We start from the raw sequence: 55,926 nt of genomic DNA on the forward strand, positions 1-55,926 counted from the left end.
CACGTTCTTGGCGAGCTTGGCGAGGCGCTGGGTGGCGATGATGCCGGCTAGTCCCCGCTTGCGGCCGCGGCACATGAGGTTGGTCATGGCGCCGAGGGAGACTTTTCGCGCCTCGTCCGACACCTCACCGGCGGCTGCAGGGGCGAAAAGCTGCGCCTCGTCCACCACCACGAGCATCGGATACCAGTAATCGCGCTCCGCATCGAAGAGCCCGCCGAGGAAAGCCGCCGCGCAGCGCATCTGCGCCTCGGTATCGAGACCTTCCAGGCTGAGCACCACCGAGACCCGGTGCTGGCGCACGCGGGCGGCGATGCGCTGCAGGTCGCCCTCGGACCGGGAGGCATCCACCACCACATGGCCGAACTTGTCGGCCAGCGTGACGAAATCGCCCTCGGGGTCGATGATGGCCTGCTGGACGAGGTTGGCGCTCTGCTCGAGAAGGCGGCGCAGGAGATGCGACTTGCCGGAGCCGGAATTGCCCTGGACGAGCAGACGCGTCGCCAGGAGCTCTTCCAGATCGAGCAAGGCCGATTGTCCTCCGAGAGCGGAGGATGCCACTCCCATGTCGATGCCAGCCTTCATCAGCCTCCCTCGTGCAGTTACGAAACGTCGGTGTGGTCCTAACACGGCAAGGCTTAAGGAAGTGCCGGGCGATCTAACGCTCTCCACAGGCGAGATCGACTGTCCCCAGCCACGACGCCGCAGGATCAAGGAAACCTCTGAGCCCAAGGATCATTGATCCCGGCCATATTCCCGCTCAGGATGGACGATGCCGATCCCCGCCTACCGAATCACCGATGACGCCCTGGTTGTCCGGGCCCAGAGCACAGCGCCCGGCACGGAGACGCCAGGACCGCAGACCACGCCGCCCGGCGCAGCCGAGACGGAGGGAGCGTTCGGCGTCTTCGGGATGATCATCTCAGGGTTGATCATCATCTTCGCCATCGTGCTGCTTTACATGCGCACGCGGAACCGACGCTGATCAATCGGCGACCGCCGCTTCCGCGGCCTTCACTGCGCTGCCGCGCAGGGGCAGTTCCTTCAGGGCGAGCAGGAAGGCGAGTGCCAGGCCGAAGCCCACCATGGCGGCCAGGAACACATAGCTGAACACGTCCGCCAGGTTGATGCCGCTGCGGAGGGCAGCTTCCCCCATGGCCTCGAAGCTTGCCGCGCCGGTGAGCCCCGAGCCGCTGAGCACGATGGCGCCGAAGATCGCCACGATGAAGGCGCCGCCGAGCGAGCGGAAGAAATTGGCCGTGCCCGTGGCGGTTCCCATCTGGTGCGGGGCCACCGCGTTCTGGGTCGTCACCATGGTGACGGGGAGCAGCGTGCCCAGGCCGATGCTGATGATGCCGAGCATGACCTCGATGGCCGTGATGGAGAGGATCTCGCCGTAGAGAAAGAGCACACCCATGGCGCTGATCGCCACCATAAGGCCGGCTGTGGGAAGCCGCTTGTAATGCTTCACCCTGGCCATGGTCTGGCCGGAGAGCGTCGCGCCGACCACGGTGCCGGCCATGAGGGGGATGAGGGCCAGCCCCGACAGGCTCGCCGAGAGGCCGCGCACGGTCTCGAAATAGACCGGCAGGTAGATGGTGAGCCCGATATAGGTGCCCATGCCGAAGCAGGCCGCGAGCACACCCATCCGCACCACCGGGTTATGCAGCACCCCGGAGGGAATCAGCGGTTCCGGGGCCAGCCGCATGCGCAGGGCGAACAAGCCCCACAGAATCAGAGAGCCGGCCACCAGCCCAAGGATCGGCAAGGAGCCCCAAGGGTAGCGGATGCCGCCCCAGCTGAGGGCGAGCAGCAGCACGACGGTGGCGGAGACCAGCAGCGCCGCGCCCAACAGGTCGAGCCGGTGCGGGCGCTCGTGGCGGGGCAGCTTCTTGAGGGTGCGATGGGCGAGCAGGAAGGCCACGAAGCCGAGCGGCAGGTTGATCCAGAAGATCACCGACCAGTGCATCTTCTCGGCGAAGAAGCCGCCGAGCACCGGGCCAAGCAGGCTCGACGACATGAAGACGCTGGCGAAATAGGCCTGATAGCGCCCGCGCTCCCTGGGCGACACGATGTCGGCGATGATGGTCTGGCCCATGGCGATCAGTCCACCGCCGCCGATGCCCTGCAGCCCCCGCGCCAGGATGAGGAAGAACATGCTGGGCGCCAGCGCGCAGGCGATGGAGCCCAGGATGAAGATCACGATGCCGACCAGCATGATGGTGCGCCGGCCATACGAATCGCTGAGCTTGCCGTAGAGCGGCGTCACGGCCGTGGAGGTCAGGAGATAGACCGTCACGATCCAGGACAGGTGCTCCAGATCGCCGAGCTCGCGGCCGATGGTGGGCAGCGCCGTGGCGATGATGGTCTGGTCCAAGGCCGCCAGGAACATGGCGAGCAGAACGCCGAAGATGATGGTGCGGATCTCAGTTTGGCTCAGAGCCTTGCTCTGGCCGCTCTGAAGCTGTGCAGGGGTTGATTGGTCCATCGTATCCATCGTGTTCCGGCAGGCTCATCTAGGGGATGAGCCGAGGCTCTGTCGAACCTTCGTCTGCAGGGCAGGTATGCGTTCGGGCTCAAGACTGGGCTAAGTGCCGGCTCCGTCCACAGGTTCCAGCTTTTCGTCCGGCCGTTTCGGAGCCCCGCCTCTGGCAACAGTCGAACATGTTCCTCTATTGTTCGCGCCATGCCGTCCCGCACCCACATCACCCTCGCCCAGGCCCGGCGGATCGCGCTGGCTGCCCAAGGCCTTCATGAGGGCCGCCCTGCTGCGGCAACGAAGCGCCATGTGAGCCGCGCGCTGCAGCGCTCGCACCTGCTCCAGATCGATTCGGTGAACGTGCTGGTGCGCGCCCATTACATGCCGCTGTTCTCGCGGCTCGGCTCCTATGATCGCGGGCTGCTCGAAAAGGTGGCCTATCACCCGAAGAAGCGGGAAGCCTTCGAGTATTGGGGACACGAGGCCTCGCTGATCCGGCTCGACCTGCAGCCGCTCTTCCGCTGGCGCATGGAGCGCGCGGCGCGGGGCGAAGGCACCTATGGCGGTCTTGCGAAGTTCGGGCGCGAGAAGCGCGCCTTCATCGAGGAGGTGCGCCGCGAGATCGAGACGCGCGGGCCGATCGGTGCCGGCGAGTTGTCCATCGGCGGCAAGGGTCAGGGCTCCTGGTGGGGCTGGAGCGACGGCAAGCGGGCGCTCGAATGGCTGTTCTGGGCGGGCCAGGTCACCACCGCGACGCGCCGCGGCTTCGAGCGCCTCTACGACCTGCCGGAACGGGTGCTGCCCTCGGACATCCTGAACGTGCCGACACCATCCGCCGAGGAGGCGCAGCGCGAGCTCATGCGGTTGTCCATCCGGGCGCTGGGCATCGCGTCGGAGCGATGCCTGCGCGACTATTTCCGCCTGGAGCCGCAGGACGCTAAGGCGCGCATTCCCGAATTAGTGGAGGCGGGCGACCTCATCCCGGTTGCCGTGGATGGCTGGGGCCCGGTCTATCTCGACCCGCAGGCCAAGATCCCACGCCGGGTCGAGGCACGGGCGCTCGTGTCGCCTTTCGACCCTATCGTCTGGGAGCGCACGCGCACGGAGCGCCTGTTCGACTTCCGCTACCGGATCGAGATCTACACCCCGGTCGAGAAGCGGGAATTCGGCTATTACTGCCTGCCCTTCGTGCTAGGCGAGCGGATCGTCGCCCGCGTCGACCTGAAGGCCGACCGGGCGGCGGGCAATCTCATCGTCCACTCCATCCACCCGGAGGCCTCGGTCCCGCCGGAAGAGATCGCCCCTGCCCTGGGGGACGAACTGCGCCTCATGGCCGAGTGGCTCAATCTCGGCTCGATCACCGCGCCGAAGGCGTGGCGGAAGCGGCTTGAGGTGTAAGGCGAGATGCCTCTGGTGTCATTCCCGGCCGGAGCGCAGCGGAGGGGAAGGGAATCCATAGCGCCGAGCGTGTGGGTGGATCCCCTTCCCGCACTTCGTGCGCCGGGGATGACACGTGTTCCCCTCGCTCTCGCCCTCGCCAGACGTCCCGACCCTCCTATGTCATGAGGCCATGAACACGCTTCTCACCCCCGTCACCCGCCTGTGGTTCCGCCTGCGGCTCAACGAAATCGGCCCGCTGCTCTCCGTTTCCGCCTGCGGGTTCTTCGCCTGGGCCTTCATCACGCTTGCCGACGAGGTGCAGGAGGGCGAGACCCATGCGCTCGACAAACAGCTCCTGTTGGCCCTTCGCGATCCACAGAACCCGGCCAATCCCCTCGGACCCTCCTGGCTGGAGGAATCGGCCAGGGACTTCACAGGGCTGGGCGGCTACGCGATCTTGACGCTTCTCACGCTGGCGACGGTCGCCTATCTGCTCATGGTGGGCAAGCGAGGAGCCGCCCTTCTTGTGCTGGTCGCCATTGTGGGTGGCACCCTCCTGTCCACCGGCCTGAAACTCGGCTTCGAACGGCCGCGACCGGATCTCGTGCCCCATGCCACCAGGGTTTACACCGCGAGCTTCCCAAGCGGCCATGCCATGATGTCGGCGATCACCTATCTGACGCTCGGCGCCCTGCTCGCCCGGGTGGAGAAGAGCCGGCGCGTAAGCGCCTTCTTCATGGGGCTTGCCATCATCATGACCCTGCTGGTCGGCGTGAGCCGCGTCTATCTCGGCGTCCACTGGCCGAGCGACGTGGTCGCCGGCTGGTCGGTCGGCGCGGCCTGGGCGGCCCTGTGCTGGTTCGTGGCGCTGCAGCTGCAGCGACGTGGCCAAGTTGAAAAGCCCGGCGAAACCTCGCGCTCGTCCGACGACAAGCCAGAATGACAGACGAGACCGGCAAACCCGTCCGCAAGCCGCCGCGCAAGGTGACGGAGGCCTACCTGCAGCGGGCCGCCATGTCCTACCTCGAGCGCTATGCCTCCTCGGCCGAGAACCTGCGCCGGGTGCTGCGGCGCAAGGTGGACAAGCGCTGCCGCCTGCGCGGCGAAGACCCGGCCGAGTTTCATGACATGATCGACGAGGTGGTGGCGAAAAGCCTGAAAATCGGCCTCATCGACGACACCCGCTACGCGGAGGCCCGCGTCGCATCCTTACGCCGCCGGGGCGGCTCGGCCCGCGCCATCCAGGCGAAGCTCTCCGCCAAAGGCGTCGACCGGGGCACCATCGCGGCGGCTCTCGAAGGAGAAGAGGGCGACGAGGAGCAGGCCGCCCGCGCCTTCGCCCGCCGCCGCAAGCTCGGACCCTTCCGCCCCGGCGAGCGGGCGCCCTATAGGGACAAGGATCTGGCGGCCATGGCCCGCGCGGGCTTTCGCTTCGACGTGGCGCGCAGGATCATCGAAGGCGAACGAGACGACGAACAGGACAGTGTCTAGCCCCACCTATTTTACCCGGGTCTTATTGACGTCTTAATTTAGCCCGGGTAAAACCCTGCAGCGCTTGGTGCTGGCAGAGGAATGATCATGGCTGAGGACGACAAGACTTTCACGGCTTTCGCGGGAACGCGCCGGATTGCGACGGGGGATCTCGCCAGTGTCGCGGCAAGGGCCAAGGCCGTCCTCGATCAGGACGAAGGAGCTTCCATCCTGGTCCTCGACGACGAGACCTGCCGTGTGTTCGAGGTCGATTTCCGCGGAACGGCCGAGGATGTAGCCAAGCGGCTGGAGCCGATTTCCGGCAAGCCGGAGGCGCGGGGGCCGGGCCGGCCCAAGCTCGGTGTCGTGGCGCGCGAAGTCACGCTGCTCCCGCGGCATTGGGAATGGCTCAACACCCAGCCCGGAGGCGCGTCCGTGGCCCTGCGCAAGCTGGTCGAGGAAGCACGGCGCAGCAATGAGGCCAAGGACCGTGTGCGACTCTCGCAGGAGGCGCTCTATCGGTTCATGTCGACGCTCGCCGGAGACGAGGCAGGCTTCGAGGAGGCCTCACGCGCACTCTTTGCCGGGGATCGAAAGCTGTTCGAGGCTCTGATCCGGCTATGGCCCAGGGATCTGCGCGATCATGCCCAGCGGCTGGCCGGCTCCGCCTTCGCGAGCGACGCAGAAAAACCCTGAAACAAACGCGGGTCGTTCCTACCGCACGAACATGATCGTCGGTTTGTCCTTGTAGGTGGTGCGGCAGAGCTCCCGGTAGCCGCATTTCTCCGCTACACGGATCGACGACTGGTTCTCCGGCGCGATGATGCACGCGGTGCGCCGGGAGTTGAAATGCGCGTCGCCCCACGCGATGGCGGCCTGCACGGCTTCCGTCGCATAGCCCTTGCCCTGGCCATGAGGCGCGATCACCCATCCGATCTCAGGCATGCCGTCGAGGGATGGCTCCATCTCACGCCTGAAATCGGCAAACCCCACTTCGCCCAGAAATCGGCCGGTTTCTTTCTCCGTTACCGCCCAATAGCCGAAGCCGAGCAGCGCCCAATGGCCGGCATAGCGCAACAGCCGCGACCAGACCTCCTCACGGGTGGAAGGCTTGCCGCCGATGAACCGTGTGACCTCTGGGTCGGTCCAGAGTGCCAGGCTATCGACAAAGTCGTCAGCCCCGTGCCCGCGTAAGGTAAGGCGCTCGGTTTCGATAATGGGAACGGCGAAGGGTTGGATGGAAAGCATCGGTCTCGTCTTGCAGGTCGAATCACGCCTCTCGGCTGCCGCCATCAGGCACCACGAATTCCGTTCCGCATAGCCGGCAGCGTGCGCCTGCACCTGTGATCTCCGCACAGGGATCATGATCGCGCAGGGCTCTCAGGCATTTCGGGCAGCTATAGCCTTCCCCATCTTCGAAGTCGTAATCCGGACCCACATAGGCGCAGATCAGGTGATGGACGATGGCATGGGTCTCGACATCCTCAGCCTGACAAGCCGGACATGAGACAAGAGTGGCGGCGGGCTGCATCGGCGTTCTCAGCTGAGCTCGAACATGTGGATCAGCGCTTCCGCGATGCGGCTCGCGACGTTCGTGTAGTACATGTAGACGTTGACGGTCGAATTGAGGGCAGGCGGGCTGACATCGGGATCCAGCCGGATGCGCGCAACCTGGCCCCTTTGCGGCTCGCGCAGGATCGAGCTGCGGCGGCTCTCGAATGTGTCGGAGATCGGCAGAATCTCGCTGATGGTCCCAAGAACTCTCGTGCGCCCTATCCCGACGACAACCCTGTAGCCGGGCTGCGGATCGACGAGGCGAAAATCCGGGATGTACCAGTCGATATAGACCTCGCTGTCGTGGAAGACTTCCGCGATGGACGAGCCTGCCAGCACGGTTTCACCCGCGCGGGCCGGGTGTGTCGCGACGATGCCGGTCACGGGCGAGAGAACACGGCCGCCGTCGAATTCCCGCTCAGCGCGTTCCAGCTGACTTTGGATCTGCTCGCGGGTCTGCGCGAGACGCAACAACTGGGTGGAGGCCTCCTCGGCCGCAGCCTCGAGTTCCACCACGTTCTGCACGGCCTCGGCCCGCTCCCGATAGACCGTCGTGCGGTAGGCGAGACTAGCGCTTTCGGTGTTCGCGATTTTCTCAAGGCGGCTCAGGCTCTCGTCAGCCACGCGCAGGCGCGAGCGGGCGGATCCGAGGGAGTCGCGGGAAAGGCGCGCCTTAACGCGCAGCTCCGCCTCGCGGCTCGTCACCTCCGCGAGAGCGCGCGTGAGGTTCGACAGGGTTTCGGCAAACTGGGGTGAACGGACGAGGGCGATCGGCGCGCCGGCCTCGACTCTGGCGCCCGGGGTCACATCCATCCTCTGCACCTGGACGATGTAAGGCAGCGAGACGATCTCGCGCGGGGCCGAGACGATTCCCGGGCCGCCAAGGAAAACGAGAGGCATGCTGAAGCGAAGCAGGAAGAAGCTCAGCACGCCGATCACGCCCACGGCATAGATCAGGCGCACGAGACGCCCCGTCGCCGAGCGCCGGCTCTCGACGGGATCGGGAACGTTGGGATCGAGGCGGCGGAGCTGGATGTTCATCACGAGACACCCTGGATGCGCTGAGCGGTCAGGGCTCGGCGGACGCGGGGCGGAACGTAGTCGTCGGCGCGCGAGACGGAGAACAGGATTTCGGATGAGAACGCCACGAAGCGAACGACCTTCATGATGATGCCTTGATAGAGCGGAAAGACCAGGGCGGCCGAGAGGCCGAAGAGTGTGAGGGACCGGCCGAACAGGAGGCTCGCCAGCGCAATGTTGAACAGCGCGATGCCGATGAGGAACAGGTAGACGGCTGTGAGGAACAGCAGGGTCTGCGATCCGAACAGAAGCGTGCAATAGACGAGATAGAACGGAAACGAGAGCGTCGGCACGAGATCGAAGACAATGAAATCCAGGCGCTGGAGCGTGTCGGCCAGCCGCTCCGGCTTGAAGATCTCCATCTCACGATATTCGATGAGCCGGATGCGTAGGGAATCCCTGTCCCAGCGCTGCCGCTGGCGAACGAGGCTGACCGGATTGTCGGGCACCGCCGTCTCGCCCCAGGCCTCAGGCACGAAGCGCACGCGGTAGCCGTAGCGTCGCAGGCGCAGGGTCATCTCGAGGTCTTCGCCCGGACCGGGATCAAGCCCGCCGCGCTTGAGGAAGATGTCGCGCCGATACATGGAGCAGGCGCCGGAACAGCAGGAGATCGCGTTGATCAGGTTGAGGAAGGATTTGCCGGCGCTGATCGACATCAGGTACTCGATGGCCTGAAGGGCCGTGCTGAGCGAGGCATTCTCGTTGCTGACGCCGAGATTGCAGCAGGCGGCTGCAACCCATGGATCGCGGAAGGCGGCCGCGAGACGGGCCAGTGTCGTGGGTGCGAAAACGGTGTCGGGATCCATCGCGAGGATCAGGTCGCCCCGCGCATAGCGCGCGCCGACATTCACGGCGGGGCTGCGCCCGCAACGGGTGCCGTGAGAGATCACCACATCGACAAGCCCGGCTGCCTTTGCTTCTCCCGCAAGGGCGCGTGTTCCGTCCGTCGAGCCATCGTCCACCACGATGATCTCCAGGGGCTTCAGCGTCTGCCCGTGCAGAGACGCGAGCGAATCGAGGAGACCCGGGCCGCCGTTGAAGGCAGGAAGGATGACGCTGATCGTGACGCCTCCGGTCGCTTCAATGGCAACAGGAGGCCGAAGCCAGCGCAGGAGAACGAGTGAGATGAGAGAGATCGAGTAGCGGGGAATATCGAGGACGAAGACGGCAAGCGCGAGGAGGACCCAGTCCGCCTGGCTCAACAACAGGAGCATGTCATTCAATACGCGGCTTGCTCCTCGCTCATGGATCTATCGGCGGAAGTTCTCATCCTTGAATTCGCAGCGGCTCATGTTTGTTCCAACATAACGTTGCAACCGAGGCGTGAGGCAATGTCGGATTCATGAACCAAAGCGCGAGTTGCCCTTGGAGCACGTGGTCTCCTGTCCTAGATCCCCAAGCCCATTCACAGGAGGAGATCAGGATGAACCGCAAGGCAAGAGCCGTCTGGCAGGGCACGGGCAAGGAGGGCACCGGCCATCTCACGTCCGATTCCGGCGTTCTGTCCTCGACGCCCTATTCGTTCAAGACGCGTTTCGAGAACGAGAAGGGCACGAACCCGGAAGAGCTGATCGCCGCCGCTCACGCGGGCTGCTTCACCATGGCGCTCGCCTTCCAGCTTCAAGGCGCGGGCTTCACGCCGAACGAGCTCGCCACGGAAGCGGTGGTGTCCCTCGAACAGGAGGGCAGCGGATTTGCGATCAAGAAATCGGCCCTGACGCTCAACGCGAATGTGCCGGGCATCGACCGGGCAAAGTTCGAGGAACTCGCCCGCGCTGCGGAGAAGAACTGCCCGGTGTCGAAGGTGCTCAACGCTGAAATCACCATGGATTTCACGCTGGCGTAAATCCCGCTGCCAAACGCGTCATCCCGGGGCTGCGGAGCAGAACCCGGGATCGCGAGACGAGAGTGGCGCCTTATCCTGAAAACGATCCCGGATCGGCTTATGCCGTCCGGGATGACGTATCACTCTTCAACTTGCTACGACCCGGCCTTCTTGTAGGCATCAACGATGGCCTGGCCATCAGAACCAGCCTTCTTCAGCCAATCGGCCGTCAGCTGCTCGCCCACCTTCAGGAGGCCCGTCTTCAATTCGGGGCCGGGAGGCTGCACCTTCATGCCGTTCTTGGCTAGCTGCTCGAGATACCACTTGGTCTTTTCCTGAGCGGTCTGCCAGCCGCGAGTCTCGGCCGTCTTGGCAGCTTTCAGGATGGCCTCCTGGGTCGGCTTGTCGAGGGCGTCGAACGCGGCCTTGTTGACGAAGGTCATGTTCTTCGGGATCCAGGCCTGGGTGTCGTAGAAGTGGGACAGCGACTCCCACACCTTGGCGTCATAGCCGGTTGCACCGGAGGTCATGAAGGTGGTGACGACGCCGGTGGCGAGCGCCTGCGGCAGCTCGGCGGCCTGAACGGTCACAGGCTGCGCGCCGACGATCTCGGCAATGCGCGAGGTGCCCACATTATAGGCCCGCCACTTCACGCCCTTCAGGTCTTCGACCTTGTTGATATGCTGCTTGGCAAAGATGCCCTGCGGCGGCCACGGCACGGCGAAGAGCAGCATCAGGCCCTGGCTTGCGAGCTTCTTCTCGATGGCCGGGCGCTGCACGTCCCACAGCTTCTTCGACTGGTCGAACGAAGTGGCGAGGAAGGGCACCACGTCGAGGCCGTAGAGCGGATCCTCGTTTTCGTGGAGCGACATCAGCACCTCGCCGGCCTGAGCCTGCCCGGTCTGCACCGCGCGCTTGATCTCCGGCGCCTTGAACAGCGAGGCGTTGGCATGAACCGTGATCTGCAGTTTTCCGCCGGTCGCGTCCGCCACATCCTTCGAGAAGGCATTCAGGTTTTCGGTGTGGAAGTTGTCGGTCGGATAGGCCGCCGGCAGGTTCCATTTGGTCTGTGCCATGGCAGGAGCCGCCAGCAGCAGCGCACCGGCAAGGCTGAGACCCCATCGTGTCATATGCTTCATGTAATCCTTCTCCCTCTGGTTATGATGGATCCTATTCCGGGAAAGCGAGCCGTGGCAGCCACAGGGCGATGTCCGGAAAAGCCGTGATGATGGCGACCGCCGCCACGAGCAGGAAAAAGAACGGCAGCGCCGCCCTTGCGATGGTGAAGCTGTCGCGCCCGCTCATGTTCTGCAGCACGAAGAGGTTGAACCCGACCGGCGGCGTGATCTGCGCCATCTCCACCAGGATGATGAGGAAGACGCCGAACCAGATCAGGTCGAAACCCGCCTGCTTGATCATGGGCAGCACCACCACGGTGGTGAGCACGATCATAGAAATGCCGTCGATGAGGCAGCCGAGCAGGATGTACATGACGGTGAGCGCCGCGATCAGCACGTAAGGCGAGAGCTGCATCGATTCGACCCAGGCGGCCAGCGCTGCGGGAATGCCCGTATAGGCCATGGCGGCCGTGGTGAAGGCCGCGCCCGCCAGGATCAGCATGATCGTGACCGTCAGGCGCGTGGCGCTCAACAAGCTGTCCCGGAACGTCGTCCAGTTGAGCGTGCCCGACCACCAGGCGAGGATCAGAGCGCCCGTCACGCCCCAGGCGGCGCATTCGGTGGCCGTCGCCAGGCCGAAGATGAGGGCGGAGAAGATGAAGGCGATCAGCAGCAGAACGGGCAGGAGCTTCGCCGAGCGCCGCAGCTTGTAACCGAGGCTCGTGCGGGGCTCGGGCGGTGGCGACTTCTTCGGGTTCGCGAGCGACCAGACGGCGATATAGCCGGAATAGAGCGCCATCACGAGAAGGCCCGGCAGGAAGCCCGCGAGGAAGACCTGGATCACCGAGACATTCGCCGCGATGGCATAGACCACCATGGGAATGGACGGCGGAATGAGAAGCCCGAGGGTGCCGGAGCCGGCGAGGCTCCCGAGACTCATCATGTCGTCGTAGCCGCGCTTCTTCAGTTCCGGCAGCGCGATCTTGCCGATGGTCGCGCAGGTGGCGGCCGACGAGCCCGACACCGCCGCGAACACGCCGCAGCCGACCACATTCACGTGCAGCAGGCGCCCGGGCAGCCAGTTGAGCCAGGGCGCAAGTCCGAGGAACATCTGCTCGGACAGGCGTGTGCGGAAGAGGATCTCGCCCATCCAGATGAAGAGCGGCAGCGCTGCAAGCGACCAGGAGGCGGAGCTCGACCAGACCGTGGTGGCGAGCACCGGTCCGATGGGCACCGATGTGACCATCAGGATCGCCGCAAAGCCTACGATCAGCAAGGAGATGCCGATCCAGACTCCAAGCGCCAGAAGACCGATGAGCAAGCCTAAGAGGATGGCGGCGGTGGTGACGAGGCCGAGATCTGGAAACATCGCTTAAAGTCCGCTCTCGGCTGCACGGTTGACAATTTCCTCAGGCGTTTCCGCCGGCGGCTTCTCGTAGCGCGGCGCGCGCCCTTTCAGCACGTGAACGAGTTCGTCGATGAACGCGATGGCGAGGATCGTCAGGCCAATCGAGTACCCGAGCTGGGGGAACCAGAGCGGAACCGCGACGGCTCCTTGAGACATGTCGTTGAAGCGCCAGCTGTCATAGGTCATGTGCACGGCATACCAGGCGAAGAAGCCGACCACTGCGGTGGCGACAAGAAGACAGGCGATCTCAATGACACGCCGCGCACCGACGGGCAGCCGGTCGAGCACCAGCCCGATGCGGATCAGCTCGCCGGACCTGAAGGTGTGGGCCAGCCCCAGGAACGCCATCGCGGCCATCGACCAGGCTGCATAATCGTCACCGGCCGCGATGTTGATGCCGAACTCGCGCCCGAGCGAGAGGGTCATCATCAGGAGAAAGATCACGATCAGGAAAACGCCTGCCAGATATCCGGCGAAGAGATAAAGACCGTCGAGCAGGGTTCGGATCATACAGGCCACTTGGGTTGAGCCACGACAAGGGAAGGGTGGCCAAGTCTAAGTATCCCTGCGGCAGGAGCAAGCGGTTCTTACCCGAGGTATGGAGAATAAACCGGCATCGTTCAGCGCACGTGCCCGCATGTTAAGCACGCTCACCATTGAGGTGAAGAACGGGGCTGAACGCGAAGGAGCCCTCCGGCCCCTTCGCTCATGCCTTATGATTTCTGGTGGGCGATGACCTTGTCCTTGATCGCGTCATAGGCGTTCTGCGGGATGATCCCTTTGTCCACCAGTTCGTTCTTGGCCCTGTAGGGGCGTCCCTTGATGATGGCGTCCGCGCGAGCCGATCCGATCTGCGGCAGCCGGTCGAGTACGTCCTTGGAGGCGGTATTGATGTCGATCAGCGCTTCCTGCGACGATGCCGGGGCAGGCATGGGTTTCGCCGCAGGCGCTGCGCTGGTCGCAGGCGGTCGCGTCGTGGCGCTTGGTGCCGTTGTCTGAGCGTGAGCCGGAGAGGCAAGCAGCAGGGCAAGCGAGGCAAGGACTCCGAGATAGGACGGGCGCATCGAACGTCTCCTTTGATTCACGGGTCCCATTCCGGCCGAAATGGCTGCCGGAGAACCCGACTTCGCGCATGAACAACCTTTTGCCCTCCATTCAGTTCAGCTTGCCCGATCCTCAGCCTTCCAAACTGTCCCTGCCTTCTCAAGCAATCGACCCAAGGACCGACCAATTCTACGAGCCCTTTGAGGCTCTCCCCTGATGATCGGTGAATGGCTCAGCATGGGGAAGGGGCTGCTTCTCAAGAAGGGTGAGCCACACAGGCTTTCGGGCTCGGTTGAAGCCAAGGTTCATGATCTGACTGAAACCTGTTCCTACGGCAGACATGCGACCTCCCGCCCCCTCCCGGGACCCTCGCCAGCACCCTATCTTCATGCTAGAACAAAACACGAACAATCCTGCGGAAGACCGATGGACGAGAAGCTTTCGAAGAAGCTGCGCATCCTGGCGGACGCGGCCAAGTATGATGCCTCCTGCTCCTCCTCCGGGGCCCCCAAGCGCAAGTCGGATCCCGACGGCCTCGGCTCCACGGTGGGAACCGGCATCTGCCACGCCTACACGCCGGACGGGCGCTGCGTGTCCCTGCTCAAGATCCTGCTGACGAACTACTGCCTGTTCGACTGCGCCTATTGCGTGAACCGGCGCTCGTCCAACGTGAAGCGAGCCAAGTTCTCGGTCGACGAGGTGGTGACGCTCACGGTGGAGTTCTACAAGCGCAACTACATCGAGGGCCTGTTCCTCTCGTCGGGCATCATCCGCTCGCCCGACTACACCATGGAGCAGATGATCCTGGTGGCGAAGAAGCTGCGCCGCGACCATGGCTTTCGCGGCTATATCCACCTGAAGACGATCCCCGAGGCGAGCCCCTGGCTCATCGAGGAGGCGGGCCTGTGGGCCGACCGCCTGTCGATCAACTTGGAACTGCCGACGGAGAAGAGCCTGGAGCAGCTTGCGCCCGAGAAGGACGGTGCCTCCATCGAGACCGCCATGGCGCAGATGTCGGAGCGCATCGAGGAGGCGCGCGAGGAGCGGCGCCATTTCTCGCCGGCCGGCCAGACCACGCAGATGATCGTCGGGGCCGACGAGACCACGGACGCGGATGTGTTGCGCAAATCCGCCACGCTCTACGGCCATTACGCTATGAAGCGGGTGTATTACTCGGCCTTCAGCCCCATCCCGGATTCGAGCGCGATCCTGCCGCTCAAATCGCCGCCGCTCATGCGCGAGAACAGGCTGTACCAGGCCGATTGGCTGCTGCGCTATTACGGCTTCGATGTGGACGAGATCGCATCAAGCGCCGAGAAGGGCATGCTCGACCTCGATGTCGACCCCAAGCTCGCCTGGGCGCTCAAGAACCGCCACCGCTTCCCGGTCGACGTGAACCTGGCCGACCGGGAGATGCTGCTGCGCGTGCCGGGCCTCGGGGCGCGTGCCGTCGACAAGATCGTGGTGGCGCGCAAGCACACGACCCTGCGCCTGGAGGATGTGGCCCGCCTCACCTCGGGGTTGAAACGCGCCAAGCCCTTCCTGATCACGGCCGATCATCACCCGAAGGCCAGGCTCGACAAGCTCGACTTGCGCGAACGGCTGATCGAGAAGCCGGAACAGCTGAGCTTGTTCGTATGAGCGTGGCTGTCATCCCGGGGCTGCGCAGCAGAACCCGGGATCGCTTGACGAGAATAGCGCCATATCCTGCACACGATCCCGGATCGGCTTTCGCCGTCCGGGATGACCATTGAAGCTCCCATGACCCTCCACCGCATCATCCTCAAGACCGGCGCGGATCTCCACGGCTTCCGCAAGGCCGTACGCTGGCTGATCGCCGAGGAACTGGCGCCGCAGCATGTGGTGTTCGCCATCGACGATGCGCCGGGCCTCTTCGGCGACGAGACGGTTATGGATGCACCGCCGGTCTCGATCCCGAAGGGTGTGTCGCGCCTCATCGAGCAGGTGGTTTGCCACGGCGATCCCGAGCGTTATGCCCTGCTTTACGGCCTTGTCTGGCGTGTTCTGAACGGCGAGCGCGATCTTCTCGAAGTCGCGAGCGACCCGCTGGTTCACCGCATCGACCTGATGGCCCGCTCCGTGCGGCGTGACCTGCACAAGATGCACGCCTTCGTGCGCTTCCGCCGGATGCAAGGAGAGCTTGAGCGCTTCGCCGCCTGGTTCGAGCCGGAGCATTTCATTCTCGAAGCGGCGGCGCCCTTCTTCGTCGACCGCTTCCGTTCCATGGACTGGACGATCCTCACGCCCATCGGTTCCACGCGCTGGGACCGGCATGAGCTGACCTTCGGGCCTCCCGGGCGGCGCGAGGATGCCCCGGATGAGGACAGCTTCGAGGAGGGCTGGCGCGGCTATTACGAGAGCGTGTTCAACCCGGCCAGGGTGAACCCCACGGCCATGCGGGCCGAGATGCCGAAGAAGTACTGGCGCAACATGCCCGAGACCGCCGCGATCCCGGGCCTGATCCAAACCGCCGCTCAGCGCGTTGAACGGATGATCGAACAGGAGGCGACGATGCCCACCAAACGCACGCCCGAACGCGCTATTCAAGCCATGTGGGATCAGGAACCCAAGACCCTCGAAGAGCTCAATGCCATCATCGCCAAGGCAGGACCGCTGGTGCCCGGCGCCACGCAGGCCGTCTTCGGCGAAGGCCCGCATCATGCCGAGATCGTGTTCGTCGGCGAACAGCCGGGCGACCAGGAGGACCTGCAGGGACGGCCCTTCGTGGGTCCCGCGGGCAAGCTCCTGACCAAGGCCATGAGGGAAGCCGGGATCGAACGTGAGCAGGCCTATCTCACCAATGCGGTGAAGCACTTCAAATTCGACCAGCGCGGCCACCGGCGCATCCACGCCAAGCCGACCGCCGGCGAGGTGAAGCATTACCGGCCCTGGCTGATGAAGGAGCTGGAGCTGGTGCGGCCCAAGCTCATCGTCGCTCTGGGGGCCACGGCCGTTCTGGCGCTCTCCGGCAAGGCGACGCCGATCACCCGCTCGCGCGGCCGCGCCAAGTTCGGTGCTTACGAGGGCTACATCACCGTGCATCCGAGTTACCTGCTGCGCCTGCCCGACGAGGCGACGAAGCAGGAAGCCTACGAGGCATTTCTGAATGACCTGCGCCGCATTCATGACTTGGCACAGGCCGATCTGAACACCGGCGAGCTGCCGCTCGCGGCGGAGTAGGTGTGCCGCCGCACGAAGCGAGCCTGCTGCCTCTTAGGAGTCATTGCGAGTTCAAGGTGATGAGCAGAGGCTAGCCCAAGCTGGTGCCACCTCGGCCCGGCGAAGGAGGCGCCGGGCAGCCGGCGAACAGGCCATGCCAGAATTCGTGATCGAACGAGACATGCCGGGTGTCGGCAATTCATCTGATTCAGACATGCAGCAGGCCTCACAGACCTCATGCAATGTGCTGCGTGAACTCGGGCCCGAAATTCAATGGGTTCACAGCTACGTCACGGACAACAAAATCTACTGCATCTATCGGGCACCGGACGAGTCCATGATTCGCCAACATGCCCAGAAGGCCGGGTTCCCGGCAAACAGCATTGCCAAGGTCCAAAGGGTCATAGACCCGACGACGGCCGAGATGGACGGTACATCCATGTATCCATGACGATCGCCCCGAGGAGGCTGCGAGAACTCAAGAAGAAGGCATCGGATAAATCCCAAAAGTGCAAGTCCACTTTTGGGTCCGAGGCCTAGGCTCTCGCCTCAAGCTTCCGGCGGTGATCGAGGTGGCGCATCGCCGGCGTGACCGTGATGCCGTGGAGCACAATCGATACCAGAATGATGAATCCAGCCGTGCTCCAGAGAAGGCTGGTATTGTCGAACTTCGCGTGATGCATGGCATAGGCGAGATAATAGATCGAGCCGAGCCCGCGGATGCCGAAGAAGCTGATGGCCGCCTTCTCGCCCGGCGGCGGATCGGTGCCGATCAGCCCGATCCATCCGGCGAGCGGCCGCACCACGAACAGCGTCAGCAGGCCGAAGACGGCAGCCTGCCATGTGAGGGCATCGAACAGGTCGCCGCCCGTCATGGCGCCGCCGAGCAGGACAAGCAGCACCATCATCATAAGCCGCTCGAGTTCCTCCGCGAAGTCGTGCAGCTTGTTGTGATATTCATGCTTGGGCTTCGTGGCGCGAAGCGCCAGCGCCGCCACGAATACCGCCAGGAAGCCGTAGCCTCTGACCATCTCGGTCAGGCCATAGGCGATGCAGGTGATGCCGAGCGCCACGAAGCCCGCGCCCGTGCGGGAAAGCTTCGCCCGGTTCGGCAGATGGAAGGTCAGCCAGCCGAGCGCACGGCCGATCATGTAGCCCATGCCGATGCCGGCCGCGATCTTCCAGAGAACCGCATAGGCGAACCACTCGGCCACCCTCGTGAGGCTGTCCTCCTCGGCAAAGGAGACGGCCAGGAGAACGAACGGAAAGGCGAGGCCGTCGTTGAGCCCGGCTTCCGAGGTCAGCGTGAAGCGCACCTCGTCCTCCTCGCTGTCACCCGGCGGCCCCACCTGCACGTCGCTGGCGAGCACCGGATCCGTGGGAGCAAGCGCTGCTCCGAGCAGCAAGGCTGCCGCGAGGCTCAAACCCAGCATGCTCTGCCCCAGCCAAGCGAGCGCGAAGATCGTGAGCGGCATGGCGATGCCGAGAAGCCGCCAGGTGAGCCGCCACCGCTTCCAGCCGAAAGGCCGGTCGATCTTGAGACCTGCACCCATGAGCGAGACGATGACCACGAACTCAGAGAGACGCTCGACGATGGCGAGTTCCTCGTTGGGGTGAGGCATCACGCCCGGGACCTGGGGGAAGGCAAAGATGAGCGCACCCAAGGCCACGCAGAAGATCGGCAGAGACAGGGGCAATTCCTTCAGGACCATGGGAAGCCAGGCGGTCAAAAGGACGACAACCCCGAAGCCTGCCAGCACGACGATGTAAGCGCTCATAAGGCAGCGAACGCGGCCTGAACTCGGCAGTTCCGGCCGGCAAGGGGTTAATCCCCGTTAACCGCCCCTTAAACCGCCACAATTAGGGTGCCTCAGAGCATGAAAGGCCAGGATCCACTGGCTGTATGATTGCGGGGTCATTAAAGACGTGGCGAACGGACGTGACAGGCGCGAGCCGGTGTTCGATGCGCCCGCTGGGCAGGCGGGGGAGCTGGACTTTCACCTCTCGCCCGAGGATCGGGCAGGGGGAACGATGGCGCGCAGGCGAGCTTCCGGACAGGGGGGCGGCAGGCCTTCACGGCCCAAGAAGGTGAAGCGCCGCGGCGGCCGTTCCCTTTTCAGCAAACTGGTCTATGCCGGGCTCGTGCTCTGCCTGTGGGGCGTGATCGGCGTCGGCGGCATCGTGGCCTATTACGCCTCGCAGTTGCCGCCCATCGATCAGCTCTCCGTGCCCAAGCGCCCGCCGAACATCGCCATCCTGGCGAGCGACGGCTCGTTCCTCGCCAATCGCGGCGAGACGGGCGGCCGCACGGTCACCCTGAAGGAACTGCCGCCCTATCTGCCGAGAGCCTTCGTGGCCATCGAGGACCGGCGCTTCTACGACCATTTCGGCATCGACCCGATCGGCATCGGCCGCGCGATCTACCGCAACCTCAGCAACAGCGGCGGTCTGCAGGGCGGCTCGACCCTGACGCAGCAGCTCGCCAAGAACCTCTTCCTGACCCAAGAGCGCACCGCCTCGCGTAAGATCCAGGAGGCGATCCTGGCGCTCTGGCTCGAGCGCAACTACTCGAAGGACCAGCTCCTCGAGCTTTACCTGAACCGGGTCTATTTCGGCGCCGGCGCCTATGGCGTCGAGGCCGCCGCCCAGCGCTATTACGGCAAGTCGGCGCGCAGCGTGTCTCTGTCGGAAGCCGCCGTGCTGGCGGGCCTCGTCCAATCGCCGTCGCGGCTTGCTCCCAACCGCTATCCGGAGCGGGCGCAGGCCCGCGCGGAGCTCGTGATCGCGGCCATGAACGACCTCGGCTTCATCACGCCCGGCATGACCAAGACGGCCCTCGGCGATCCCGCAGAGTCTGTCCGCCCGAACACCGCCGGGTCCGCCAATTACGCGGCCGATTACGTGATGGACGTGCTTGATGATTTCGTCGGCACCGTCGAGGCTGACATCGTGGTCTCGACCACCGTCGAGCCTGGCATGCAGTCGGCGGCCGAGCGCGTGCTGGTGGAAGAGCTCAACGCCAAGGGCCAGAAGTTCAACGTGAGCCAGGGCGCGGTCGTGGCCATGCAGCCGGACGGAGCCGTGAAGGCCCTGGTCGGCGGCCGCAACTACGAGACGAGCCAGTTCAACCGGGCCATCGCGGCCCGGCGCCAGCCGGGCTCGTCCTTCAAGCCCTTCGTCTATCTCGCCGCCATGGAGCGGGGCTACACGCCCGACATGGTCGTGGACGATGCGCCTGTTGCCTACAAGGGCTGGGCGCCCAAGAACTACGACCGCAAATACCGCGGGCCGATCACGATCCGCGATGCGCTGGCACTCTCGCTCAACACCATCGCGGTGAAGCTCAACATGGAGGTGGGGCCTAAAGCCGTGGCGCAGGCCGCGCAGCGTCTCGGCATCTCGTCTCCGCTACAGGCCAACGGCTCGCTGGCGCTCGGCACCTCCGAGGTGACGCCGCTCGAACTGGTCTCCGCATACGCGGCCTTCGCCAATGGCGGCATCGGCGTGACCCCCTACGTGATCACCCAGGTGAAGACCACCGACGGCAAGCTCATCTACAAGCGCCCGGGCTCGGGCGGCCTCGGGCGCGTCATCGACCCCGGTGTCGTGGCCCAGATGAACGAGATGATGCACAACGTCTTCGTCATCGGCACCGCCCAGAAGGCGCAGATCCCGGGCTGGACGCTCGCCGGCAAGACCGGCACCACCGACGATTACAAGGATGCCTGGTTCGTGGGCTACTCGGGCAATCTCGTGGCTGGCGTGTGGCTCGGCAACGACGACGGCGCGCTCACCAAGCGCGTCACCGGCGGCAACCTGCCGACAGAAGTCTGGCACAACTTCATGACGGCCGCCCTCAAGGACAAGCAGCCCGTGCCGCTGCCCGGCCTGGAGCGCATGCGCGCCCCGTCCGACATTCCCGTCGCCGGTGCCGGAGGCGGCCCGCGCTATGCCAACGCGGACGGCGAAGGCAGCTGGGTCGCGCCCGCGCCGCAACGGCGCGCCAGCCGCGAGAAGAACTTCTTCGAGAAGCTGTTCGGGCTTTAACACACTGTCATTCCGGGGCCGCGTAAGCGGAGCCCTGGAATGACAGTGGGTGTGCTCGAAGAACTCTCGAACCATTACCCCGCACGTAATCGCCACGCCTCACCTGAGCCGGCATGCTCGCTTCATCACAAGAAGGAGCCTGTTATGTCCACCTACGCCATCGGTCATCTGCACGACGTGAATGTCGGTTCCGACATCGTCGAGTATCTCAAGCGCATCGACGATACGCTTGAACCCTTCGGTGGCCGGTTCATCATCCACGGCGGACCGGCGACAATTCTGGAAGGCTCCTGGCAGGGGGACCTGATCGTGATCGCGTTCCCAAACAGGGAGAGTGCCCGGGCATGGTATGACTCCCCGGCCTATCGGGACATTCTGCCCCTGCGTACTGGCAACTCGCGCGGCGACGTCTTCTTCATGGAGGGTGTCGATGCCGACCACAAGGCCACGGATGTGCTCGCCGGAATCCCGGTGGATCAGCCCTTGGGCTGATGCCCTCTTGCACGGCTCGTCATGAGGAAAAGCGCAAGCGCCAGCACACCCGTGGTGGCGATGGTGGCGGGGAGCGGAATCGCCGAAGCGTCGAGGTTGCCGCCAAGGAGAATGCCCACGATGGCCGCGAAGGTCATCTGGCAAATGCCCAGCAGCGACGACGCCGCGCCGGCCCGCTCCGGAAAAGGCATCAGGGCCGAGGCCATGGATTGCGGCATAGTGAGGCCGACCCCGATCCCGTAGATCGCCATCGGGGCGCTGATGCCGAGCGAGGACGGCACTCCGAGGAGCACGAGGGTCAGCATGGTGGCGCCGCCGACGGCAAGGCATGTGACGCCGAGCTGGATCGTGCCGTCGAGACCGCGCCGGCCCACCAGATGCTGCGCGAGGTACGTTCCGCTGATGAAGCCCACCACCACGAAGGTGAAGGAAAAGGCGTAAGACAGTTCGTCCAGGCCATAGATCTTCTGCAGCACGAAGGACGAGCCGGAGATGAAGGCGAAGAGCCCGCCATAGGTGAGCATCGAGAGGCCCACATAGGTGCGATAACCCGGATGGCCGAGCAGCAGCCTGAAGCCGCGCAGGATCGCCCCGAACGAGATCGGCACCTCGGATTTCTTGCGAATGCTCTCGGGCATGCGCAGGCTGATCACGGCCGCCATGGCGATGCCGAACAGGATCATGACCGCAAACGTCACGCGCCAACCGGAGATGCGCTCGATCACGCCGCCGAGGATGGGCGCTGCGGCCGGCACCACACCCATGATGGTGCCCATGCGCGACAATTCCTTGCCCGCGCGTGGCCCCTCGTAGAAATCGCGCACGATGGCGCGCCCGAGCACGATGGGCCCCGACGCGCCGAGCGCCTGGAGAAAGCGCGCGCCGATCAGGGTCTCGATGTTGGGCGCGAACGCGCAGATGAGGCTTGCCACCGTAAAGAGCGCGAGCCCGAAGAGCAGCACGGGCTTTCGCCCAATCCGGTCGGAAATCGGCCCATAGAAGAATTGCCCGGCCGCAAAGCCGAGGAGAAACGCGGAGAGCGTGAGCTGCGTCTGGCCGGTGGTCGCCCTAAGGCCCGTGGCAATCGCCGGCAGCGACGGCAGATACATGTCCGTCGAGAGCGGCCCGAGTGCAGTGAGCAGCGCCAGGACGACGGTGAGAGCCAAGGTGTCGGGCTTGAGCATTTTGTTGGGACGCAGCGGTGACGGGAGGATTCGACTAAGCCGAAACGATAGGCGTGTCACTCACTAAGAGGCGTCGCATCGGTGATCCCGATGGGATGAGGCGGCTACGAATTGTCATTCCGGGCTCCGCTGCGCGGCCCCGGAATGACAGTGGGATAGAATAGAACGCGAAGTGCCCTTCACCCAATGCGATGCAGCGCGCTGCCGTAGGTCTTGAGCCAGGCTTCCGCCTCGTCGGTGCGGGGGCAGAGCTGGTGGGTGATTTTCCAGAAGCGGTGGGAATGGTTGAGCTCGCGCAGGTGCGCCACCTCGTGAGCGGCGAGGTAGTCGAGCACGAAGGGCGGGGCCATGATCAGGCGCCAGGAGAAATTGAGCGCTCCATTGGCCGAGCAGGAGCCCCAGCGGCTCTTGGTGTCGCGCACGGTGATGCGCTTGGCCGAGACGCCGAGCTGGGCCGTGTGCTTCTTCACAGCGGCGGCAAAGTCCTTCTTGGCCTCTGCCTCGAGGAAATCCCGCACCCGGCGGGCCACGTGGGAAGCCTCGCCGGCCACCGCGATGATCGGCTCGCCCGCGCTGCCGCGGCCGGCCTGGGTCACGCCGCGGATCGAGGACCAGTGGACGATCCGGTGGAGGACACCGCGAACGGGCACCAGCGCACCCGGCTCGAAGATCACCCGCTCGGGCACCTTGGCGAGACGGGTGGCGATCCACTGGCTGTGGCTGTCGGCGAATTTCTGGGCCAGCCCCACATCGGTGCGCTCAGGGATCGACAGCACGACCTCGCCGGTCGCGTTGGAGACGCGCAGCGTGATCCGTTTGGCCGTGGGACGGCGCTTGAGGGCCACCTTAAAGGCTTGGCCCTCATGCAGAACTTTGAGATGAGGCGGGTCCGCAGGGACGCGGCGGAACAGGGCGGATTTCATGTCCGCAATCTGCCCTGTCACGCTGATTCTGTCAGCGCAGCCGTTTGCCGCTCCTAGGAACGTATCAAGAACGGGTTCAGGCTCTTGACGCCTTCTTCCGGGCTGGCTCTCGATCGTGATTCTCAATGAATTCAGCGATTCGAGGAGCGATCTGAGACCGGAACCGAGAACCGTTGAAGACACCATAATGACCGACCTTGGCCTGCAGATGATAAAGCTTCTTGTCGGAGGACAGGTTGGGGGTCAGTTCGAGGGCGGCCAGGGTCTGGCCCACGCCCGAGATGTCGTCCCGCTCGCCTTCGACGGCCATGATGGCGCAGCGCCGGATGGACATGAGATCCACCGGCTGGTCCCGGTGCATCATCTCGCCCTTGGGCAGCTCATGGTTCACGAACACCTTCTCGACCGTCTGGAGGTAGAACTCGGCGGTCAGGTCCATGACGGCGAGATACTCGTCATAGAACTCCCGGTGCTTTTCGGCCGAATCACCGTCGCCCTCCACCAGGTGGTTGAACATGTCGTAATGGGCGGTCAGGTGCCGGTCGATGTTCATGGCCATGAAGCCGGAGAGCTGCTGGAAGCCCGGATAGACATCGCGCCAGAAGCCCGGATGGGATGGCGGCACCTTGGTGATGCAGTGACGCTCGAACCAGTCGATGCCGCGCTCCTCGGCCAGCCGGTTCACGGCCGTGGGGGAGCGGCGGGTGTCGATGGGGCCGCCCATGAGGGTCATGGAGCGCGGAATGAAGGGATCGTTCTCGGCCTCGAGGCGGGCGACGGCCGCGATCACAGGAACGGCCGGCTGGCACACGGCCATCAGGTGCAGGTCCGGGCCGAACGCGCGGCACAGGTCCTTGATGTAGTCGATATAATCGTCGAGATCGAAACGCCCCTCATCCAGGGGCACCATGCGGGCATCGGTCCAATCGGTAATCATGACCTGGTGCGTGGGCAGGAAGGTTTCCACCGTGCCGCGCAGGAGCGTGGCGTAGTGGCCCGACATGGGCGCCACGATCAGGAGCTTCGGCTGGGTCTTGGCAGCGGCATGATCCCGCTCGAAGGAGATGATTCGGCAGAACGGGCGCTCCCACACGATCCGCTCCGTGACCGCCACCTCCGCACCGTCGATCACGGTGGTGGGCAGGCCGAAGACAGGCTTGCCGTAGCGGCGGGTGGTGCGTTCGAACAGCTCGCAGGCGGCGGATACGGTTCGGCCGTAGGGTGTGTTGGTGAGCGGATTGTCAGGATTATCAAAGAAATGCTTCGTCAAATCGGAGGCCGCACGGGCGGGGCTCAAGAGCCAATGCGCAGTATCGTACCAAACATAAGAAAAGTTCATCTGTGTCCCCAAAGGCCGGGAGCCTGGTTCTCGCCCAATGCGGTAGGCTTTATCCTCAACCGTAATTTTAAGATTAAAGTTCCTTGAGCCTATTGCAACAAACTTGTCCGTCCACCGCAAAAACGGGCGCCATACTTTTGTTTCAGAGCATTGCCTGAGGGTTGCATGGCGTCTGGAAAGTCATCGATAGGAAAATAGGCTGGCGGCTTCTGCTTGGCGAACCGAGGGGCGGCCCTATTCTGTTCGAGGATGTCCCGGATCGAACCCAAGAACCTGACGCACCACGCCCGGCACCTGCGCCTGGACACCCTGGTCCGCCTGCGCTGGCTTGCGGTAGCCGGGCAGTCCGCGGCGGTGATCGGGGTCCGCTTCGGGCTCGGATTCCCCCTGCCCTTCGCCCTGTGCGTTCTGGTGATCGTCGCGTCGGTCTGGGTCAACCTGCTGCTGCGCATCCAGTATCCGGCAAGCCACCGGCTTAGCGACAACGTCGCCACCGCGCTGCTCGCCTTCGACATCCTGCAGCTGGCCGGCCTCCTCTATCTCACCGGCGGGCTGGAAAACCCCTTCGCCATGCTGTTTCTGGCGCCCGTGCTGATCTCGGCCACGGCGCTCACGCCGGAGCGAACCCTGGGGCTCGGGCTGCTGGCGGTCGGCTGCGCGACCTTTCTCGTGCTCGCCCATCGGCCGCTGCCCTGGTTTCCGGGGCAGGCCTTCTCCCTGCCCTTTCTCTATGTGACGGGAATCTGGACCGCGATCCTCCTCGGCACAGCGTTCACCGGCATCTATGCCTGGCGTGTGGCCGAGGAGGCCCGCCAGCTTGCCCAGGCGCTCGCCGCCACCGAGTTGGTGCTCGCCCGCGAGCAGCACCTGTCCCAGCTCGACGGCCTGGCGGCAGCCGCCGCCCATGAGCTCGGAACGCCCCTCGCCACCATCGCGCTGGTCACCAAGGAGCTCAGCCATACCATGCCCAAGGAAGGCCCGGTGGGCGAGGACCTGAAGCTCCTGCGGGAGCAGGTGGAGCGCTGCCGCACCATCCTGACCAAGCTCACCTCCATGGACGAGGACGACGGGGGAGAGTTCCTGGAGACCGTCTCCCTCAGCCATCTGGTGGAGGATATCGTCGAGCCGCAGCGGGCGGTCGGCTTCGACGTGAAGGTAATCACCAAAGGCGATGGCCCCGAACCCCTATGCCGGCGCAATCCGGGGGTGGTCTACGGGTTGTCCAACATCCTCGACAACGCCACGGACTTTGCCGAGAGCCAGGTGACGATCGAAGCCTGCTGGTCTCCTCACGAGGTTTTCATCGAGGTCCGGGATGACGGCCCCGGTTACGCGCCCGATATCCTGCTCAGGATCGGCGAGCCCTACGTGACCACCCGCAGCGCCGCCGAGCGCTCGGAGGACAGCGAGGAGGGCGGTGGACTGGGCTTAGGCCTGTTCATCGCCAAGACTTTGGTCGAGCGATCGGGGGCCGAACTGACCCTCACGAACGCCGCCCCGCCGGCCTCGGGCGCCATCGCGCGGATCGTTTGGCCGCGTCAGGCGTTTGAACGAGGTGCGGCAATTTCGCCGCAGGGAGGTTCGGTGGAGCCTCTCAAAGATTAGGGGATGAATTCCCATATGAGAAAGGAGCTGATGCAGCTCGCCTCATGAAGGAATATCCTTAAGATGCAAGGAGATAGTCTGATGGCCGATGCGCCTGCCGCATTCGAAGATCGCGCCGACAAGAGTCTCTTGATCGTCGACGACGACCGGCCGTTCTCGACCCGTCTGGCCCGCGCCATGGAAGGCCGCGGCTATCAGGTTCGCGTGGCCGAGAGCGTAGCGGACGGCATTGCGGCCATCGAAAACGAACCGCCGGCCTTCGCGGTGATCGACATGCGGCTCGGCGACGGCAACGGCTTGGACGTGATCGAGCGCCTGAAAAACCGCCGTCCGGACGCCCGCGGGGTCATCCTCACCGGCTACGGCAACATCGCCACGGCCGTGACGGCGGTGAAGATGGGGGCGTTCGACTACTTGGCAAAGCCCGCCGATGCGGACGAGATCCACGCCACCCTCATGGCCCAGCCGGGCGAACGGGCGCTGCCGCCGGAAAACCCCATGTCGGCCGACCGGGTGCGCTGGGAGCATATCCAGCGGGTCTATGAGCTCTGTGGCCGCAACGTCTCGGAAACGGCCCGCCGCCTCAACATGCACCGCCGGACCCTGCAGCGCATCCTCGCCAAGCGCGCGCCGCGCTAACTCCTCAAAGCCGCCCGTCCGCGATCCGGTCGGGATCGGCCAGGGCGTGCAGCAGGGATGCGGCCGCGTGCGCGAAGCGCAGGGTCACGGCCTTGCGGCGGGCGCCCGCCAGCGGGTGATGCGACGCCTCGCGCAGGATCGCCGCCCCGAAACTGTCGGCGATGATGAGACCCCGATCCTCCGGCAGAATGTCGAACGGCACGGTCTCCGGCACCGCGAAATAGAACCGGTCGCAGAAATCCTCGTAGTCGGGCCATTTCCGGTCGGCCCGGAAATCCGCCACGCTCGACTTGATCTCGACGATGGTGAGCGCCCCGTCGGGCGCGAGCGCGATCAGATCGGCGCGCCGTCCGTTGGCGAGGGTGAATTCCGGCAGGGTGACATGGCCGAGCTGCGAGAACAGGCGGCGCACGCCGCGCTGAACGCCGGCCGCCACCGGCGACTGGCGGCCGTCGACGGGCAGGATGATGGGGCGGGAGAGGGCGGCAGGCGAATCGGACATGGGCCTAAGGTATCATCCCGCCGCCGCCGTCCCGCAACGGCTCCGTTGTCGCGCTTGCTCCGGATAAAAGAAATCGCCCGTCAGCGGAAGCGCTTCCATCGCGCCCAGGTCAGCCGCATGGCGCTGCTGCGCCGGAGCGCGATGATCAGGACACCGCACAGGGCGAGCCCCGTCCCAACGGCGGTGCGAGCATCGAACCGGTCGCCCGTGACCAGAATGCCCAAGGCCACCGTCAGCAGAGGGTTCATGATCAGCAGAGGGGCGATCATGTTGGCAGGATATTTCCTGATCAGGCCATAGTAGATCGTGTGGGCGATCAGCGACACGACAAGGGCGGAGAACAGCAGGGCCGCGACGAAATTCCAGCCGGCCGCCATCGCCTTGTCCACTTGGCCCGTCTCGAATGTCGTGGTCAGGAGAATCATGGGCATCACCGAAGCGAGCCCGATCCATGACTGGAACTGAAGCGGCTTCACACCCTCGATCTGCTTCATCATCACGGCGGCGAGCGACCCGACGGCCGTGGAGGCCAGAACCAGCAGGAGGCCCGCGGAGAGCGGAAAGCCGCCATCCGGGTCCCACATCACGAGCACGCCACCGGCGAAGGTCAGCACGATGCCGAGCGCCCGCCTGCCGTCGATCCGCTCGCCCAGGATCATAAGGGAGAGAAGCGCCGTGATCGGGATTCCGAGCTGGCTCACCACCGCGGCGCTGGAAGGACTCGCTGTCTTGATGCCGAGGAAGAACAGGGCGAACCCGCCGCCGCCCATGAGGAACCCGACCAGGACGATGCGCCATCGCGGCCGCGGGGCCGGCAGCAGCCAGGGAAGGGCGAGCACCGCCACGATGCCGAAGCGGATGGCCGCATAGAACAGGGGTGGAATTTCCATGCCCGAAACGACGATCTTGCTGACGATGGTATGGGCCGCCCACAGGAAGCAGACGACAAACATCAGAAAGAGATCGCGCAGGGCCATATTGCTGGATAGCTCGGCTGTGGGGAATGTTGCAAATGCCGGGAACGGGGGTCTGGCATGATCGTGGGGAGGGTTCCGCCACGACCAAGGATCCTGCGGCATGTTCGCAGAGGATTATGAAGATTCCCTAGAGCATCGGACCCAAAAGTGGAAAGCACTTTTGGGTCCGATGCTCCATTTCTGAAGTGGCGCATCGTTCCAGGCAGAAAACCGAATCCACTTTTCTGCACGATGCGCTAATGCAGCATCAGGTGATGCGGCGACAGGTTCTCCAGCATGTCGCGCAGGTCTTCCATGTGCGGATTGATGCCGAGCGCGATCTGGAAGGCGGCGCGCGCCTCGTTGAGGTGGCCGTGGCGCAGGCAGATGTTGCCGAACCCGGCCACCGCCCCGAAATGGCGCGGCTCGAGGCGCAGGGTCTGGGCGATGTCGAGCAGGCTGTCCGCATCGCGCTTCTCGATGGAGGCCAGCGTCGCGCGCTTGTTCCAGGCTTCCGGCCAGTCCGGGTACATGGCGACCAGATGGTCGAGCAGCGGCCGGGCCTTCTTGAGGGATCCCGAACCGAGGGCCTCGACCGCCGCCGCCATGGTCTCCTCTGCGATGCGGTCCTCATGCGAGCTCCACAGAGCCCAGATCTGATCCTCGATCTCCTCCACGGGCCGGGGCGGCTCATCCATGGCCAGTTCCTGGAAGAGGGCGGTCAGGCGACGCGGCAGGTCCGGTCGTGGCGAATGGGCCGGAACCTCGAGGACGAGCTGGAACACCGGATCGATCGGCAGAGGGGACGGCAAAAGGGACGTCATGGGCGAGTTCACCGATCCTCCATGGCAGGCAGCCAAGGCAGGGGACATAGAGTCGAAGTGCGGCGCGGCGAGAGGGCAAATCGGCGCCCATGCCGAAACCTGTGGAACGACCGATGTGTGCCCGGGCGCACTTTGTGAACGCAAACCCTCTTCACCGTGTCGAAAACGCTCGCGCATCGGGCGCAAAAGTGGTTCCGGTTTTCGGTCCAACACGATGCGCTATTTAACGAATTGAGCATCGGGCGAACCCCAAAAGTGGTTTCCACTTTTGGGCCTGATGCTCTAGGCTCCGCTAACGTCACTGAACCCGAACGATCATTGGAGTTGCCCTTGGGAGCCGTCATCGAGCGCGACCCGTTGCGCCTGGCCTGGAAAACCTCGCCCGTCCGCCATCTGGCCGGCTTCGGGCTCTTGGCGCTGGCGGGTGTCCTGATCCTGATCGGGTTCGATCTGGTTCGGCAGATCGTCGACCGGGCAACCGGCGGCGTCGAAGCCTGGAATGCGCCGGCTGCCTTCCTGCGGATTGCCCTTACTCCCCCGGCCAGCCTGTGGCCGGAATCCCTGGTTCTGTTCCCCGGCTTTGCCCTTAATCCTGAGACATTCGCGCTTGCGGCGGTCATCGGCGTGCTGCTCATCCCCCTGGCCCTCGGGCTGATCCTGGTGGCGCTCGAGTGGGTGGCGGTCGGCATCGGCGTGCAGATGCTGACGCGAACCCAGTCGGCCGCCCTCGACATCATCCTGAAAGTACCCTCCGCGTCGCATGACGAGATCGCCATGATCTCGACCCTCGCCTCACGCGGACTGGCCCGCGAAAACGGCGTGCTGGGATCGAGCCTCCTGATCCCGGTGAAGCTCGGCGGCATGATCGGGCTCGCCTGCGCTTACGTGTTCGTCACGGATTGGTACCTAGGCGCCGTTCTGGCGGTGGTGCTCGGCCTTGCCATGATCGTAAGCGCGCGCCGGGCGCTCCTGCGCTTCGACGCCGCTGCGGCCCGCCACCGGGAGGGCGACGAAGCCGAGGGCGTGTTCGCCGATCTGGAGCAGCGCCTGCCGGCCCTGCGCGCGCACGGCACCGCGCCTTTCGAGCGCGACCGGGTGCGCCAAGCCCTCATGAGCGGCCATCGCCCGGTGATGCGGGAGGAATACCGCCTGGCCATCATGGAAGCTGCCTCCGCGGCCCTGCTCCTGATCGCCCCCCTGGCGGTTCTGGCGCTCGGAGCCTGGTTCTCGCAATCGCGCCCCCTGACCTCTGGCACGGTCGCGGCCAGCGTGCTCGCGGCGGCGCTTGCTGCCTATGGCACCCGCGAGGTGGTGCAGTGGCACCGGCTGATCATGCGGGCCAGGGCATTGCTCATCGATCTCGGCAAGGGCTTGGCTCCGCTGAAGCTGCGCGCCGCCCTCAAGGGCAAGGCGAGCCTGCCGGAGAACGGCGCCCTGGTGGCCCAAGGCGTGTCGGCTTACGATCCTGCGAGCGGGGCGCGCGTCGCATCGGTCAACCTCAGCCTCGCCTTCCCGTCCCACGTGGCCCTGGTGGGCGACGGCGATGCGGGGCCGAGGCTGCTTGCGGCGCTCATGAGCGGTCAGCTGCCGCCCTCCATGGGCCGCCTGACCTTTGGCGGGGTGGATCTCGCCGCCGCCAACCCGGTGGAGCGCAGCCAGCGCATCGCCTTTACCGGACAGACGGTGCTGATCGAGGGCAGCCTCAAGGACAATCTGCTCTATGGCTGCACCGCGCCGGCGGATGAACTGAGGCATCGCCTGTCCGAGGCCATCGCCATCGCCGGGCTCGATCGCCTCACCCATGCCCGCGGCCTGTCCGGCACCATCGATCCGTCCAGGGAGCCGAAATTTGCCGACGCCGTGGTGGAAGCGCGCCGTTTCGTCGAGGCCGCGCTCGCCGCCGAGAACCTCGACCGCTTCGTCGACCCTTTCAGCGCCACCCGCTACAACCGTTACGCCACGATCGGCGAGAACCTGCTCTTCGGAAAGCCCATCGGCGACGCCTTCCATGAAGACCGGCTGTCGAGCCACCCGTTCGTGCGCGCCATTCTTGAAGCCAACGAACTCACCAAGCCGCTCGCCCGCATGGGGCTCTCCATCGCCACCAGCATGATCGAGATCTTCGCGGAGATCCCGGACGGGTCGCCGCTCTTCGACCGCTTCTCGTTCTTTTCGGCAGCCGACCGGCCCTATTTCCAGGACCTCGTCGACCGCAAGAACGAACAGCGGCGCAGCGACAAGACCTCCCGCGACCAGGAGCGCCTCATCGGTCTGGCGCTGCGCTACAACGAGAGCCGGCATCGCCTGGGGCTGCTGGAGCCGGGCCTGGAGGAGCGCATCCTCGTGGCCCGGGCCGATTTTGCCCGCATGCTGCCGGTGAGCCTGAAATCGGCCATCGAGTTCTACGACGAGGCGCGGTTCTGCGCGGCGGCAAGCATCCAGGACAACCTGCTCTTCGGCCGCATCGCGGCCGACCAGGCCGGCGCCCTCGAGGCGGTGCAGGAGGTCGCCCGCCGGGTGCTGACCCAGCGCGGCCTCGACGGCGAGGTCTCGCGCATCGGCCTCGACACGCCGATCGATCCGCAAGGCGACGACCTGACCCTCACCGAGCTCGCCGCCGTCGATCTCGTGCGCGGCCTCGTGCGCCGGCCGAGCGTCCTGGTGGTGCAGCGGGCCCTCGAAGGCCTGCCAGGACCGGCCGCCGACAAGCTGGTGATGAACCTGCGCCGGGCGCTCGTGGGCCGCGGCCTGATCCTCGTGACGCCCGCGATTTCGCCCGCCATGGATCAACCGCCCTTCGATGCTGTTATCCATTTTGAGCGGGGCGAACCCGTCATGGAGCGCCGCACCCGGCGTCTGGAGGCGTTAAGTGCGTGACATCTTTCGCCCTGCGCAGAATGCAGCGGTTAAGACCAGGAGCATCGAATGGATCCCAAAAGTGGCTTCCACTTTTGGGTCCGATGCTCTTGACCCGTTGTCCGTGTCAGGGGCAGCTTACCGCAGTCCATGTGCGCTAGCGCACATAAGAGGAGTTTTCGTTACATCATGATCCTGCCATGGTAAGGCGTGTTGCATCCTCTGACGCATTGCAAGTCCGGTTCTGGGGCACACGCGGCTCCACCTGCGCATCTGGGCCTCAATTCGTCGAGTTCGGATCGCACACGCCCTGTGTCGAAGTTCGATGCGGCGAGCGCCTCTTCATCCTCGATGCGGGCACCGGCCTCTCGGCGCTCGGCATGGACCTCGGCCAGACCGCTCCCGAGAAGATCGACATCCTCCTCAGCCACCTCCACCTCGACCACATCAGCGGCCTGCCCTTCTTCAAGCCGGCGCTGCTGGCCAATGACCGGGTGATCCGCACCTATTGCGGGCATCTGGAGGGCGAGAGCGCCATGGAGCCCCTCGGCCGCCTCTTTGCCCCGCCCCTGTTTCCGGTGCGCCTGGGCCAGCTCCCGGCCCGGTTCGAGTATCACGGCTTTAAAGCCGGGGAGCCGATCACCTTCGACGACGGCACCCGGATCGAAACACACCTTCTCAACCACCCCGGCGGCGCCACCGGCTACCGCCTCAGCCACGGCGGCCGCAGCGTCTGCTACATCAGCGACGTGGAGCACAGCGATCCCTGGCCCGATCCGGATCTCGCCGCCTTCGTGCGCGACACGGATCTGATGATCTTCGACGGCATGTTCTCGGATGCCGAATACTCCTATTGCCGCGGCTGGGGCCATTCCACCTGGCAGAAGGGCGTGGAGCTCTCGAAGGCCGCCGGCGTGAAGGCCCTGGCGGTTTTTCATCTCTACCCCGGTCACGACGACAATTACCTGAAGGCAGCCGAGGCCGAAATGCAGGCCGTCATGCCCACCGCCTTCATGGCCCGCGAGCGGCAATCGTTCGTATTCGAGCCGGTCGATCAGGAAACGGTAGCTGAGCGGCCGGAGTTTGTTTTCGCTGAGGCTGCGAAGACCTGAGATTTTCTCTGGCAAGCTCTACGGCCATGGCGACGCCGACGGATCGAGCACGAAGATCAAGGCGGTGGAGATCGCCACCCTCTCCAAGGACCTCCAGATGACCTACAAGGGCTTCTCCGTCGTCTGAGCCTTCCTCGCGATGGAGCGAAAAGCCCAATGAAGCCGGTCTGCTTGAGTTCATTATAACGTTACGTTATATCTACCTGAATTGATTTCAGGAGCCTGTTGCTATGACCGTTGTCGTTGCCCCCACCGGTGAAACCCGCGTCAACACCACGACCGGTGGATCTCAGATGGATTCCTCCATAACACGTCTTGCCGATGGCGGCTGGGTGGTCACCTGGGAATCCCCCGATGGAGCTAGCTCTGGCATCTACCAGCAGCGCTACGATGCACAAGGTAAGCCGGTTATGGGAGATCCGGGTCAATGCAACGACCGCCGGCGCCCAATTTGGGGCTTCCATCACGGCGTTGGCCGATGGCGGCTGGCTCGTCACCTGGACCTCACCGGACGAGGCCGGTACGGGCATCTACCAGCGGCGTTACGACAGGTTCGGGAACGCCGGGGACGAAACCCAGGTCAACCTCATTACGGCGGGCGATCAGACAAAGCCGTCCGTAACGGCTCTGGCAGGAGGCGGTTGGATCGTCACCTGGATGACGCCGGATGGGACAGCCCCCGGCAACAACATTCACCAGCGGCATTTTCCGGCTCAAGGCGACCCCGGACCCGAAACCCGCGTGAACCCCACCCCTGCCGGTGATCAGAAAGAGCCCTCCATCACGGCTTTGGCAGGAGGCGGTTGGGTGGTGACCTGGACTACTTATGACGGGGCCGACAACAACATCTATCAGCGCCATTATACGGCCAACGGCACGATCGGCAGTGAAGTTCTGATCAACAGTACGACTGCTAATGCCCAGTGGAGTACATCCGTCACCGCTTTGGCGGATGGCGGATGGGTGGTGACTTGGGAATCGTACGGCCAAGACGGCGATAGTAATGGCATTTATCAGCAGCGCTACAATGCGAATGGCAGCAGAGTTCTTGGGGAAACGCAGGTCAACACCACAACCGCGGGTAGCCAATATGGACCATCGGTCACAACGTTAACAGATGGTGGCTGGGTGGTCACATGGACATCGGAAGATCCCAATATGTCTACTGGTGATAAGGAGCAAATCTATCAGCAGCGCTATTCAGCCAATGGCTTGAAAGTCGGCGGCGAAATTCACGTCAATACTAACACTTCCAAGAGTCAGAATAACCCTTCTGTGACAGCGCTGGCGGATGGTGGGTGGGTGGTAACCTGGACGTCAGAAATGCAGGATGGCGATGACTACGGCATCTATCAGCAGCGCTTCACCAAGGACGGCCAGAAGGTCGGCCCGACCACGCCAACGGGCCTGAGCTCCACTCTTTCCTTCCAGGAGGGACAAACAGGAGCCTCGGGCCAGCTCACGGTCAAGGCCTTCGATGTGAGCCAGGGCCACAGCTACACCCTGCTCGACGATGCCGGCGGTCTCTTCGCCCTGACGGCGAACGGCACCGTCATCGTCAAGGACGGCATCAAGCTGGATTATGAGCAGGCGCAGTCGCACCAGATCAGGGTGCAGGTCAAGGATGGGCTCGGCGCTGCCTACGAACAGTGGGTGCAGATCCAGGTGGCGGATGTGGCAAACGAGAACCTGACCGGCAGCGCTGGCGCCGACGTGCTCAAGGGCGGCGGCTTCAGCGACACGTTCAGAGGCAGCGGCGGCAACGATGCGCTTTACGGCGGCCTGGGCAATGATCGACTTTATGGCGACAGCGGCAACGACAAGATCTATGGCGGCGCAGGCAATGACCGGCTTTACGGCGGCAGCGGGCGCGACACCTTCGTGTTCGACACGCGGCCGAACAAGCGCACGAACGTGGACAAGATCTACGACTTCAAGTCGCGGGACGACAGCTTTCACCTGGACAATGCGATCTTCACCAAGCTGGGTAGGGTGGGCTCGGAGGCGCAGCCGAAGAAGTTCAACTCGGACATGTTCGTGGAGGGCACGCGGGCCAAGGACCGGGAGGACCGGATCGTTTACGACAAGAAGACGGGCAGCCTGTACTACGACCAGGACGGCACCGGCTCCAAGGCCCAGGTGAAGATCGCCACGCTGACCAACAAGACAAAGCTCTACTGGCACGACTTCTTCGTCATCTGAGCAAGAACCGGAAGAGATCGGCCCCATGTTCGACGGCCCTCGCCGAAGCGAGGGTCGTTCCGTGTGCGAACAATCTCCCCTTTGCGGAAAAATCCATTATGGTGCTCGCACCTATCGAAGCGGGCCCATCATGACCTCCCCCATTCTCGTCACCGGTGCGGCCGGGTTCATCGGCTATCATGTGGTCAAGCGGCTCCTGGCCGATGGCCATCAGGTGGTGGGGGTCGACAGCTTCACGCCCTATTACGACATCGGCCTGAAAGAGGCCCGCTTCGCCAAGCTCGCCCCGCACAACACCTTTCTGGGCGAGCGCCTGGACCTCGCCGACCAGCAGGCCACCCGCGACCTGTTCCAGCACCATCGCTTCGAGCGCGTCATCCATCTGGCCGCCCAGCCCGGCGTGCGCTTCGTCGATCCGCAGCCCTACACTGCTTCCAACCTCATGGGCTTCATGAGCATGCTGGAGGCCTGCCGCCATGGAAACGTGCAGCATCTCGTCTATGCCTCGTCGAGCTCGGTCTACGGCGCCAACCGCAAGCTGCCCTTCTCCGAGCACGACACCACGGATCACCCCATCAGCCTCTATGCCGCCACCAAGAAGGCGAACGAGATGATGGCGCATTCCTACGCGTCCCTGTTCGGCCTGCCCTCCACGGGCCTGCGCTTCTTCACGGTCTACGGGCCCTGGGGCCGGCCCGACATGGCGGTGTACAAGTTCACTCATGCCATCAGTGAGGGTCGCGAGATCCAGGTGGCCAGGGCCGGCAAAGTCTGGCGCGACTTCACCTATGTGGACGATATCGTGGAGGGCATCGTGCGGCTGGTCGAGCGTGCGCCCTCAGGCGATCCGGCGTGGAACGCGGAAGCGCCCGATCCGGCCACGAGTGCTGCCCCGCACCGGGTCTACAACATCGGCAACGATAGCCCTGAAGAGGTGAACCGGCTGATCGCCCTGATCGAGGCTGCCCTGGGCAAGACGGCCCATCGCGTCGACGTGCCCCTGCCGCCCGGCGACGTGCTCGAGACCCGCGCGGATGTTACGGACCTGCGCCGCGACGTGGGCTTTGCGCCCTCAACGTCCCTGGAGGAGGGCATCAGGCGCTTCGTCCAATGGTATCGCGAGTATCACGGGGCATAAGGGGATGATCAGGGATTATCTCACGCTTCTGGCCCTATGGGCTGGCCTGCTTTTACTGGGCTTTCTTCTCTGCGTTGTGTTCAACCCTTTCGGTTTTTTTGCCGTCGCCATCGCCATGGGCATCCTGCTTCTGTCGGGTGTTCTCTCAGCCGTTCTCATCCTCGTCCTGAAACCAGTTCTTATCCGCTATGCGTTAGCACGCCCTAATGCCCGCTCCAGCCACAAGATCCCGACTCCTCAGGGTGGCGGGATTGCGGTTGTCGGAGCTGCTTTGTTGATGGTGCTGCTACCAGCGTGGTTTCTGAATCTTCCGGGTTATGTCCTATCCCAGTTTCTCATTGTGGCCTGTGCTTCTATCGGCTTGGCATTGATTGGCGCTGTCGACGACATTCGACCACTCCCCGCAAGCCTACGCCTATTGCTGCAGATGGCAGCCGTCATGGCTGTGGTTTTGACAAGCGGAATTCGCATCTTCCCTGAATGGATGCCTCTGGGCGTGGAACAGGCTCTGCTCATTTTTGGCGGCGTGTGGTTCGTGAATCTCACCAACTTCATGGATGGCCTCGACTGGATCACCGTTGCCGAAATGGTGCCGGTGACAGGAGCAATTGTTATCCTCGGTCCAATGGCGAGCCAGGAGCCCCCACCGCTTCTTGCTATGGTGATAGCCCTCGCCCTCTGCGGCGCCCTCCTCGGCTTCGCGCCCTTCAACAAGCCCGTTGCCCGCCTCTTCCTCGGCGATGTCGGCTCGCTGCCCATCGGCCTCCTCGTCGGCTGGATGCTGCTGGAACTCGCTGGAACAGGCGCGCTCGCGGCCGCTCTCCTGCTGCCGCTCTATTATCTCATGGACGCCACCATCACCCTGCTGCGCCGCCTCGCGCGGCGTGAGAAGGTGTGGGAGGCGCATCGCAGCCATTTCTACCAGCAGGCCACCGACAACGGCTTCTCGGCGCTACAGGTCAGCGCCCATGTTTTCGGCCTCAACCTTGTCCTGGCCGGTCTCGCCGCTATGACATTGATCTGGTCCTCGGGCGCCGTGCAGATCGCGGCGCTTGTCTCAGGGATCGTCCTCGTCGGCCTGATGCTCAGGCGCTTTTCCACACCACGCCAGACAATTCCTTTGGAGGTTTCCCGATGAACGCACCCCTGATTGCCCTCACCGGCGCAACGGGTTTCATCGGACGGCACCTCCTCACTGAGCTTCCCAAACGCGGCTACCGGGTCCGGGTGCTGCTGCGCCGCCCCTCCGAGGTGCCGGCGGGTGCCGCGAGCGCCGTGATCGGTGATATCGCCTCCCCGCACAACATGGCGGCGGCTTTGCGCGACGTGGACATGGTGATCCACTCGGCGGGCCTGGCGCATGCCATGTCGGGACGGCCGGAGGACGACTATCGCAGCATCAACACGGACGCGACGGTAAAGCTCGCCCAGTCTGCCGAGCGGGCCGGCGTGAAGCGCTTCGTTTTTCTCTCCTCGATCCGCGCGCAGAGCGGTCCTTCCACTGATCGCGTGCTGACGGAGGATATGACGCCTGAGCCGACGGATGCCTATGGCCGCTCGAAGCTCGAAGCCGAACGGGGATTGGCCGAACTCGGGCTGGACTGGGTGGCCCTTCGCCCGGTTCTCGTCTACGGCCCTGGCGTGAAGGGCAACATGGCTGCCCTGCTCGGTCTCGCGCAGTCATCCTGGCCCCTGCCACTCGGCGGCCTGAGGGCCAAGCGCTCGCTCCTCTGTCTCGACAACCTGGCGGCGGCTGTGGACACGGTTCTGAAGGCGGACGGACCCTTGAAGCGCCCCTTCATCGTGGCCGATCCGAAGCCGGTGACGATCCCCGAAATGGTGGCCGCCCTGCGCGAGGGTTTTGGACGTGGGCCGGGACTGATTCCGGTTCCGGGGTTCGTTCTCAAAGGGGCGGCGGCTCTGGCGGGGAAGGCTGAGGCCTATGAGCGGCTGGCAGGCTCGCTCGTGGCGAGCCCGGAGGCCTTGCGGCGTCTAGGCTGGCAGCCGGTCAGTTCGACGCGAGACGCGCTTGCGGAACTGGCGCGACAAGCGGGGGGGCAGGCTTCCGGCGCTTGAATTCCGGGATCGCCTCTTCGAACACCCGCTCGGCCAGGGCCCGGTCGCCTTCCACGAGGGCGCGGTCCAGGATCTTGAGCCATTGCTCGACCCGCTCGCGGTCGGCGAAGATGGGCTTTGCCGCCATGACGCCGTCGATGCCGATCTCCGTGCGCGGCTCCTCGCGGGCGAACAGGATCTCGTGCAGGCGCTCGCCGGCCCGCGCGCCCGTGACGGCAATCTCGATGTCCTCGCCCGGCTCATAGCCGGCAAGCCGGATCATGCGCTCGGCGAGCTCATAGATGCGCACGGGCTGGCCCATCTTGAGCACATAGACCGAGGCGCGCTCGTCGCCGTTGGAGCGCTCCGTCAGGGACCGGCTTTCCTCCGCATGAGACGCGGAGGTGAGCACCAGGTCGGCCGCCTCGCGGGTGGTCATGAAGTAGCGCACCATGTCCGGATGGGTGACGGTAACGGGTCCGCCGCGGGCGATCTGCGCCTTGAACTTCGGCACCACGGAGCCGACCGAGCCCAGCACGTTGCCGAAGCGCACCGCGATGGTGCGGGTGGCGCCGTTGCGGCCCATGAACTCGGCATCCAGCGCCTGCCCGTACATCTCGGCAAGGCGCTTGGTGGCGCCGAGCATCGAGACCGGATCGATGGCCTTGTCGGTGGAGATCATCACGATGGTGTCGGCGCCGGCCTCGACTGCCGCATCGGCCACGTTCACCGAACCGAACACGTTGGTCTTGATGCCTTCCGTCCAGTTCTTCTCGAGATAGGGCACATGCTTGAGGGCCGCCGCGTGGAAGACCACCTCCGGCTTGAACTCGCTCATGACCTCGCGCACCCGCTCCCGGTCGCGCACGTCGGCAATGACGCCGTCCACATTGGTGTCGCTGGACAGGAGCGTCGGGTTCTCGAGAATGTGGTGCAGGGACGGCTCGGAGCTTTCCAGAATCAGAAGATCGCTCGCCCCGAAAGCCACCGCGCGGGTGCAGATCTCGGACCCGATGGAGCCGCCGCCGCCCGTGACCAGCACGCGCTTGCCGCGGATGAAGGTTTCCAACCGCTGCCGGTCGATCTGCACGGTGGGACGCAGGAGCAGGTCTTCGATTTCGAGCGGCGCGAGCTCGGCGTTGCGCATGCCCTCGCCGAGGCTCGTGACCCGCACAAGGGGCAGGCCGAGACGGCGCGCGCGCGCGAGCAGCATGTCCGGGTTCGCTTCCGGCGTGAGCGCGCTCGGGGTCGCCACCAGCCGGCGGATCGGTACGCCCCGCTCCTGGAAGTCCTGCACCACCTGGTCGAGGTCGGCGAAGGTGCCCAGCACCGGAACGCCGCGCATGGACTGGCCGAGATCGTCGCTGCGATAAGAGAGGATGCCCCTGGGCTGGATCTTTTTGACCGTGCCCGCCTCGATGGCCCGCAGGATCACCTCGACGTCGGCGACGCGCCCGAGCAGCAGGGTGGGCGTGCTGGCATCGCGCTGCAGGCTGTTCCGGGACCGGGCGTACTTCACGTAGCGGAAGGCAAGGCGCGGGCCGCCCAGCAGGAACATCTGGATCAGCCAGTAGAGGGCGATCGTGATCTTGCCGAAGAAGAAGGTGCCTCGGACCTGCGGCGAGACGAGGATGTAGTCCACCACCAGCAGGGCAATCGCCAGGATGGTGGCGGCCCGGAAGATGTTGAAGAGATCCGGCAGGGAGGCAAAGCGCCACTTGGACTTGTAGAGCTGCGAGAACCAGTAGACCACGCCCGCAAAGGCGATGAAGGGCGGCAGGAACAGCGGCAGGTGAACCAGCCGCTCGCTGAGCAGCGTTCCCTCGAAGCGCACGAAGAACGTCGCGAGGACGGCCACGCCGGTCATCACGAGATCATGCACGATGATGAGAGTTTTCTTGAAGTCCTGCCGATTCATGGCCCTGCCGTCTGCTGCCTCGGGGTATCGGATGGGCTCACCTCTTTGTCAATGTAACCTTGTCCCGCTATCGATGCCAACAGCGCAGGCCCCTCACGCGCCCGGCAGAGGGCTCTGCGGCACGATCAGAAGGCGGCCATCCTCGGTTGCGACCCTGGCCCTGATGCCGAAGCTGGAGGCGAGCCGGGCTTCGGTCAGGACCACCTCAGGAGCCCCTGAGGCTTCGAGTTTTCCTTGATCCAGCAGGGCGATACGGTCGGCGAACCGGGCCGCCAGGTTGAGGTCATGCAGGATCGCCACGACGGTAGCGCCCGCATGGGCACAGGCCTTGATCCCGTCGAGCACTATGAGCTGATGACGCGGATCGAGCGCCGCGACGGGCTCGTCGGCCAGGAGCACCGGCGCCTGCGTCGCGAGAGCGCGGGCGAGCAGCATGCGGGCGCGCTCGCCGCCGGACAGGGAGGTGGCGGGCCGGTTCTCGAAGCCCGCAAGCCCAACGGACAGGAGTGCCGCCGCCACCGCGTCCCGGCCAGGCGCCGGCAGACGGTCCGGCTCCTCCCCGTGGGGCAGGCGGCCGAGCGCGACGACGCTTTCGACCGGCAGAGGCCAGGCGACCGTGCCGCCCTGCGGCAGGTAGGCGATGGCCCGCGCCCGCGCGGACGCCCGCATCCGGGCAACGGGGGCTCCGTTCAGGGCAACCTCTCCGGCCGAAGGCTGCACCAGGCCGGCCATCGCCCGCATGAGCGTGGTCTTTCCCGCGCCATTGGGGCCGATCAGCACCGTCAGGCATCCGGGCTCAAGGGAGAGGTCGATGCCCTGGAGCGCCCGGCGGGCCCCGAGATCGACCGAAAGGGCGCGGATCTCGAGGCGCATCATGCGGGCGCCTCCACCAGCTCGGCCCTGCGGCGGGCGATCACCCAGAGAAAGAACGGCACGCCGATGAGGGCTGTGAGCACGCCGACCTTGACCTCGGCGCCGGACGGGATGAGGCGCACCGCGCAATCCGCCGCCAGCAGCAGGGCTGCTCCCGCAAGGCCTGCCGGCACGAGCGTGCGGGCCGGGTCGTAGCCCACGAAGGGACGGACGAGATGGGGTGCCACGAGGCCGACGAAGCCGATGGACCCGGCAACCGCCACCGAGGCGCCGGTGCCGATGGCGGCGCCAGCGACGATCAGGCCGCGCAGCCGCGCCACGTCGGTCCCGAGGCTGCGCGCGGTCTCCTCCCCGAGCGCCAGGGCGCGCAGGCCCGATGACGCCTTCAGGATCAGAAGCGAAGCCATGAGAACGAACGGAGCGGAGAGCCCCACATGGACCACGGACCGGTCCTCGAAGGAGCCGAGCAGCCAGAACACGATCTCCGTGACCGCAAACGGATTGGGCGAGAGGCTGATCGCCAGCGACGTGCCGGCACCCGCCAGGCTCCCGACCGCGAGGCCTGCGAGAACCAGCACCACGATGGTGGCGCTCCGCCCCGCCACCGCCACCACGAGGGCGATGGACAGCATCGCCCCGGCGATGGCCGCGAAGGGCAGCGCCCAGGACAGGGTGCCGACGAGCCCGGAATAGATCACCAGTACGGCCCCGAAGGCCGCCGCCTGCAGCGCGCCGAACACCGCCGTGTCGGCGAGCGGATTGCGCAGCATCCCCTGAAGCGCCGCGCCGGACAGGCCGAAAACCCAGCCGATCATGAGAGCGAGCACGGTGCGCGGCAGGCGGATCTCCCGCACCACGATGCTGGCCGCTCCCTCGTCCGACACGAAGGCCTTCAGCGCCGCAAGGGTCGAGATCGGCGCCGGGCCTATCACCAGGGAGGCGAGGCTCAACGCGCCGAGGAGGGCAATCAGGCCGGGGATGAGGGGCGAGGGAGGACGAGGCATCAAGGATTGTTTCGTTGCTTCATCGGTAGAGCATGAAACGCAGTGAGGACAAAGCCACCCTCATCCCACCGTGGTCATCCCGGACGGCGCAGCCGATCCGGGATCGTGTGCAGGATGAAACGCTGACTCCCTCTCCCTGAGAGAGAGGGCTGGGGTGAGGGGTTACAGGTTTATCCGGAGAGGACACCAACCCCTCACCAGCGCCTGAAGGAGCGACCTCTCCCATCGGGGGAGGTGAAGGGGAGCCATTCTCGTCTTGCGACCCCGGATCGGCTGCGCCGTCCGGGATGACGCCCTCTGGTGATGACGTAGGGGTGCAGGGATGGTTCGATAGCAATGTTCTTACTTTGTTCTTGACAATCATCCTAAGTTCGGCTATATCGTTGTGCATCCTTTCCCGACGAGGGGCGCGCTCGCGAGGCGTCGCAGATGTGGGGTAAGGAGCGGTCCCGCCGCAGGTCTCGCACACCTGTGATCGCGGGTGGCCGATCCTGGCATGCCTCCAGGTCCGCTGAAACAAACCGCGCGTGACGAGCAGTCTGGCTCTCACTTATCCCATCACCATCGAGCCGGGCTGCCCAACGCGCCACCCTCGATTGACCTGACGGCTTGAGGCCACCCAGCCTCAGGCCCGAAGGTGCTGGTCTTTTTGGAATGAATGCGGGTTCGATCTCCCGCATCTCCATGCTACGAAACAGGTCAGCACCTCACCAAACACCGATTGAGAGAGCGGCATGAACCGTTTGTTCGCCAACCTGCCCACCACCGTCTTCGAAGTGATGTCGAGCCTTGCCCGGGAGACCGGCGCGATCAATCTCGGCCAGGGCTTTCCGGACGATCCGGGCCCGGAGGATGTGCGGCGGGCAGCGGCGGATGCGGTGCTCAACGGCTACAACCAGTATCCGTCCATGATGGGCATTCCGGAGCTGCGTTCGGCCATCGCCACACACTACAAGCACTGGCAGGGCGTCGATCTCGATGCGAACACGGAAGTGATGGTCACCTCCGGCGCCACGGAGGCGCTCGCGGGCGCGATCCTCGGCATCGTGGAGCCCGGCGATGAGGTGGTGCTGTTCGAGCCCATGTACGACGCCTATCTTCCGCTCGTGCGCCTCGCCGGCGGCGTGCCGAAATTCGTCACCCTGCAGCCGCCGCATTTCCGCTTGACGGAAGAAGCGCTGGCCAAGGCCTTCTCGCCGAAGACCAAGGCGGTCGTGTTCAACAACCCGCTTAATCCGACCGCCACGACATTCTCCGATGAGGACCTGAACCTGCTGGCCGATTTCTGCCGCCGGTTTGACGCGATCGCGATCTCCGACGAGGTCTGGGAGCACGTGGTGTTCGACGGCAGGCAGCACCGGCCGATCCTGGCGCTCGACGGCTTGCGCGAGCGCTCGGTGAAGATCGGCTCGGCGGGAAAAATCTTCAGCCTCACCGGCTGGAAGGTTGGCTTCGTGTGCGCCGCCCCGTCCATCATGAAGGTGCTGGCGAAATCCCACCAGTTCCTCACCTTCACCACGGCACCGAACCTGCAGCACGCGGTGGCCTACGGGCTTGCCAAGGACGACGTCTACTTCGAGAGCATGCGCAAAAACTTCGCCCGCAGCCGCGACCGTTTCACGGATGGCCTGCGGACGCTGGGCTTCGACGTGATCCCGAGCCAGGGCACCTATTTCGTCAACATCGACATCTCAGCCCTGGGCGAGACCGACGACGTCGCCTTCTGCCGCCGCCTCGTCATGGAGCATGGCGTCGCGGCGATTCCGGTCTCGGCCTTCTATGCGGAAGGCGCGGTGAAGAACGTGGTGCGCTTCTGCTTCGCCAAGAAGGACTCGACGCTTGATGCCGGGCTCGAGCGGCTGGCGGACGCGATCAAACAAGCACGCTGAACCATGACCGGACAGGGATGCGCGATGCGCCTCATCACGCTCCTGTCCGCTTTCCTATGGCTCGGCTCAGCAACAGCACAGGCGGAGCCTCTGACGATCCGTGACCTGGCGGGCATCTATCGCGTTCCCGTCACGGTCGATTTCCTCCACCCCGAGCGTCCTTTCAAAACCCAGCACATCCTTGAGATCGTTCCCTATGGGCAGGGGAACTTCTACATCAACACCGAGATCAACGGCCATCACGCCTGCACCCTCTCCGGCATCGCGGAAGTCGAAGAATCCCGGCTGGTCTACCGCAGCGTTCCGGGCGAGGACGATCCCTGGCCGGCCTGTACGTTCTCCATACAGCTTCAGGCCAGCAGGATCGTTTTCGACGATGCCGAGGGAGCCTGCCGAAGGCTGTATTGCGGCGCAAGCGCTGGCCTCGACGGTGTGAGCTTTGACGCGAAATTGCGGCGCCCTCTCGGCAACCTGAGAAAGATCCGCAGCTCCGCAGGATACGAGGAAGCCGTTGCGGTTTACGAGCGCCTCCTGCAGTGGCGCACAGCCCAGCCCAAACAGCCTTGACGCGCGGAGCAATAGGATCTCAATTGAGCGCCTAGCCGATCAAGGCTTTTCTCGTTTCGCAGGAGTGCCGCCCTAAATGATCCGTCTTCTCGCTTCGGTTGCTCTGACCTTAAGCCTTGTAACCGCCGCCACCGCTCAGGAACGTGTGGTCAACGTCTATAACTGGTCCGACTATGTGGACCCGAAGGCGCTGGACGAGTTCACGAAGCAGACCGGCATCAAGGTGGTCTACGACACCTACGACAACAACGAGATCGTCGAGACCAAGCTGCTTGCCGGCAAGTCCGGCTATGACATCGTCGTGCCGTCAGGCCCCTTCGTGCAGCGCCTGATCGGCGCCAAGGTGTTCCAGAAACTCGACAAGGCAAAGCTGCCGAACCTCGCCAACCAATGGCCGGAGGTGACGCAGCGTCTGGCCGTGTTCGATCCCGGCAACCAGTTCGCCGTGAACTACATGTGGGGCACCACCGGCATCGGCGTGAACGTCAAGAAGGTGAAGGAAATTCTGGGCGACATGCCGCTCAACACCTGGGACCTCGTGCTGAAGCCGGAGATCTCCGCGAAGCTCAAGAGCTGCGGCATCTACATGCTGGATTCACCTGAGGATCTCTTCCCCGGCGTGCTGGCCTATCTCGGGCTCAATCCCGATTCCAAGCGCGTCGAGGATCTGAACAAGGCGGGCGACGCCCTGTTCCGCGTGCGCGGAAACATCCAGAAGTTCCACTCCTCCGAATACATCAACGCGCTTGCCAACGGCGATATCTGCGTGGCGGTGGGCTATTCGGGCGACATGATCCAGGCCAAGAGCCGCGCCGAGGAAGCCAAGAACAACGTCGAGGTCGGCTATGTCATCCCGCGCGAGGGCGCGCTGATGTGGTTCGACAGCTTCGTGATCCCGGCGGATGCCAAGAACGTCACGGAAGCGCATGAGTTCATCAACTTCATGCTCCGCCCCGAGATCGCCGCCATGAACACGAATTTCGTGTCCTATGCCTCCGGCAACCTTGCCGCGAAGCAGAACATCGACAAGGCGATCCTCGACAATCCCGGCATCTATCCGGACGACGCCACCATGAAGCGCCTCTTCACCAACACGGCCTATGACGAGCGCTCCCAGCGCACCGTCACCCGCCTCTGGACCCGCGTGAAGACCGGCCGTTAATCCGGCGCTCAGCTTCGTTTGTGCATCGTCCCGGTGCCCGCAAAGCTCCGCCTTATGGGCGGGGCTTTTTTGTTTGAAGAAGGACGTTTTGTCATGCGCCTAGCCGCTGTTGTCGCTCTGGTCACCTTGAGCCTCGCCTCCCCGGCCCTGGCACAAGCTCCCGTGCCGCGCCAACCCACGATCAGCGTGATGGGAACCGGCGAGGCGGAGCTGAAGCCCGATTTCGCGCGCATCCATGTGACGGTGGCAACGCAGGCCGAGACGGTGGCGCAGGCAAGCACCGCCAACAATACAGCCACGGAGCGGGTGCTCGCCCGCATCCAGGGCCTCGGCATCAAGCGGGACGACATCAGGACCGCGAACTTCCAGGTCTTCCAGACTCCGCAGCAGGTCGGCCCCGACGGCAAGGAGGTGAAGACGCCGAAGTTTTCGGCTCATCATAGGCTCCAGATCACCACCCGCGATCTCGACGGCGTCGGGCGCCTGGCAGGCGAGATCCTGGCAAGCGGCGACATGACCTTCCAGTCGGTCTCCTTCGGCCTCGACCGGCAGGAGCAGGGCGCGGACAAGGCGCGCGAAGCCGCCGTGCGGGATGCCAAGCGGCAGGCCGAGGTCTATGCGACGGCCGCCGGGGTGTCCCTCGGTCGCCTCCTGGAGATCCGGGACGGCTCGGCCCAGCCCTTCGAGCCGCAGCCCGACATGCGCATGTCGATGGCAATGTCGAAGGGAGCCGAGTCGGTGCCGATCGTGCCCCCGGCGACGATCCGCTATACTGCCAATGTCCAGCTCGTCTGGGAAATGGCCGGGCAGCCCTAAAGCCCCGGCCGACAGGTCTCGCTAAGCCGCCTTCACGCTGTTGAGGAACTGGTGGATTTCGGCGCCGAGCCGCTGCGCTTGGTGCTCCAGAGCCACCGAGAGATCCGCCACGGCCCGGGCCGCATCGAGAGACTGCACGGCAACGCCCTGCGTGGTCTCGATCGCCGACGTGCCGGCCTGCGCCTCCGACGAGACCTGAGCCACCGACTGGGCGATCTCCGACACCGCCGCCGTCTGCTGGCTCACGGTTCCGGCCACCGTGGACACCACTCCTGCCAGATCCTCGACGGAGGCCTGCACGGTGCCGAGCGCCACCAGGGTCTCCCGTGAGGCGGCCTGCACCGCCTCGATCTGCCGGGCGATCTCCTCGGTGGCCTTGGCGGTCTGGCCGGCCAGGTCCTTCACCTCGTTGGCCACGACGGCAAAGCCCTTGCCGGCCTCGCCGGCCCGGGCCGCCTCGATGGTGGCGTTGAGCGCCAGGAGGTTGGTCTGCGCCGCAATGGTGCGGATGAGGCCCGCCACTTCGCCGATCTGGGACGTCGCGGCCGATAGGGTCGTCATGCTGCTCGAAGCGCCGCGCGCCTCGGCGACGGCGCGCTCGGAGGCTTTTGCCGAGGCATTCGTCTGGGCTGCGACCTCGGACAGGGATGCATCGAGCTCTTCGGCAGCGCTCGCCACCGCCGACATGTTGTGCGCGGTCCGCAGGGAGGCGCTTCCTGCGATCTGCGCCTGCTGGGTCACGTGGTTCGCCGAGCCCTCCAGCTGGCCGGAAGCCTTGGCGAGATCGCCCGTCACCTCGCGGACCTCCGCCAGGATCTGCTCGACCGTGGAGTCGAACGCCATGATGGCATTGGAGATCGCGTGGGCGCGCTCGGCATCGACAGCCGCCATGCCCTCGCGCTCCCGGGTGAGCCGCTCGCGCTCGCGGGCGTTGTCGCGGAAGACCAGCACGGTGCGGGCCATGGCGCCGATCTCATCCGTCCCCTTGGTGGAGGGAATCTCAACGGAGGCATCGCCGTCGGCGAGCCGCCGCATGGCCTGCTGCAGGCGGGTGAGCGGGAGGGAAATCGAGCGTCCCACGATGAAGTTGAGGACGAGGCCGAACAGAAGCGTCGCGCCCATGGCCCAGAGGATCAGGGTGAAGGTGCGCTGCTGCGAGGCGGTGAGCTGAGCCTCGGTCTTGTGGGCTTCCGTGCGGACCTTGGCGAGCAGTTGATCGAGAACCGGCACGAGCAGGTCGAACTGCCCCATCAGCTTCTCGCTCTGGCCCGCCACCTCACGCTCCAGCTCGCCCCAGGCATGAAAGGCCTCCTGGAACGACGCGCCGGCGCTCTCGACAGCGGCCTTCTCCTTGGCAAGATCGCCGGAGAGCTGGGCCAAGGCGCGGGTGAAACGCCCCTGCTCCACCTCGAAAGCGCCCAGAATGCTCTCCTCGAGCAGGATCCTGGCGCGAGCCTCCTGATTGAACATGCCCAGCATGGCGGCCCACAGGCGCCATGCGATGGTCTCGCCGCTGCCGGTCAGGGGGCGCACGAGCTTCTCGAGATTGGCCTCGGCTTTGAGAAGGCGCCCCTGTGCTCCCTCGTCCGGCTTGTTGCCGATGCCGGTGTAGAGCTTCTCGAGGGACTTGCCCTGGCCCAAGAGGGCGGCGGCATGCTGCTTCAAGGCAGCGACTTCGGGCTCGATCAGGCTCGCGCCCGGTGCCGCGCTCATCTCATCGAGCTGGACGACCAGGGCCTTGTGCTGGTCGAGGAAGGCCTGGCCGTGATGGCTGAGGCGGCTCGTGGTCCATTCGCCGGCTACGACCTTCAGGCCGTCGGCCCGGCCGCGAAACCCGTTGGCCTTCTCGGCCAGCGCCGAATAGGTCTGCTGCGCCGAGAGTGCCTGCTCCACCTCGGAGCGGCCCGTCTGGAACACCGCGCCGATGACCGCAAAGCCGAGCACCATCACGCCGCTCAATGTGGCGACGCGCATCCGCACCGACGGCTGTTTCAACCGAGCCAGAAACCCCATTGCCCCCGAATCCCTCTTATACCGTTGCGGCAAGATTGCGGGGGACGTCTTAAAGATATCTTTACGTTAGGTCAGAAGCCGACTTAGCCGTCTCAGGCGGCCTTCGGCATCTCTGTCATGATGGCGTAGAGGGCAGCGGCATCCCGTGTGGCCCGCACCCGCTCGATCAGGCCGGGCTCGCGCAGGACCCGGGCGACCCGGGCCAGGGCCTTCAGGTGATCCGCGCCGGCGCCTTCGGGAGCCAGGAGCAGGAAGAGAACGTCCACCGGCTGGCTGTCGAGAGCCTCGAAGTTCACCGGTTTGTCGAGACGGGCCACGAGACCGAAGATCCGGGCCAAGTTCGGCAGCTTGCCATGGGGAATGGCGATGCCTTCGCCGATCCCGGTCGAGCCGAGGCGTTCGCGCTGCAGGAGAGCCTCGTAGATGGCAGTCTCGGGAAGATCCGTGAGACGGGCCGCATGGGAGGCCAGTTCCTGAAGAGCCTGCTTCTTGCCGCTGACGCGCAAGGCGGGCAGGACGGCCTGAGGGTCTAGAAAATCCAGCAAGGGCATCGATCACGCTGCATTCTTGATGTGAAGCCTGGAAGGCCTCTCACCGTTCCACGCAAGAACTGGGCCAAAAGAGGTAGATCCCCTCAAGCCTGTGCAAGCGGCGGATCGACCCAACCGATCGCTCCGTCACCGCGGCGATATACGACGTTCACGCGTCCGGTGCTAGCGTGGATGAACACGAGAGCGGCCGCCCCCGTCAGGTCGAGCTGCATCACAGCGTCGCTGACGGAGAGCGTGTGCAGCGGCTTCGTGGTCTCGGCTACGACGATGGGATGATAGCCCTCCTCCTCGACGGTTTCGTCACTCGGCGCCTCGAACACCGCGTAAGGCACCTCGATGCCACCGGCGCGCGCGCCTGCGCCGGATTTGCCCTTGAGTCGCTGCTTGTAGCGCCGCAGGCGATTCTCGATCCGGCCCGCCGTCTGGTCGAAGCTGGCATAGGCGTCGCCGGCGGCACCGGAGGCCTCCAGGGTCATGCCCGAGGTGAGGTGAAGCACGCATTCGGTGCGAAATCCGCCGCCGTCGCGGGTGACGGTCACATGGCCGGAATAGCCGCCGTCGAAATACTTGGCCAGGGCGCCGGCCATCCGGGCCTGGACCTGGGACCTGAGAGCTTCGCCGATATCGAGATTCTTCCCCGACACTCTCAATGTCATCGCATTCTCCCTCGCCTCACACTGTCCCTGTGGCGCCTTCGCTGTGCTGCGATCCTTCAGGGTGACGTTTGGAGATGATGATCCGAATAAGGGCCAATGCAAGTCTTGAAATTGCGGGCTTGAGCGGTCAAGCTTCGCGCCCGAGCCGGCGGCGCTCGGATGAGGACGGAATGCGCAGAGCGTCCCGGTACTTCGCCACCGTGCGGCGGGCGACCTGAATCCCCTCCAGCTTCAATTTCTGGGCAATTGCCTCATCCGAGAGCACATCCTCCGGCTTTTCGGCACCGATCATCTGGCCGATGCGGTGGCGCACGGCCTTGGCCGCATGCTCGCCCTCGCCCGTCGCGGCGCCGAAGAAGAACTTCATCGGGTAGGTGCCGCGCTCGGTGCCGATGGCCTTGTTCGCCGCAACGCGCGAGATGGTGGATTCGTGCATGCCGATGGCGTCCGCGACGCTTTTCAACGTGAGCGGGCGCAATCCGGAAACGCCCTGGCGGAAAAACTCCTCCTGATGGCGGGCGATCTCGGCCGCCACCTTCAGGATCGTCCTGGCGCGCTGCTCCAGGCTGCGGGTGAGCCAGCTCGCCGCCTGGACGCATTCCGACAGGAAGCTCTTGTCCTCCTCCTTGTTCAGAACCTTCGCTACCTCGGCGTAATAGGTGCGGTTGAGCAGGATGTGGGGCATGGTCTCGGGATTGAGCTCGACCGCGAGGCTGCCGTCAGGCGCAGGCCGGACCAGCACGTCCGGCACGAGCACGTCGATGGCGGCAGGCGTGAAGGCAAGCCCTGGCTTGGGCTCCAGGCGGCGGATCTCGGCCAGCATGGCGGCGAGATCCTCTCGGCCAACGCCGCACACTTTCTTCAGGGCAGCAAAATCCTGCCGGGCGACGAGGTTGAGATTGCCGAGCAGCGCCTGCATGGCCGGGTCCAGCCGGCCTAGCTCCTTCAGCTGGATCGCGAGGCATTCGGCAAGGTCTCGCGCGCCGACGCCGGCGGGCTCGAAGGTCTGAATCAGCTGCAGGGCCGATTCCACATCGGCGGGCGCCGTTCCCAGGCGAACGGCGATTTCCGCCAAGTCCTCCCTGAGATAGCCGGCCTCGTCGAGGCTGTGGATCAGGTGCTCGCCGATCATGCGAAGGTGGGGGTCGGACGTGGCGAGATCGAGCTGCGCCTCCAGGTGTTCGGTCAGGCTGGCCGCGCGGGCCAGCGTTTCGCCCAGTTCGGACCCGATCTCGCCGTGGGTCGGGCCGGACGCTCCCGAGGAGGGCGAGCTCCGCAAAGGTGAAGGGCCGGGAACGATGCGGGGTCCCAGAGCCTGCGCCTTTTGCTTGGCACGCAGGAAGTCGGCGAGGCTCAGGCCCGGCGCGTCGGCCGGGATCTCGCCTTCCTGCAGAAGGGGATTGCGTTCGAGTTCCGCCGCCACATAGGAAGCGAGTTCCGCATGGGAGAGCTGCAGCAGCTTGATGGATTGAACGAGCTGGGGCGTCATGGTCAGGGACTGACCCTGCCGCAGCTCCAGCCGTTGCATCGCATTCATGACCGCACCCGAAAAGGCATGCTTCCTGCATACCTGTCGATTTTTAGCGGGATCGGGAGCGATCCGTCAAAAGGGATACATCTCAGTAGAGGCGGAAATCCTCGCCGAGATACAGGCGGCGCACTTCCTCGTTCGCCACGATGGCGTCCGGCGTGCCCTCCGTCAGAACGCGGCCGGAATGGATGATGTAGGCGCGGTCGATGAGCCCCAGGGTCTCGCGGACATTGTGGTCGGTGATAAGCACGCCGATGCCGCGGCGGGTCAGGTGCCGCACGAGGTTCTGGATGTCGCCGACCGCGATGGGATCGATGCCGGCGAAAGGCTCGTCGAGGAGCATGAAGGTCGGCTCGCCGGCCAGCGCGCGAGCGATCTCGCAGCGCCGCCGCTCGCCGCCCGAGAGCGCGATGGAGGGCGACTTGCGCAGGCGTGTGATGTTGAACTCCTCGAGGAGCGCGTCGAGCTTGCGCTCGCGCTCCTTGCGGCTGGGCTCCACAATCTCGAGCACGGCGCGGATGTTGTCTTCCACGTTGAGGCCGCGGAAGATCGAGGCTTCCTGCGGAAGATAGCCGATGCCGAGGCGGGCGCGGCGATACATGGGCAGACCCGTCACGTCGTGGCCGTCGAGGCTGATGACGCCGCGATCCGCTCCCACGAGACCGGTGATCATGTAGAAGATCGTGGTCTTACCCGCGCCGTTGGGGCCGAGAAGACCGACGGCCTCGCCGGCGCGCACCTGCAGGCCCGCATCCTGCACCACGGTGCGGCCGCGATAGCTCTTCTGCAGGCCCTTCACGGCCAGGATGCCCGCGCCGCCGAAGGCGCCCTCGCCCTGGGTCCGGGAAGAACCATGCGAGACTGGCCCGGCTGCATGGGGCTCCAGGAGGCTCACGTCCGAGGGACCGGGTTGAGAACGGTTGAAAAGCGGTTTCACAGGATCTTCGCTGATGATGGACTAGGGAATAAGCGGGAAGAGAACATCCCGCCTCAGTTCGTCGCCGGCCTTTGCGCAGGCTTCGGCTTGGCATTGTTGCCCGGAGCGTTCGCGCCACCGGCTCCCGTCGGTGCCGGACCGCCGTTGCCGGGCACGAACAGCGCCCTCACGCGGCCGCCGGGGGTGGTTTCGATATTGGCCACGCCGGTGTTGATGTCATAGAGCACCCGCTCGCCCTTGGTAACGTTCGGCCCGTCGCTGAGGGTGGCGTTGCCGGTGAGCAGAATCTTGTTGGAGCCGCGGTCGAAGGTGGCGTTCTCGCCCGTGGCCACCTGGGTCCGGGACACGATGGTGACCGGGCCCTTGCAGTCGATCTTCTTGATCGCGCTGTCGTCGGTGCCCTGCGCGGCAGGAGCAGGGGCCGCCTGTCCGCCGTTCTGGTCCCGCTGCTCGTAGAACACGGTCATGATCGTGCACTTCATGGTGCTCTCGCCCTGAACCGCCACCACGTCTCCGGTGAAGACGGCGCGCCCCTCCTTGTCGAAGACATCGAGCTTGTTGGCATCGATCTTGATCGGCTCCTTGCTGGAGCCGAAATTGCCGAAGCCGACCGCGCGCTCCTTGCCGGCCTGGGCCCAGGCGGCCTGCATCGGAACGGAGGCGAGAAGCGCAACAGTGAGGGCAGCGCGTGGGAAACTCATCATGGACGGGTACTTGTCTGTTGGGGCGCGGTGGCGGACGCAGGCATCGTGGAACCCGTGCCGGCGGCGTCCTTGGACGATGGGGTGGAGCGGGACGGCTCGAGAACGGTGCGCACGCGGCCTTCGAAGCTCATGACCTTGCCGTTATCCGTGACCTTCAGCTTCTCGGCCTCGATGGAGCCGTTGCCGAACAGGACGGAGACGGGTTCGTTGGACGTCACGTTGCCGGACTTGAACTGCACAAAGGCCGACTGGAGCCTGACTTCATGGCCGGCATCCGTGGTGACCACGATGTTGTTGCGCAGCCGCATCTGCTCTTTCTTGGTATCCAGGGTTCCACCGGCAGCCTGAAGCCATGCGACGCTGCCGCGATCATCCGTGACGATGCGCGCCTTGAGATTTTTGAGCTGCACCAGATCGGGCTTGCGCACGTCCTGCGTAGCCTCGCTGGCGGTCACCTCGTAGGGGCGGTTGTCGTTCTTGAAGCCGGTCAGCTTCGGGCTCGCCATGGTGACGTTGCTGCCGCTCACCCCGATGGAACCGAAGCTCAGGTTCTGGATGTTCCGGAACGGGTCGTAATAGGCCACGAAGCCCACGGCGCCCATGCCGATCAGGGAGCCGAGGGGAATGGCGATCTTGGCGAAGCGCACCCAGCGGGAATGGCGACGGGCCTTGGTATAGGCGCGCGTCGACCGGCCGGCCGGCCTCAAGGCCGGGCCGTCACGCATCGTGGTGCCCTGGATTACCGCCACTTCTGAAACCCCTTCCGCCTCACAATCGGCCCCGCGCCATGCCGGACGGACATGGCGATGTTATGACGGATATGGAGTTTTATGCGGGAAAGTTTAAGCGCCCGTCAAGAATGGGCGAAAATATCGGTCTCGGACCAGCCGAGAAGGTCGAGCTGCGCCCGGGTCGGCAGGAAGCTGAAGCATTGATGGGCAATGCCGAGGCGGTTTTCCCGCTCCAGCATGCGGTCGAGCTTTTCCCTAAGGGCATGCAGGTGCAGCACGTCGGAGGCTGCATAGTCGAGCTGGGCGGGGGTGAGGGTGTCGGCGCCCCAATCGGAGGATTGCTGCTGCTTCGACAGCTCCACGCCGAGCTGCTCGCGCGCCAGATCCTTCAGGCCATGGCGGTCGGTATAGGTGCGCACGAGCCGCGAGGCGACCTTGGTGCAGTAGACCGGGCGCGGCATCACTCCGAAGGTATGGAAGAGCACGGCGAGATCGAAGCGCGCATAGTGGAAGATCTTGAGTACGCTCTCGTCGGACAGGACGCGGATCAGGTTCTCCGGCAGAGGACCGTCCTTGAGGATCTGCACCACGTCCGCCGTGCCGTCCCCGGTGGAGATCTGCACCACGCAGAGCCTGTCCCGGTGCGGGTTGAGGCCCAGCGTCTCTGTGTCGATGGCAATGGCGGCGCCGGGCGTGTAGGTGGCGGGCAGATCGCCGCGATGAAAGCGTACGGTCATGGAGCATCCAAAAATCTGATGTAACAGGCTGTAACGCGTCTGGCCGCCGGCTTCAACGGATGAGAAAAGCCCCGCTTCCGCGGGGCTTGTGTCGTCTGCGACGATGCCGGAGATCGAGAGCAGGTCCGGACCCGGCGCACAACCACTGGCGCCGGCGCCCTTGATGCAGCGCGCTGAGGTTATGCGGCCCTGCCGTGCTCGATCTGCGCGGACTTGTTGTCCTGCCCCAGGCTCTTCACGCCGGTGTCGGATTTGATCTCGATGCGGCGCGGCTTCAGAGCCTCGGGCACCTCGCGCTTGAGCGCGACCGCCAGCAGGCCGTTCTCCAAGTTCGCATCCGTCACCTTCACATGGTCGGCGAGGTTGAAGATCTGCTTGAAAGCACGGGTTGCGATGCCGCGATGCAGGTACTGCTTGCCCTCGTCGGAGCCTCTCTTCTGGCCCATGACGAGCAACTGGCCCTCCTTCTGCATGAGCTCGATCTCGTCAGGCGAGAAGCCTGCAACGGCCATGGTGATGAGGTACTGGTCCTCGCCCAGCTTTTCGATGTTGTAGGGCGGCCAGTTGGTCATGGTCTCGACCTGTGTCGACTGGTCGAGCATGTCGAACAGGCGGTCGAAGCCGACCGTGGAGCGGTACAGGGGAGAGAAATCGAAAGCGGATCTCATAGCCATATCCTCCGTTGAGCAACATGGGTCTAAGAGCGCCGGACACCCGCCGGCGCCCGTATGGCCAAGCCTTTGAAAGGCCTTGGCAATCATGATCTTAGGAGCGGTTTTTTCTCTTTTCAAGAGGGTGCCGAAGCCCTGCCGAAAGGTTTTTGAAGCGGGCTGGCCATCATGCCCGCCAAGTCCTAGCATCGGGCTACTTCAAACAGGGAACGACCGACATGCTTCGCATCCTCTCCCTCGCCTTGTTGACGATTCTTGCCCTCCCAGCTTCCGCAACGGAAACACCCACGGACGGCACAATCGTCGCCCAGGAGCAGCGGCCGCAGCAATCCCCGAAACGGGATTGCGAGAGGAAGCAGGACGAGGGCGTCAGCTAAGCCTGCAAAACGGGATCCGACGCCGCTTCCATGATTCCGGGAATTCCATCGTCGGTCGGAGCAGACCGCCGCCGCAGGGCGGCGTTGAGTTCGGCACCGAAGATGAAGATCGCGGCTGAAATCTGCAGGAAGATCAGCGCCGTCAGGATGCCCGCAAGGCCCGCATAGGTGGCCTTCAGATGGCTCATGTTAGCCAGGAACTCGCCATAGAGGCTGGCGCCCAGAAGCCAGAGAATCAGGGTGGCGGCGATGCCGGGTAGCACGTTCCATGCGCGGGGCCGGGCATCCGGTAGCCAGAGATGGGTCGCCACGAGGCCTGCCACCAGGACGATGGACGCCAGCCCATAGCGAACCACGTTGTAGGTGAGGCCCAGGGCCTT

55 protein-coding genes (2 of these 55 only partly in view) are annotated in these 55,926 nt (G+C 64.8%); 25 read left to right on the plus strand and 30 right to left on the minus strand.

Translation table 11 applies throughout. The features are described 5' to 3' along the window. Positions 1-582, minus strand: the start of a protein-coding gene (locus JKL45_RS09020; protein ID WP_201860781.1) for a helicase HerA domain-containing protein. The gene continues 963 nt to the left of window position 1, outside the view; only the first 582 of its 1,545 coding nucleotides appear in the window; its start codon is at positions 580-582; the stop codon falls past the left edge of the window. 187 nt (positions 583-769) lie between these two features. On the opposite strand from JKL45_RS09020, the gene JKL45_RS09025 reads away from it, so the two are divergent. Continuing rightward, entirely contained in the window at positions 770-982 is a 213-nt protein-coding gene (locus JKL45_RS09025) for a hypothetical protein (protein WP_201860782.1), read from the plus strand. On the opposite strand, the gene JKL45_RS09030 is transcribed toward JKL45_RS09025, so the two are convergent. After that, positions 983-2,494, minus strand: coding sequence for an MDR family MFS transporter (locus JKL45_RS09030; protein ID WP_201860783.1), 1,512 nt, complete (start codon positions 2,492-2,494; stop codon positions 983-985). Positions 2,495-2,683: 189 nt separating this feature from the next. On the opposite strand from JKL45_RS09030, the gene JKL45_RS09035 reads away from it, so the two are divergent. The 4 genes from JKL45_RS09035 (at position 2,684) to JKL45_RS09050 (ending at position 6,022) form a co-directional block, all read left to right on the plus strand. After that, positions 2,684-3,874 (plus strand): winged helix-turn-helix domain-containing protein, encoded by a 1,191-nt coding sequence (locus JKL45_RS09035; RefSeq protein WP_201860784.1) that lies wholly within the window; start codon positions 2,684-2,686, stop codon positions 3,872-3,874. Positions 3,875-4,046: 172 nt separating this feature from the next. After that, positions 4,047-4,799, plus strand: coding sequence for a phosphatase PAP2 family protein (locus tag JKL45_RS09040; protein ID WP_201860785.1), 753 nt, complete (start codon positions 4,047-4,049; stop codon positions 4,797-4,799). Further along, entirely contained in the window at positions 4,796-5,347 is a 552-nt protein-coding gene (locus JKL45_RS09045) for a regulatory protein RecX (protein ID WP_201860786.1), read from the plus strand. The genes JKL45_RS09040 and JKL45_RS09045 overlap by 4 nt, the downstream gene beginning before the upstream one ends. Positions 5,348-5,434: 87 nt before the next feature. After that, complete coding sequence (locus JKL45_RS09050) at positions 5,435-6,022, plus strand: DUF2239 family protein (protein WP_201860787.1); 588 nt, start codon at positions 5,435-5,437, stop codon at positions 6,020-6,022. Between the two features lie 18 nt (positions 6,023-6,040). Here the strand turns inward: JKL45_RS09050 and JKL45_RS09055 are convergent, their stop codons facing one another. The 4 genes from JKL45_RS09055 to JKL45_RS09070 are packed head-to-tail and all read right to left on the minus strand — an operon-like array spanning position 6,041 to position 9,174. Next, the gene (locus JKL45_RS09055; protein ID WP_201860788.1) at positions 6,041-6,574 is read right to left on the minus strand and encodes a GNAT family N-acetyltransferase; all 534 of its coding nucleotides are present in this window, start codon (positions 6,572-6,574) and stop codon (positions 6,041-6,043) included. Positions 6,575-6,596: 22 nt separating this feature from the next. Continuing rightward, entirely contained in the window at positions 6,597-6,857 is a 261-nt protein-coding gene (locus tag JKL45_RS09060) for a TackOD1 domain-containing metal-binding protein (protein ID WP_201860789.1), read from the minus strand. Positions 6,858-6,865: 8 nt separating this feature from the next. After that, the gene (locus JKL45_RS09065; RefSeq protein ID WP_201860790.1) at positions 6,866-7,921 is read right to left on the minus strand and encodes an HlyD family secretion protein; all 1,056 of its coding nucleotides are present in this window, start codon (positions 7,919-7,921) and stop codon (positions 6,866-6,868) included. Continuing rightward, positions 7,921-9,174, minus strand: a complete 1,254-nt coding sequence (locus tag JKL45_RS09070) for a glycosyltransferase family 2 protein (protein ID WP_246498430.1) — start codon at positions 9,172-9,174, stop codon at positions 7,921-7,923. Before JKL45_RS09070 ends, JKL45_RS09065 begins: the two co-directional genes overlap by 1 nt. Positions 9,175-9,383: 209 nt before the next feature. Here JKL45_RS09070 and JKL45_RS09075 point away from each other — a divergent pair, with 209 nt between their 5' ends. Further along, a complete protein-coding gene (locus JKL45_RS09075) occupies positions 9,384-9,806 on the plus strand; it encodes an OsmC family protein (protein WP_199051573.1) in 423 nt (140 codons plus the stop codon). Positions 9,807-9,940: 134 nt separating this feature from the next. On the opposite strand, the gene JKL45_RS09080 is transcribed toward JKL45_RS09075, so the two are convergent. The 4 genes from JKL45_RS09080 to JKL45_RS09095 form a co-directional block, all read right to left on the minus strand. Beyond that, positions 9,941-10,924, minus strand: a complete 984-nt coding sequence (locus JKL45_RS09080) for a TRAP transporter substrate-binding protein (RefSeq protein WP_201860792.1) — start codon at positions 10,922-10,924, stop codon at positions 9,941-9,943. Positions 10,925-10,955: 31 nt separating this feature from the next. Continuing rightward, the gene (locus JKL45_RS09085) at positions 10,956-12,272 is read right to left on the minus strand and encodes a TRAP transporter large permease (protein ID WP_201860793.1); all 1,317 of its coding nucleotides are present in this window, start codon (positions 12,270-12,272) and stop codon (positions 10,956-10,958) included. A 3-nt stretch (positions 12,273-12,275) separates the two neighbouring features. Then, positions 12,276-12,821: a TRAP transporter small permease gene (locus JKL45_RS09090; RefSeq protein ID WP_201860794.1), complete on the minus strand. Its 546-nt coding sequence runs from the start codon at positions 12,819-12,821 to the stop codon at positions 12,276-12,278. Positions 12,822-13,024: 203 nt separating this feature from the next. Then, positions 13,025-13,375 carry a ComEA family DNA-binding protein gene (locus JKL45_RS09095; RefSeq protein ID WP_201860795.1) on the minus strand — a complete coding sequence of 117 codons (351 nt, stop codon included), beginning with the start codon at positions 13,373-13,375 and terminating at the stop codon, positions 13,025-13,027. A 406-nt stretch (positions 13,376-13,781) separates the two neighbouring features. Here JKL45_RS09095 and JKL45_RS09100 point away from each other — a divergent pair, with 406 nt between their 5' ends. The 3 genes from JKL45_RS09100 to JKL45_RS09110 all read left to right on the plus strand — a co-directional run bounded on the left by JKL45_RS09100 (position 13,782) and on the right by JKL45_RS09110 (position 16,986). Beyond that, complete coding sequence (locus JKL45_RS09100; protein WP_201860796.1) at positions 13,782-14,996, plus strand: putative DNA modification/repair radical SAM protein; 1,215 nt, start codon at positions 13,782-13,784, stop codon at positions 14,994-14,996. Between the two features lie 120 nt (positions 14,997-15,116). Beyond that, complete coding sequence (locus JKL45_RS09105; protein ID WP_201860797.1) at positions 15,117-16,556, plus strand: UdgX family uracil-DNA binding protein; 1,440 nt, start codon at positions 15,117-15,119, stop codon at positions 16,554-16,556. Positions 16,557-16,689: 133 nt separating this feature from the next. Beyond that, a complete protein-coding gene (locus JKL45_RS09110; protein ID WP_201860798.1) occupies positions 16,690-16,986 on the plus strand; it encodes a DUF4242 domain-containing protein in 297 nt (98 codons plus the stop codon). A gap of 85 nt (positions 16,987-17,071) precedes the next feature. On the opposite strand, the gene JKL45_RS09115 is transcribed toward JKL45_RS09110, so the two are convergent. Next, on the minus strand, positions 17,072-18,313 hold the full coding sequence (locus JKL45_RS09115; protein WP_201860799.1) for a cation:proton antiporter: 1,242 nt from the start codon (positions 18,311-18,313) through the stop codon (positions 17,072-17,074). Between the two features lie 148 nt (positions 18,314-18,461). Between JKL45_RS09115 and JKL45_RS09120 the strand changes: the two genes are divergently transcribed. Then, entirely contained in the window at positions 18,462-20,582 is a 2,121-nt protein-coding gene (locus JKL45_RS09120) for a transglycosylase domain-containing protein (protein ID WP_201860800.1), read from the plus strand. Between the two features lie 144 nt (positions 20,583-20,726). Continuing rightward, positions 20,727-21,074, plus strand: a complete 348-nt coding sequence (locus JKL45_RS09125; RefSeq protein WP_201860801.1) for a DUF1330 domain-containing protein — start codon at positions 20,727-20,729, stop codon at positions 21,072-21,074. Here JKL45_RS09125 and JKL45_RS09130 read toward each other — a convergent pair. The 3 genes from JKL45_RS09130 to JKL45_RS09140 form a co-directional block, all read right to left on the minus strand. Further along, positions 21,059-22,258 (minus strand): multidrug effflux MFS transporter, encoded by a 1,200-nt coding sequence (locus tag JKL45_RS09130; RefSeq protein ID WP_201860802.1) that lies wholly within the window; start codon positions 22,256-22,258, stop codon positions 21,059-21,061. The two genes, JKL45_RS09125 and JKL45_RS09130, sit on opposite strands and share 16 nt — an antisense overlap. Before the next feature lie 179 nt (positions 22,259-22,437). Further along, positions 22,438-23,181 (minus strand): M48 family metallopeptidase, encoded by a 744-nt coding sequence (locus JKL45_RS09135; protein WP_201860803.1) that lies wholly within the window; start codon positions 23,179-23,181, stop codon positions 22,438-22,440. A gap of 76 nt (positions 23,182-23,257) precedes the next feature. Beyond that, positions 23,258-24,520, minus strand: coding sequence for a polyhydroxyalkanoate depolymerase (locus JKL45_RS09140; protein WP_201860804.1), 1,263 nt, complete (start codon positions 24,518-24,520; stop codon positions 23,258-23,260). A gap of 249 nt (positions 24,521-24,769) precedes the next feature. On the opposite strand from JKL45_RS09140, the gene JKL45_RS09145 reads away from it, so the two are divergent. Both JKL45_RS09145 and JKL45_RS09150 read left to right on the plus strand, forming a co-directional pair. Continuing rightward, positions 24,770-26,125: an ActS/PrrB/RegB family redox-sensitive histidine kinase gene (locus JKL45_RS09145; RefSeq protein ID WP_201860805.1), complete on the plus strand. Its 1,356-nt coding sequence runs from the start codon at positions 24,770-24,772 to the stop codon at positions 26,123-26,125. 81 nt (positions 26,126-26,206) lie between these two features. After that, positions 26,207-26,764, plus strand: a complete 558-nt coding sequence (locus JKL45_RS09150) for an ActR/PrrA/RegA family redox response regulator transcription factor (protein WP_201860806.1) — start codon at positions 26,207-26,209, stop codon at positions 26,762-26,764. 4 nt (positions 26,765-26,768) lie between these two features. Here JKL45_RS09150 and JKL45_RS09155 read toward each other — a convergent pair whose 3' ends face one another. The 3 genes from JKL45_RS09155 to JKL45_RS09165 form a co-directional block, all read right to left on the minus strand. Further along, positions 26,769-27,266, minus strand: a complete 498-nt coding sequence (locus JKL45_RS09155; protein ID WP_201860807.1) for an MmcB family DNA repair protein — start codon at positions 27,264-27,266, stop codon at positions 26,769-26,771. 80 nt (positions 27,267-27,346) lie between these two features. Continuing rightward, complete coding sequence (locus JKL45_RS09160; RefSeq protein ID WP_201860808.1) at positions 27,347-28,243, minus strand: DMT family transporter; 897 nt, start codon at positions 28,241-28,243, stop codon at positions 27,347-27,349. Positions 28,244-28,479: 236 nt separating this feature from the next. Next, positions 28,480-29,046, minus strand: a complete 567-nt coding sequence (locus JKL45_RS09165) for a tetratricopeptide repeat protein (protein ID WP_201860809.1) — start codon at positions 29,044-29,046, stop codon at positions 28,480-28,482. A gap of 330 nt (positions 29,047-29,376) precedes the next feature. Here JKL45_RS09165 and JKL45_RS09170 point away from each other — a divergent pair, with 330 nt between their 5' ends. From JKL45_RS09170 to JKL45_RS09200, 7 genes are all read left to right on the plus strand, one after another. Further along, on the plus strand, positions 29,377-31,923 hold the full coding sequence (locus tag JKL45_RS09170) for an ABC transporter ATP-binding protein (RefSeq protein ID WP_201860810.1): 2,547 nt from the start codon (positions 29,377-29,379) through the stop codon (positions 31,921-31,923). 179 nt (positions 31,924-32,102) lie between these two features. Then, the gene (locus tag JKL45_RS09175) at positions 32,103-33,014 is read left to right on the plus strand and encodes an MBL fold metallo-hydrolase (protein WP_201860811.1); all 912 of its coding nucleotides are present in this window, start codon (positions 32,103-32,105) and stop codon (positions 33,012-33,014) included. Further along, positions 32,986-33,141: a hypothetical protein gene (locus JKL45_RS09180; RefSeq protein ID WP_201860812.1), complete on the plus strand. Its 156-nt coding sequence runs from the start codon at positions 32,986-32,988 to the stop codon at positions 33,139-33,141. Before JKL45_RS09175 ends, JKL45_RS09180 begins: the two co-directional genes overlap by 29 nt. Before the next feature lie 263 nt (positions 33,142-33,404). Beyond that, a complete protein-coding gene (locus JKL45_RS30460) occupies positions 33,405-35,216 on the plus strand; it encodes a hypothetical protein (protein WP_281401749.1) in 1,812 nt (603 codons plus the stop codon). A gap of 130 nt (positions 35,217-35,346) precedes the next feature. Beyond that, positions 35,347-36,354, plus strand: coding sequence for an NAD-dependent epimerase/dehydratase family protein (locus tag JKL45_RS09190; protein ID WP_201860814.1), 1,008 nt, complete (start codon positions 35,347-35,349; stop codon positions 36,352-36,354). A 115-nt stretch (positions 36,355-36,469) separates the two neighbouring features. Beyond that, complete coding sequence (locus JKL45_RS09195; RefSeq protein ID WP_201860855.1) at positions 36,470-37,492, plus strand: MraY family glycosyltransferase; 1,023 nt, start codon at positions 36,470-36,472, stop codon at positions 37,490-37,492. Then, the gene (locus JKL45_RS09200; RefSeq protein WP_201860815.1) at positions 37,489-38,430 is read left to right on the plus strand and encodes an NAD-dependent epimerase/dehydratase family protein; all 942 of its coding nucleotides are present in this window, start codon (positions 37,489-37,491) and stop codon (positions 38,428-38,430) included. Before JKL45_RS09195 ends, JKL45_RS09200 begins: the two co-directional genes overlap by 4 nt. On the opposite strand, the gene JKL45_RS09205 is transcribed toward JKL45_RS09200, so the two are convergent. From JKL45_RS09205 to JKL45_RS09215, 3 genes are all read right to left on the minus strand, one after another. Continuing rightward, positions 38,363-40,327 (minus strand): nucleoside-diphosphate sugar epimerase/dehydratase, encoded by a 1,965-nt coding sequence (locus JKL45_RS09205; protein ID WP_201860816.1) that lies wholly within the window; start codon positions 40,325-40,327, stop codon positions 38,363-38,365. The genes JKL45_RS09200 and JKL45_RS09205 overlap by 68 nt on opposite strands. Before the next feature lie 93 nt (positions 40,328-40,420). After that, a complete protein-coding gene (locus JKL45_RS09210; RefSeq protein ID WP_201860817.1) occupies positions 40,421-41,203 on the minus strand; it encodes an ABC transporter ATP-binding protein in 783 nt (260 codons plus the stop codon). Next, positions 41,200-42,204, minus strand: a complete 1,005-nt coding sequence (locus JKL45_RS09215) for a FecCD family ABC transporter permease (protein ID WP_201860818.1) — start codon at positions 42,202-42,204, stop codon at positions 41,200-41,202. Before JKL45_RS09215 ends, JKL45_RS09210 begins: the two co-directional genes overlap by 4 nt. Positions 42,205-42,938: 734 nt before the next feature. On the opposite strand from JKL45_RS09215, the gene JKL45_RS09220 reads away from it, so the two are divergent. From JKL45_RS09220 to JKL45_RS09235, 4 genes are all read left to right on the plus strand, one after another. Continuing rightward, positions 42,939-44,093, plus strand: a complete 1,155-nt coding sequence (locus JKL45_RS09220; protein ID WP_201860819.1) for an aminotransferase — start codon at positions 42,939-42,941, stop codon at positions 44,091-44,093. 24 nt (positions 44,094-44,117) lie between these two features. Further along, a complete protein-coding gene (locus JKL45_RS09225; protein ID WP_201860820.1) occupies positions 44,118-44,660 on the plus strand; it encodes a hypothetical protein in 543 nt (180 codons plus the stop codon). A gap of 76 nt (positions 44,661-44,736) precedes the next feature. Then, the gene (locus JKL45_RS09230; protein ID WP_201860821.1) at positions 44,737-45,822 is read left to right on the plus strand and encodes a polyamine ABC transporter substrate-binding protein; all 1,086 of its coding nucleotides are present in this window, start codon (positions 44,737-44,739) and stop codon (positions 45,820-45,822) included. 93 nt (positions 45,823-45,915) lie between these two features. Continuing rightward, positions 45,916-46,638, plus strand: a complete 723-nt coding sequence (locus tag JKL45_RS09235; RefSeq protein ID WP_201860827.1) for an SIMPL domain-containing protein — start codon at positions 45,916-45,918, stop codon at positions 46,636-46,638. A gap of 21 nt (positions 46,639-46,659) precedes the next feature. Here the strand turns inward: JKL45_RS09235 and JKL45_RS09240 are convergent, their stop codons facing one another. The 9 genes from JKL45_RS09240 to JKL45_RS09280 form a co-directional block, all read right to left on the minus strand. Then, positions 46,660-48,633 carry a methyl-accepting chemotaxis protein gene (locus tag JKL45_RS09240; protein ID WP_201860828.1) on the minus strand — a complete coding sequence of 658 codons (1,974 nt, stop codon included), beginning with the start codon at positions 48,631-48,633 and terminating at the stop codon, positions 46,660-46,662. Between the two features lie 110 nt (positions 48,634-48,743). Beyond that, on the minus strand, positions 48,744-49,202 hold the full coding sequence (gene ptsN / locus JKL45_RS09245; protein ID WP_201860829.1) for a PTS IIA-like nitrogen regulatory protein PtsN: 459 nt from the start codon (positions 49,200-49,202) through the stop codon (positions 48,744-48,746). 83 nt (positions 49,203-49,285) lie between these two features. Further along, positions 49,286-49,858 (minus strand): ribosome hibernation-promoting factor, HPF/YfiA family, encoded by a 573-nt coding sequence (gene hpf / locus JKL45_RS09250; protein WP_201860831.1) that lies wholly within the window; start codon positions 49,856-49,858, stop codon positions 49,286-49,288. 127 nt (positions 49,859-49,985) lie between these two features. Beyond that, entirely contained in the window at positions 49,986-51,395 is a 1,410-nt protein-coding gene (gene rpoN, locus JKL45_RS09255) for an RNA polymerase factor sigma-54 (RefSeq protein ID WP_201860832.1), read from the minus strand. Positions 51,396-51,477: 82 nt separating this feature from the next. Further along, the gene (gene lptB, locus JKL45_RS09260) at positions 51,478-52,326 is read right to left on the minus strand and encodes an LPS export ABC transporter ATP-binding protein (RefSeq protein ID WP_312896932.1); all 849 of its coding nucleotides are present in this window, start codon (positions 52,324-52,326) and stop codon (positions 51,478-51,480) included. 53 nt (positions 52,327-52,379) lie between these two features. Beyond that, a complete protein-coding gene (locus JKL45_RS09265) occupies positions 52,380-53,030 on the minus strand; it encodes an LptA/OstA family protein (RefSeq protein ID WP_246498417.1) in 651 nt (216 codons plus the stop codon). Continuing rightward, entirely contained in the window at positions 53,027-53,779 is a 753-nt protein-coding gene (gene lptC, locus JKL45_RS09270) for an LPS export ABC transporter periplasmic protein LptC (protein ID WP_201860833.1), read from the minus strand. Before lptC ends, JKL45_RS09265 begins: the two co-directional genes overlap by 4 nt. A 104-nt stretch (positions 53,780-53,883) precedes the next feature. After that, a complete protein-coding gene (locus JKL45_RS09275; protein WP_201860834.1) occupies positions 53,884-54,498 on the minus strand; it encodes a ribonuclease D in 615 nt (204 codons plus the stop codon). 179 nt (positions 54,499-54,677) lie between these two features. Beyond that, on the minus strand, positions 54,678-55,166 hold the full coding sequence (locus tag JKL45_RS09280) for an Hsp20 family protein (RefSeq protein WP_201860835.1): 489 nt from the start codon (positions 55,164-55,166) through the stop codon (positions 54,678-54,680). A gap of 221 nt (positions 55,167-55,387) precedes the next feature. On the opposite strand from JKL45_RS09280, the gene JKL45_RS09285 reads away from it, so the two are divergent. Next, on the plus strand, positions 55,388-55,546 hold the full coding sequence (locus JKL45_RS09285; RefSeq protein ID WP_201860836.1) for a hypothetical protein: 159 nt from the start codon (positions 55,388-55,390) through the stop codon (positions 55,544-55,546). Here JKL45_RS09285 and JKL45_RS09290 read toward each other — a convergent pair. Then, positions 55,543-55,926 carry the 3' end of a YihY/virulence factor BrkB family protein gene (locus JKL45_RS09290; RefSeq protein ID WP_201860837.1) on the minus strand. It continues 522 nt past the right edge of the window, so 384 of the gene's 906 nt are visible here — the last part of the coding sequence; its start codon lies beyond the right edge, outside the window; it ends in the stop codon at positions 55,543-55,545. The two genes, JKL45_RS09285 and JKL45_RS09290, sit on opposite strands and share 4 nt — an antisense overlap.

It is taken from the genome of Microvirga soli (genome assembly GCF_016734765.1).
GTDB classification, from domain to species: domain Bacteria; phylum Pseudomonadota; class Alphaproteobacteria; order Rhizobiales; family Beijerinckiaceae; genus Microvirga; species Microvirga soli.

Coding starts and splice junctions, on each gene's coding strand:
- JKL45_RS09085 (WP_201860793.1), bottom strand. CDS start 12,272: ATGTTTCCAGATCTCGGCCTCGTCACCACCGCCGCCATCCTCTTAGGC.
- JKL45_RS09190 (WP_201860814.1), top strand. CDS start 35,347: ATGACCTCCCCCATTCTCGTCACCGGTGCGGCCGGGTTCATCGGCTAT.
- JKL45_RS09035 (WP_201860784.1), top strand. CDS start 2,684: ATGCCGTCCCGCACCCACATCACCCTCGCCCAGGCCCGGCGGATCGCG.
- JKL45_RS09060 (WP_201860789.1), bottom strand. CDS start 6,857: ATGCAGCCCGCCGCCACTCTTGTCTCATGTCCGGCTTGTCAGGCTGAG.
- JKL45_RS09220 (WP_201860819.1), top strand. CDS start 42,939: ATGAACCGTTTGTTCGCCAACCTGCCCACCACCGTCTTCGAAGTGATG.
- JKL45_RS09140 (WP_201860804.1), bottom strand. CDS start 24,520: ATGAACTTTTCTTATGTTTGGTACGATACTGCGCATTGGCTCTTGAGC.
- JKL45_RS09210 (WP_201860817.1), bottom strand. CDS start 41,203: ATGATGCGCCTCGAGATCCGCGCCCTTTCGGTCGATCTCGGGGCCCGC.
- rpoN (WP_201860832.1), bottom strand. CDS start 51,395: ATGAATGCGATGCAACGGCTGGAGCTGCGGCAGGGTCAGTCCCTGACC.
- JKL45_RS09125 (WP_201860801.1), top strand. CDS start 20,727: ATGTCCACCTACGCCATCGGTCATCTGCACGACGTGAATGTCGGTTCC.
- JKL45_RS09230 (WP_201860821.1), top strand. CDS start 44,737: ATGATCCGTCTTCTCGCTTCGGTTGCTCTGACCTTAAGCCTTGTAACC.
- JKL45_RS09205 (WP_201860816.1), bottom strand. CDS start 40,327: ATGAATCGGCAGGACTTCAAGAAAACTCTCATCATCGTGCATGATCTC.
- JKL45_RS09070 (WP_246498430.1), bottom strand. CDS start 9,174: ATGCTCCTGTTGTTGAGCCAGGCGGACTGGGTCCTCCTCGCGCTTGCC.
- JKL45_RS09200 (WP_201860815.1), top strand. CDS start 37,489: ATGAACGCACCCCTGATTGCCCTCACCGGCGCAACGGGTTTCATCGGA.
- ptsN (WP_201860829.1), bottom strand. CDS start 49,202: ATGCCCTTGCTGGATTTTCTAGACCCTCAGGCCGTCCTGCCCGCCTTG.
- JKL45_RS09235 (WP_201860827.1), top strand. CDS start 45,916: ATGCGCCTAGCCGCTGTTGTCGCTCTGGTCACCTTGAGCCTCGCCTCC.
- JKL45_RS09215 (WP_201860818.1), bottom strand. CDS start 42,204: ATGCCTCGTCCTCCCTCGCCCCTCATCCCCGGCCTGATTGCCCTCCTC.
- JKL45_RS09110 (WP_201860798.1), top strand. CDS start 16,690: ATGCCAGAATTCGTGATCGAACGAGACATGCCGGGTGTCGGCAATTCA.
- JKL45_RS09160 (WP_201860808.1), bottom strand. CDS start 28,243: ATGGCCCTGCGCGATCTCTTTCTGATGTTTGTCGTCTGCTTCCTGTGG.
- JKL45_RS09275 (WP_201860834.1), bottom strand. CDS start 54,498: ATGACCGTACGCTTTCATCGCGGCGATCTGCCCGCCACCTACACGCCC.
- JKL45_RS09025 (WP_201860782.1), top strand. CDS start 770: ATGCCGATCCCCGCCTACCGAATCACCGATGACGCCCTGGTTGTCCGG.
- JKL45_RS09065 (WP_201860790.1), bottom strand. CDS start 7,921: ATGAACATCCAGCTCCGCCGCCTCGATCCCAACGTTCCCGATCCCGTC.
- hpf (WP_201860831.1), bottom strand. CDS start 49,858: ATGACATTGAGAGTGTCGGGGAAGAATCTCGATATCGGCGAAGCTCTC.
- JKL45_RS09195 (WP_201860855.1), top strand. CDS start 36,470: ATGGGCATCCTGCTTCTGTCGGGTGTTCTCTCAGCCGTTCTCATCCTC.
- JKL45_RS09155 (WP_201860807.1), bottom strand. CDS start 27,266: ATGTCCGATTCGCCTGCCGCCCTCTCCCGCCCCATCATCCTGCCCGTC.
- JKL45_RS09030 (WP_201860783.1), bottom strand. CDS start 2,494: ATGGATACGATGGACCAATCAACCCCTGCACAGCTTCAGAGCGGCCAG.
- JKL45_RS09165 (WP_201860809.1), bottom strand. CDS start 29,046: ATGACGTCCCTTTTGCCGTCCCCTCTGCCGATCGATCCGGTGTTCCAG.
- JKL45_RS09105 (WP_201860797.1), top strand. CDS start 15,117: ATGACCCTCCACCGCATCATCCTCAAGACCGGCGCGGATCTCCACGGC.
- JKL45_RS09265 (WP_246498417.1), bottom strand. CDS start 53,030: ATGATGAGTTTCCCACGCGCTGCCCTCACTGTTGCGCTTCTCGCCTCC.
- JKL45_RS09055 (WP_201860788.1), bottom strand. CDS start 6,574: ATGCTTTCCATCCAACCCTTCGCCGTTCCCATTATCGAAACCGAGCGC.
- JKL45_RS09040 (WP_201860785.1), top strand. CDS start 4,047: ATGAACACGCTTCTCACCCCCGTCACCCGCCTGTGGTTCCGCCTGCGG.
- JKL45_RS09145 (WP_201860805.1), top strand. CDS start 24,770: ATGTCCCGGATCGAACCCAAGAACCTGACGCACCACGCCCGGCACCTG.
- JKL45_RS09115 (WP_201860799.1), bottom strand. CDS start 18,313: ATGAGCGCTTACATCGTCGTGCTGGCAGGCTTCGGGGTTGTCGTCCTT.
- JKL45_RS09135 (WP_201860803.1), bottom strand. CDS start 23,181: ATGAAATCCGCCCTGTTCCGCCGCGTCCCTGCGGACCCGCCTCATCTC.
- JKL45_RS09150 (WP_201860806.1), top strand. CDS start 26,207: ATGGCCGATGCGCCTGCCGCATTCGAAGATCGCGCCGACAAGAGTCTC.
- JKL45_RS09175 (WP_201860811.1), top strand. CDS start 32,103: ATGGTAAGGCGTGTTGCATCCTCTGACGCATTGCAAGTCCGGTTCTGG.
- JKL45_RS09100 (WP_201860796.1), top strand. CDS start 13,782: ATGGACGAGAAGCTTTCGAAGAAGCTGCGCATCCTGGCGGACGCGGCC.
- JKL45_RS09045 (WP_201860786.1), top strand. CDS start 4,796: ATGACAGACGAGACCGGCAAACCCGTCCGCAAGCCGCCGCGCAAGGTG.
- JKL45_RS09280 (WP_201860835.1), bottom strand. CDS start 55,166: ATGAGATCCGCTTTCGATTTCTCTCCCCTGTACCGCTCCACGGTCGGC.
- JKL45_RS09050 (WP_201860787.1), top strand. CDS start 5,435: ATGGCTGAGGACGACAAGACTTTCACGGCTTTCGCGGGAACGCGCCGG.
- JKL45_RS09075 (WP_199051573.1), top strand. CDS start 9,384: ATGAACCGCAAGGCAAGAGCCGTCTGGCAGGGCACGGGCAAGGAGGGC.
- JKL45_RS09095 (WP_201860795.1), bottom strand. CDS start 13,375: ATGCGCCCGTCCTATCTCGGAGTCCTTGCCTCGCTTGCCCTGCTGCTT.
- JKL45_RS09130 (WP_201860802.1), bottom strand. CDS start 22,258: ATGCTCAAGCCCGACACCTTGGCTCTCACCGTCGTCCTGGCGCTGCTC.
- JKL45_RS09225 (WP_201860820.1), top strand. CDS start 44,118: ATGCGCCTCATCACGCTCCTGTCCGCTTTCCTATGGCTCGGCTCAGCA.
- JKL45_RS09090 (WP_201860794.1), bottom strand. CDS start 12,821: ATGATCCGAACCCTGCTCGACGGTCTTTATCTCTTCGCCGGATATCTG.
- JKL45_RS09080 (WP_201860792.1), bottom strand. CDS start 10,924: ATGAAGCATATGACACGATGGGGTCTCAGCCTTGCCGGTGCGCTGCTG.
- JKL45_RS09285 (WP_201860836.1), top strand. CDS start 55,388: ATGCTTCGCATCCTCTCCCTCGCCTTGTTGACGATTCTTGCCCTCCCA.
- JKL45_RS30460 (WP_281401749.1), top strand. CDS start 33,405: ATGCACAAGGTAAGCCGGTTATGGGAGATCCGGGTCAATGCAACGACC.